Annotated in this window: 45 protein-coding genes and 2 pseudogenes (2 of these 47 cut by a window edge); 27 read left to right on the top strand and 20 right to left on the bottom strand. The window is 67.9% G+C overall.

Features of this window, described 5'->3' with window-relative positions:
- Window positions 1–36 carry the 5' end (the start) of a hypothetical protein gene (locus HNR07_RS33975; RefSeq protein ID WP_184371147.1) on the bottom strand. Its footprint begins 1,065 nt before the window's first position, so the window shows 36 of its 1,101 coding nt (coding positions 1–36); it begins with the start codon at window positions 34–36; its stop codon lies beyond the left edge, outside the window.
- Between the two features lie 1,065 nt (window positions 37–1,101).
- On the opposite strand from HNR07_RS33975, the gene HNR07_RS33970 reads away from it, so the two are divergent.
- Together HNR07_RS33970 and HNR07_RS33965 are read left to right on the top strand one after the other, a co-directional pair.
- Window positions 1,102–1,749: a hypothetical protein gene (locus tag HNR07_RS33970; RefSeq protein ID WP_184371144.1), complete on the top strand. Its 648-nt coding sequence runs from the start codon at window positions 1,102–1,104 to the stop codon at window positions 1,747–1,749.
- A gap of 251 nt (window positions 1,750–2,000) precedes the next feature.
- Entirely contained in the window at window positions 2,001–2,912 is a 912-nt protein-coding gene (locus tag HNR07_RS33965; protein ID WP_221320131.1) for an IS701 family transposase, read from the top strand.
- 24 nt (window positions 2,913–2,936) lie between these two features.
- Here HNR07_RS33965 and HNR07_RS33960 read toward each other — a convergent pair whose 3' ends face one another.
- From HNR07_RS33960 to HNR07_RS33950, 3 genes are all read right to left on the bottom strand, one after another.
- On the bottom strand, window positions 2,937–3,149 hold the full coding sequence (locus HNR07_RS33960; protein ID WP_184371141.1) for a hypothetical protein: 213 nt from the start codon (window positions 3,147–3,149) through the stop codon (window positions 2,937–2,939).
- A 380-nt stretch (window positions 3,150–3,529) separates the two neighbouring features.
- On the bottom strand, window positions 3,530–4,783 hold the full coding sequence (locus tag HNR07_RS33955; RefSeq protein WP_184371138.1) for a 4-hydroxybenzoate 3-monooxygenase: 1,254 nt from the start codon (window positions 4,781–4,783) through the stop codon (window positions 3,530–3,532).
- A gap of 92 nt (window positions 4,784–4,875) precedes the next feature.
- Complete coding sequence (locus HNR07_RS33950; protein ID WP_184371136.1) at window positions 4,876–5,745, bottom strand: IclR family transcriptional regulator; 870 nt, start codon at window positions 5,743–5,745, stop codon at window positions 4,876–4,878.
- 170 nt (window positions 5,746–5,915) lie between these two features.
- Between HNR07_RS33950 and HNR07_RS33945 the strand changes: the two genes are divergently transcribed.
- The gene (locus HNR07_RS33945; protein ID WP_184371133.1) at window positions 5,916–6,212 is read left to right on the top strand and encodes a YciI family protein; all 297 of its coding nucleotides are present in this window, start codon (window positions 5,916–5,918) and stop codon (window positions 6,210–6,212) included.
- 642 nt (window positions 6,213–6,854) lie between these two features.
- Entirely contained in the window at window positions 6,855–7,037 is a 183-nt protein-coding gene (locus HNR07_RS33940) for a hypothetical protein (RefSeq protein WP_184371130.1), read from the top strand.
- A 240-nt stretch (window positions 7,038–7,277) separates the two neighbouring features.
- Here the strand turns inward: HNR07_RS33940 and HNR07_RS33935 are convergent, their stop codons facing one another.
- Window positions 7,278–7,784 (bottom strand): YkvA family protein, encoded by a 507-nt coding sequence (locus HNR07_RS33935; protein WP_184371127.1) that lies wholly within the window; start codon window positions 7,782–7,784, stop codon window positions 7,278–7,280.
- Window positions 7,785–8,546: 762 nt separating this feature from the next.
- On the opposite strand from HNR07_RS33935, the gene HNR07_RS33930 reads away from it, so the two are divergent.
- From HNR07_RS33930 to HNR07_RS33895, 8 genes are all read left to right on the top strand, one after another.
- Window positions 8,547–9,716: a hypothetical protein gene (locus HNR07_RS33930; protein ID WP_184371124.1), complete on the top strand. Its 1,170-nt coding sequence runs from the start codon at window positions 8,547–8,549 to the stop codon at window positions 9,714–9,716.
- A 49-nt stretch (window positions 9,717–9,765) separates the two neighbouring features.
- A complete protein-coding gene (gene cpaB, locus HNR07_RS33925) occupies window positions 9,766–10,545 on the top strand; it encodes a Flp pilus assembly protein CpaB (RefSeq protein ID WP_184371121.1) in 780 nt (259 codons plus the stop codon).
- 6 nt (window positions 10,546–10,551) lie between these two features.
- Window positions 10,552–11,958, top strand: coding sequence for an AAA family ATPase (locus HNR07_RS33920; RefSeq protein ID WP_184371118.1), 1,407 nt, complete (start codon window positions 10,552–10,554; stop codon window positions 11,956–11,958).
- A 130-nt stretch (window positions 11,959–12,088) separates the two neighbouring features.
- On the top strand, window positions 12,089–12,493 hold the full coding sequence (locus tag HNR07_RS33915; protein WP_184373077.1) for a TadE family protein: 405 nt from the start codon (window positions 12,089–12,091) through the stop codon (window positions 12,491–12,493).
- On the top strand, window positions 12,493–12,918 hold the full coding sequence (locus tag HNR07_RS33910) for a TadE/TadG family type IV pilus assembly protein (protein ID WP_184371116.1): 426 nt from the start codon (window positions 12,493–12,495) through the stop codon (window positions 12,916–12,918). Before HNR07_RS33915 ends, HNR07_RS33910 begins: the two co-directional genes overlap by 1 nt.
- 59 nt (window positions 12,919–12,977) lie before the next feature.
- Entirely contained in the window at window positions 12,978–14,303 is a 1,326-nt protein-coding gene (locus HNR07_RS33905) for a CpaF family protein (RefSeq protein ID WP_184371113.1), read from the top strand.
- A gap of 109 nt (window positions 14,304–14,412) precedes the next feature.
- Entirely contained in the window at window positions 14,413–15,345 is a 933-nt protein-coding gene (locus HNR07_RS33900; RefSeq protein WP_184371111.1) for a type II secretion system F family protein, read from the top strand.
- A 63-nt stretch (window positions 15,346–15,408) separates the two neighbouring features.
- On the top strand, window positions 15,409–16,320 hold the full coding sequence (locus HNR07_RS33895) for a type II secretion system F family protein (protein ID WP_184371108.1): 912 nt from the start codon (window positions 15,409–15,411) through the stop codon (window positions 16,318–16,320).
- 44 nt (window positions 16,321–16,364) lie between these two features.
- Here the strand turns inward: HNR07_RS33895 and HNR07_RS33890 are convergent, their stop codons facing one another.
- Window positions 16,365–18,530: a serine/threonine-protein kinase gene (locus HNR07_RS33890; protein WP_184371105.1), complete on the bottom strand. Its 2,166-nt coding sequence runs from the start codon at window positions 18,528–18,530 to the stop codon at window positions 16,365–16,367.
- A gap of 166 nt (window positions 18,531–18,696) precedes the next feature.
- The gene (locus HNR07_RS33885; RefSeq protein WP_184371102.1) at window positions 18,697–19,680 is read right to left on the bottom strand and encodes a nitroreductase/quinone reductase family protein; all 984 of its coding nucleotides are present in this window, start codon (window positions 19,678–19,680) and stop codon (window positions 18,697–18,699) included.
- Between the two features lie 497 nt (window positions 19,681–20,177).
- Here HNR07_RS33885 and HNR07_RS33880 point away from each other — a divergent pair, with 497 nt between their 5' ends.
- Window positions 20,178–21,470 carry a DUF418 domain-containing protein gene (locus tag HNR07_RS33880; RefSeq protein ID WP_246420625.1) on the top strand — a complete coding sequence of 431 codons (1,293 nt, stop codon included), beginning with the start codon at window positions 20,178–20,180 and terminating at the stop codon, window positions 21,468–21,470.
- Window positions 21,471–21,597: 127 nt separating this feature from the next.
- Here the strand turns inward: HNR07_RS33880 and HNR07_RS33875 are convergent, their stop codons facing one another.
- Complete coding sequence (locus HNR07_RS33875) at window positions 21,598–24,021, bottom strand: protein kinase domain-containing protein (RefSeq protein ID WP_184371099.1); 2,424 nt, start codon at window positions 24,019–24,021, stop codon at window positions 21,598–21,600.
- 881 nt (window positions 24,022–24,902) lie between these two features.
- On the opposite strand from HNR07_RS33875, the gene HNR07_RS33870 reads away from it, so the two are divergent.
- Window positions 24,903–26,540: an MATE family efflux transporter gene (locus tag HNR07_RS33870; RefSeq protein ID WP_184371096.1), complete on the top strand. Its 1,638-nt coding sequence runs from the start codon at window positions 24,903–24,905 to the stop codon at window positions 26,538–26,540.
- 59 nt (window positions 26,541–26,599) lie between these two features.
- Here the strand turns inward: HNR07_RS33870 and HNR07_RS33865 are convergent, their stop codons facing one another.
- Together HNR07_RS33865 and HNR07_RS33860 are read right to left on the bottom strand one after the other, a co-directional pair.
- A complete protein-coding gene (locus tag HNR07_RS33865) occupies window positions 26,600–29,176 on the bottom strand; it encodes a serine/threonine-protein kinase (RefSeq protein ID WP_184371093.1) in 2,577 nt (858 codons plus the stop codon).
- A gap of 1,770 nt (window positions 29,177–30,946) precedes the next feature.
- On the bottom strand, window positions 30,947–31,225 hold the full coding sequence (locus HNR07_RS33860; RefSeq protein WP_017582025.1) for an ArsR/SmtB family transcription factor: 279 nt from the start codon (window positions 31,223–31,225) through the stop codon (window positions 30,947–30,949).
- A 244-nt stretch (window positions 31,226–31,469) separates the two neighbouring features.
- On the opposite strand from HNR07_RS33860, the gene HNR07_RS33855 reads away from it, so the two are divergent.
- Both HNR07_RS33855 and HNR07_RS33850 read left to right on the top strand, forming a co-directional pair.
- On the top strand, window positions 31,470–32,516 hold the full coding sequence (locus HNR07_RS33855; RefSeq protein WP_184371088.1) for an LLM class flavin-dependent oxidoreductase: 1,047 nt from the start codon (window positions 31,470–31,472) through the stop codon (window positions 32,514–32,516).
- Window positions 32,517–33,097: 581 nt separating this feature from the next.
- Window positions 33,098–36,001, top strand: a complete 2,904-nt coding sequence (locus HNR07_RS33850; protein ID WP_221319019.1) for an ABC transporter substrate-binding protein — start codon at window positions 33,098–33,100, stop codon at window positions 35,999–36,001.
- A 145-nt stretch (window positions 36,002–36,146) separates the two neighbouring features.
- On the opposite strand, the gene HNR07_RS33840 is transcribed toward HNR07_RS33850, so the two are convergent.
- Complete coding sequence (locus HNR07_RS33840; RefSeq protein WP_184371079.1) at window positions 36,147–36,386, bottom strand: GntR family transcriptional regulator; 240 nt, start codon at window positions 36,384–36,386, stop codon at window positions 36,147–36,149.
- Window positions 36,387–36,908: 522 nt separating this feature from the next.
- Between HNR07_RS33840 and HNR07_RS33835 the strand changes: the two genes are divergently transcribed.
- A complete protein-coding gene (locus tag HNR07_RS33835) occupies window positions 36,909–37,259 on the top strand; it encodes a hypothetical protein (RefSeq protein ID WP_184371076.1) in 351 nt (116 codons plus the stop codon).
- A 59-nt stretch (window positions 37,260–37,318) separates the two neighbouring features.
- Here HNR07_RS33835 and HNR07_RS33830 read toward each other — a convergent pair whose 3' ends face one another.
- Entirely contained in the window at window positions 37,319–37,822 is a 504-nt protein-coding gene (locus tag HNR07_RS33830) for a hypothetical protein (RefSeq protein ID WP_184371073.1), read from the bottom strand.
- A gap of 1,221 nt (window positions 37,823–39,043) precedes the next feature.
- Between HNR07_RS33830 and HNR07_RS36300 the strand changes: the two are divergent.
- The 3 genes and pseudogenes from HNR07_RS36300 to HNR07_RS33825 form a co-directional block, all read left to right on the top strand.
- Window positions 39,044–39,199 (top strand): annotated as a pseudogene (locus HNR07_RS36300) (IS1634 family transposase); the annotation flags it as partial.
- A gap of 111 nt (window positions 39,200–39,310) precedes the next feature.
- Window positions 39,311–39,583, top strand: a pseudogene (locus tag HNR07_RS36260) (transposase family protein); the annotation flags it as partial.
- Window positions 39,584–39,791: 208 nt separating this feature from the next.
- Window positions 39,792–40,628, top strand: a complete 837-nt coding sequence (locus HNR07_RS33825) for an ISAs1 family transposase (protein WP_246420624.1) — start codon at window positions 39,792–39,794, stop codon at window positions 40,626–40,628.
- A gap of 266 nt (window positions 40,629–40,894) precedes the next feature.
- Here HNR07_RS33825 and HNR07_RS33820 read toward each other — a convergent pair whose 3' ends face one another.
- The 3 genes from HNR07_RS33820 to HNR07_RS33810 form a co-directional block, all read right to left on the bottom strand.
- The gene (locus tag HNR07_RS33820; RefSeq protein ID WP_184371031.1) at window positions 40,895–41,260 is read right to left on the bottom strand and encodes a hypothetical protein; all 366 of its coding nucleotides are present in this window, start codon (window positions 41,258–41,260) and stop codon (window positions 40,895–40,897) included.
- 267 nt (window positions 41,261–41,527) lie between these two features.
- Entirely contained in the window at window positions 41,528–41,902 is a 375-nt protein-coding gene (locus HNR07_RS33815) for a hypothetical protein (RefSeq protein ID WP_184371027.1), read from the bottom strand.
- Between the two features lie 509 nt (window positions 41,903–42,411).
- Window positions 42,412–44,166: a colicin E3/pyocin S6 family cytotoxin gene (locus HNR07_RS33810; protein ID WP_184371024.1), complete on the bottom strand. Its 1,755-nt coding sequence runs from the start codon at window positions 44,164–44,166 to the stop codon at window positions 42,412–42,414.
- A 660-nt stretch (window positions 44,167–44,826) separates the two neighbouring features.
- On the opposite strand from HNR07_RS33810, the gene HNR07_RS33805 reads away from it, so the two are divergent.
- Window positions 44,827–46,074 carry an IS701 family transposase gene (locus HNR07_RS33805; protein WP_376769986.1) on the top strand — a complete coding sequence of 416 codons (1,248 nt, stop codon included), beginning with the start codon at window positions 44,827–44,829 and terminating at the stop codon, window positions 46,072–46,074.
- 60 nt (window positions 46,075–46,134) lie between these two features.
- Here HNR07_RS33805 and HNR07_RS33800 read toward each other — a convergent pair whose 3' ends face one another.
- Window positions 46,135–47,205, bottom strand: coding sequence for a TIGR04222 domain-containing membrane protein (locus HNR07_RS33800; protein WP_312894085.1), 1,071 nt, complete (start codon window positions 47,203–47,205; stop codon window positions 46,135–46,137).
- A gap of 711 nt (window positions 47,206–47,916) precedes the next feature.
- Here HNR07_RS33800 and HNR07_RS33795 point away from each other — a divergent pair.
- The 4 genes from HNR07_RS33795 (at window position 47,917) to HNR07_RS33780 (ending at window position 50,605) form a co-directional block, all read left to right on the top strand.
- Entirely contained in the window at window positions 47,917–48,204 is a 288-nt protein-coding gene (locus HNR07_RS33795) for a hypothetical protein (RefSeq protein ID WP_184371019.1), read from the top strand.
- A gap of 157 nt (window positions 48,205–48,361) precedes the next feature.
- Window positions 48,362–49,339, top strand: a complete 978-nt coding sequence (locus tag HNR07_RS33790; protein ID WP_312894053.1) for an OmpA family protein — start codon at window positions 48,362–48,364, stop codon at window positions 49,337–49,339.
- A gap of 12 nt (window positions 49,340–49,351) precedes the next feature.
- Window positions 49,352–49,873 (top strand): hypothetical protein, encoded by a 522-nt coding sequence (locus HNR07_RS34535; RefSeq protein WP_221319017.1) that lies wholly within the window; start codon window positions 49,352–49,354, stop codon window positions 49,871–49,873.
- Window positions 49,874–50,098: 225 nt separating this feature from the next.
- The gene (locus HNR07_RS33780; protein WP_312894052.1) at window positions 50,099–50,605 is read left to right on the top strand and encodes an aggregation-promoting factor C-terminal-like domain-containing protein; all 507 of its coding nucleotides are present in this window, start codon (window positions 50,099–50,101) and stop codon (window positions 50,603–50,605) included.
- Window positions 50,606–50,659: 54 nt separating this feature from the next.
- Here HNR07_RS33780 and HNR07_RS33775 read toward each other — a convergent pair whose 3' ends face one another.
- From HNR07_RS33775 to HNR07_RS33760, 4 genes are all read right to left on the bottom strand, one after another.
- Window positions 50,660–51,700 carry an FKBP-type peptidyl-prolyl cis-trans isomerase gene (locus HNR07_RS33775; protein WP_312894051.1) on the bottom strand — a complete coding sequence of 347 codons (1,041 nt, stop codon included), beginning with the start codon at window positions 51,698–51,700 and terminating at the stop codon, window positions 50,660–50,662.
- Between the two features lie 2 nt (window positions 51,701–51,702).
- On the bottom strand, window positions 51,703–52,182 hold the full coding sequence (locus HNR07_RS33770; protein WP_184371012.1) for a hypothetical protein: 480 nt from the start codon (window positions 52,180–52,182) through the stop codon (window positions 51,703–51,705).
- A 6-nt stretch (window positions 52,183–52,188) separates the two neighbouring features.
- Complete coding sequence (locus HNR07_RS33765) at window positions 52,189–53,445, bottom strand: hypothetical protein (RefSeq protein ID WP_184371010.1); 1,257 nt, start codon at window positions 53,443–53,445, stop codon at window positions 52,189–52,191.
- Between the two features lie 357 nt (window positions 53,446–53,802).
- Entirely contained in the window at window positions 53,803–54,078 is a 276-nt protein-coding gene (locus HNR07_RS33760; RefSeq protein ID WP_184371007.1) for a hypothetical protein, read from the bottom strand.
- 324 nt (window positions 54,079–54,402) lie between these two features.
- Between HNR07_RS33760 and HNR07_RS33755 the strand changes: the two genes are divergently transcribed.
- Both HNR07_RS33755 and HNR07_RS33750 read left to right on the top strand, forming a co-directional pair.
- Window positions 54,403–55,863, top strand: a complete 1,461-nt coding sequence (locus HNR07_RS33755; RefSeq protein WP_184371004.1) for a pentapeptide repeat-containing protein — start codon at window positions 54,403–54,405, stop codon at window positions 55,861–55,863.
- Window positions 55,864–57,255: 1,392 nt separating this feature from the next.
- Window positions 57,256–57,671, top strand: partial view of a glycosyltransferase family 4 protein gene (locus HNR07_RS33750; protein ID WP_184371001.1) — the start only. Its footprint extends 2,176 nt past the window's final position; 416 of the gene's 2,592 nt are visible here — the first part of the coding sequence; its start codon is at window positions 57,256–57,258; its stop codon lies off the right edge, out of view.

Genomic DNA, 57,671 nt, shown 5'->3' with positions numbered 1-57,671 from the left:
GACCGCCACCAGGCGGATACGGGCGAAGGTGGCCACGGGGGTGTCTCCTCATGCGGGGGCAAGGGGCTCGGAACGAAAGGTCCTCTGGCAAGTGTGCCCGAGAACCGGCGTGCACGTGCCACCAACGCTGAGTCAGGAGCCCCGCGGCCCCTCCGACACCCTTCCAGAGCTCCTTCACGGTCCCGCCGGAATCCCACCGCCGCCCCGCCACCAGGGCACCGTTTCCCGCTCCATCCAGCCGGATGTGACCCCTTGCGCCCTCCTTGTGCCTGCCCCGCCCCATCGCCCGGCCTGTTTCCCTCAGCCTCCGCTGAAGGCATCGGAACACATCCGCTCCCCCAACCGAGGCGAGAAGAATGTTCGGTGCCGAGCTCCGCCTCCGTCGGCAGCAGGCCGGGATGAGCCTCGAAGCACCGGCCCGGAACAGCAACGGAACCGGCGGAACCGGGCGCTCCGACCCCGGCGCGGGAGGGCCGGTGAGCAATCCCGCACCCTGTTTCCGCACCGCCCGCCGGGCCACGGCGGTGCGCCCTCCGATCCGGCTCTCAGCCCCGGAGGACACCCCGCGCTGCCTTTCTCACACCACCTATTCCGACAACTCAACTTGTACCAACAAGGGGTGCGCCCTGTGAGAATTCTACAAAGAACCCACCTTTACTCATGTAGGGAACGTGAAACGGTAGTTCGGATAGACAAAGCTGTCCTCGAAGACACTGTTGAGCGCTCGCGAAACACGCTATGAGCTGTGCTTTCATCAATCCGGGTGGCCGCGATCCGGCCCCCGCTTCAACCCCGGCCGCACCCCGGCGACAGGCGAATACCACCCACCGGGCGTGTTTCAGGTATATTGCCCTCTGAATGCCGAATTGTGGCAAGAATCACCTTGGCGCAAGTGAGCACAACGCGCCAGGACAGGGGAAACTCTTTGTTTACAGGCGCCCGCGATGCCGGATGAGTCCCGGCCGCGCGCCTCACGCCACGACGACCAACGCCCTTCAGAGGCCGGGCTCCTCGGTCGCCTCCCGAACGACCGCGCAGTCGGGGACCGTCCTCCCCGCTTCACCAATGCCGTTGTAGCAGGCAGTGACGAGGGACGACCGCATGACGCTGTTCCACAACGACGATGAACAGGAGCAACCTCCGGGTGAACAGTCCCCGGAGCCCCCTTGCCCCCAGGAGGACTCGGCGACGGACTGTCCCACTGAGGACGACGGAACCGCACCAGCCGTCGCCCCGGAGGCGGAGACCGGGCACGGTGACGCTACCGAGCTCGCAGAGCGCGGCGAGACCGCCCGGAGCACCAGCCCCGCACCGGAGACCGGGACCGGCCAGGACACCGACCACGCACAGTCAGCTGGGAGCACATCGGGCGCGGATTCCGCCCGGGGCACCGGACGTGACTTCGAGCGCGCGAGCCAGCCGCCCCGGGATTTCGCGCACCTCTCCCAGAATCTGGCCTACCTGGTTCTCGGTGAGCTCTCCCCGGGCCAGTGCGCCTTCGCGACCCTGGCCCTGGTCCTGGTAGTCCTGTCCGCCCCCGTCCTGGGTATCTGGGTCATGGCGGCCAACAGTGATCTCGGCTGGGGCACCATGGGACTCGCGGTCCTCGGCGTCGTGGCCGTGAGCTCCTGGATCAGGGCTCAAGTCAAGTCCTTCTGCAGGTCGGACCGGGGCGAGGGAGACGGTACGAAGGACGCGCGCAAGAAGGGGCACAAGCGCGGCAAGGACAAGAAGCCGAAGAAGGACTGATCCGACCGGAGCCCGGATCGCCGCATGGCGGAGCGCTCGCACCGATGGCCCCGACTAATACTCCAGTTGTAGATCCGGTTCGCCCTGGTCAGTGGCCATAAGCCGGGATTGGGGATGTCTCGCCGCGCTGATCTGGCCGTTTCCCGGACACACGAACGGCCACCGCCCGATCATCGATGGTTGTGAAGACAAAGAATCCCGAGGCGGTAGCCGCGGCCACCAGCGTAGCGGCCCAGCGCTGGCCGCACCTGCTGAACGAACTCATCCACACCGTCGTCGATCCGCATCTCGCCCGGCCCGAGACCCGCGCCACCGCCCACGACCTGATCCGAGCCCTACTCGCCCCGCTCACCCGCAAGAACTGCTGGACCCTGGCCGAGCACACCGGCCACTCCGCCCCCTACCGCATGCAGCACCTGCTCTCCCGCGCCCGCCTGGACGAACAAGCGCTGACCGTCGCCCTGCGCGGCTACGTCACCATCCGCCTGGGATGCGACGACGTGGTCCTGGTCGTGGACGAGACCGGCGACGTGAAGAAGGGCCAAAGCACCGTCGGGGTGGCCCGCCAGTACTCGGGCACCGCCGGAAGGACCGAGAACTGCCAAGTCGCGGTCTACCTCGCCTACACCACCCCCAACGGGCACGCCCTGATCGACCACCGCCTCTACCTGCCCCGGGCATGGACCGACGATGCCGCCCGGCTCCAGAGGGCCGGGGTGCGGTGGGTGCTGATCCGCCGCAACCGCACCACCGCCGAGCTGGCCTTCTACCGGTGTTATGCCCCCGAGCCGGTGCCGCTGGCCCGTCTGGTGGCGGTGGCCGGGCGCCGCTGGCGGGTGGAGGAGTCCTTCCAGCAGGGGAAAGGTCTGGCCGGGCTGGACGAGCACCAGGTCAGGGCATGGACCTCCTGGCAGCGGTGGAGTCTGCTGGCGATGGTGGCCTACGCGTTCGTGGCCGTGTGCCGCCAGGCCGAGCTTCGACGGTATCCGGTCCCGGACGGGCTGGTGGCGTTGACCTGCAACGAGATCGCCCGCCTGCTGCACGCTCTGTTCGCTTCCCGCCCGGATGCGGGGCACGTGCTGGCTTGGTCGGTGTTCAGACACGCTCACCAGGCACGGGCCAGGGACTGGCACTACCGCAGACAGACCGCCCGGGAATCATGACAAACCGGAACTACAACTGGAGTACTAACCGCCCAGATGGCGGTCGAACCGACCGGCGAGCATGAGTCCGGCGAGCATCCCGAGCACCATCGCCGCACAGAAGACCAACAGTTCCGGCGCGCCGGTGGTGACGATCACCAGCCCGCCGAGCATCAGGGCGATCCCCGTACTGACCGTGGTGGTCAGTACAGCGGCCGAGTCGAATTCTCGAAGACCCATCACAGCACGGGCTCCCATGTGATTAACGCTATCGGCAACGTCCGCACACTGAGCAAAGATCGCATGAAACTTAGTCAGAGTCAATAGCATCCAGCGTTTACCAAAGTCTTTTCATATCCTCTGAGAGAACCAGTGACACACTGACAACAACAAGCATATCCCCAGGTCAAACCCACATAGATCGGGTTTCCGCTTTCCATGTGAACTGGCGTGTCCTTTTCTGACCAGGAATCATGACTTCACCTCCCACGCCAGACCCGAAACAACCGAACCCCGGCCCACAATGCGAAAGCAGGACCACCGTCGCCCTGGCACTCGACCCGGGAGGCCGGGTGACGTGACAGGCCTATGGCTCGACCGGGGGATGTCGACACTAGCTCGAAAGAGCTACATACCGATCAGGGGGCACGGTTCGCGGACACTGTGATCGCCTCGCTGACAACGGAGTCCGGGTTGGTGTGGGCGATCGGCCAACCGGTGTACGCCTCGGCGAGGAACGTGCTCCCGGCGACGGACTCGGTGACCTGGTCGATCTCGCCGAGCTGGCGGCGCCGCCCGAAGGCGTCCGCGTCGGTGTCCGTGTGCAGCATGGAGGTCATCCACCAGGAGAAGTGCTGGGCCCGCCAGACCCGGTCCGAGGCGGTGCGGCCGTAGCTTTCGAGCAGGTCGGCCGAGCCCTGGTGGAAGAAGCGTTCGAGCGCCTGACAGAGCACGGCGATGTCGGCGACGGCCAGGTTGAGGCCCTTTGCCCCGGTCGGCGGAACCGTGTGCGCGGCGTCCCCGGCCAGGAAGAGGCGGCCGTGGCGCATCGGGTCGAGCACGTAGCTGCGCATGGGGATGACCCCGCGCTGGAGGATCGGCCCCTCCTCGAGCTCGAAACCGTTGCCGTTGACGCGGGCGCGCAGCTCCGCCCAGACGCGTTCGTCGCTCCAGGCCGCGGCGTCCTCGGCGGGGTCGCACTGGAAGTACATCCGCTGCACGGTGGGGGTGCGCGAGCTGATCAGCGCGAAACCTCGATCGGAGTGCGCGTAGACGAGCTCCTCCGAGCTGGGCGGGGCCTCGGTGAGGATGCCGAACCAGCCGTGCGGGTAGGCGTGGAAGTAGTCGGTGCGCGCGTGGGCGGGGATCGCGGTGCGGGTGACCCCCTGGGACCCGTCACAGCCGGCGATGACCGCGCAGGTGAGCTCCACCCGGGTGCCGTCGGCCTCGGTGAAGCGGACGGCGGGGGTGTCGGTGGTGACGTCGTGGACGCTGACGTCGCTGACCCCGAAGAGCACGTCGCCCCCGGCGGCCAGGCGCGCGGCGATGAGGTCCTTGAGTACCTCGTGCTGCGGGTAGAGGTGGACGGCGCGGCCGGTGAGGGCGGGGAAGTCGACGCGCCGGGACTCGCCGCGGCTGCGGATGGCGATGCCCTCGTGACGTTGGCCTTCGGCGAGGAGGCGGTCACCCAGCCCGGTGCCGGTCATGAGGTCGACGGTGCCCTGCTCGAGGATGCCCGCCCGGATGGTCGCCTCGATGTCGGCGCGTTCGCGCAGGTCGATGACGATGGAGTCGATCCCGGAGAGGGAGAGCAGGTGGGAGAGCATCAGGCCGGCGGGCCCGGCGCCGACGACGGCCACCTGGGTGCTGGTCCGGCGGGGGTGGGAGTTCATGCGCTCAGCATGCGATCCGGCGGGAGCACGGCACCAGGCCTCTTCCATTCAATGGGAAGGTTTCCGGCGAGACTTCCCCTCGGGCGCGCTCCTCAGCCGTCGCGGCCGGGGGGAGGCTGGGCGCTGCTCCGGAGGTGACCCCGGGTGTGGATCACGCCTTCTCCCGAAACCGGGGCGCCCATGGTCCGGGAGATGCCGCGGGCCGCCGCGAGCAGCACCGGGACGTGCGCGTGCGGACCCGGCTCCGGGCCTGGGGCCGGGCCCGGTTCACCAGGGCCCCGATCACGGCGGAACGGAACGACGACGGACAGGGCGGCCACCACCCGGTTGCCGCGGTCACGGACCGGCGCGGCCAGGCCGACGGCGGCGGGGTCGATCATCTGGGAGGCGATCACGTACCCGTCCCGGCGCACGGCGGCCAGGGCGCGCCGCAGCCGGGCGGGGTCGGTGATGGTCTGCCGGGTGTGCGCGGGCAGTTCTCCGCCCAGCACCCTCTCCTGGAGTTCGGGCGGGCTGTGCGCGAGCAGCACCAGGCCGGTGGAGGTGGCGTGCACGGGCAGCCGTCCGGCGATCTCGGCGACGTTGCGCCCGGCGTCGCGGTCGGAGAGGCGTTCGAGGTAGAGGACGTCGGTGCCCTCCAGCACCCCGAGCTGGGTGTGTTCGCGCACGACAGCCTGGAGGTCCTCCATGAAGGGCAGGGCGGCGCGGCTCAGGTCCCGGGCGGGCGAGGACCGCGAGGCCAGCTCCCACAGCTGGTAGCCGATGCGCACCCGTTTGCCGGGTTCTCGCTCCAGGGCGCCGAGCTCGACGAGTTCGGTGACCATCCGGTGCGCGGTCGCGACCGGGAGGTCGGCGTGGCGGGCGATCTCGGAGACGGTGAGCGAGGCGGAGACGTTACCGAAGGCGCGCAGGATCCGCATGGCGCGGGTGAGGACGGACTCCCCCGACGTCGACCTGGCCACCACCGATCCCCTCCTCGAAGCGAAGTCTGCCATCGCGGACGTGCCCTGAGCGCGATCCCGACCGGAAACCGTGCCTCGCCCGGCCCCGCGGCAGTGCGAACTGGCATCCTGGCACCGCAACCGACCACCCCGCCCCTGCCCCCGGGCGACACGACAGAGGAGACCCGGCCATGGCTATCTACGCCGTCACCTACACCTACGCCGAGAACAGCACCGAGGCCCGCGACCAGCACCGGCCCGCGCACCGCGAGTACCTGGACAAGCTCTCCGACGCGGGCGTCAACCTGTGCTCGGGCCCCTTCGGCCCCGACGACGCCCCCGGCGCCCTGCTGCTCTTCCGGGCGGACTCCGCCGCGGACGCCTTGGCCCACACCGAGCCCGACCCGTTCCGCACCGAGGGCGTGGTCAGCGACGTGTCGGTGCGTGAATGGATCCCCGTCCTGGGCCCGCTGGTCAAGGAGTTCTGACCGACCGGGCAGCGGCCGGGAACCGGACCGCCGAGCCGAGTCGTCCACAACCGATACGAGCCGCGCCCCTCCCCCGCGAGGGGCGCGGCTCGTATCGTGGATTCGTGCCACGCGGGACCGTCACCCGGACCAGGATGGCCGAGCACGTACAGCGCCTCAGCCCCCGCTCATCGTGAACAGCGTCGACTTCACCTTGCGAGCGCCGAAGCCGTAAGGGAACGCTACGGCCACGTCCTGGGGTACCCGCGCCCCGGACGGAGCTGGAGGCGGACGAGGGGGGAAGCGCCCAGACCGTCGTCATCCCCGGGCGGCCTGTTCGAAGGCGCTGCGTGCCTCGTCGTGGTGTTCGCCCCACCCGGAGAACGGTACCGAGACAGCGGCAGGCCGAGGCCTCGGGGCCGGTGTTGTCTTTCCGCAGGGTCCGTCTGTGCCCGAGGCGCGCAGGCGGCCTAAGGCATGCACGGGGCTCTAAGGCGTTCGGGAAGCGGGAGAGCTCCGGTCTAAGGCGCCCGGTCCGACATGTTTCTGGTGTTCTCTGCCGATGTGCGGGCCGGGGCCTTAGCGGGAGTCTGTAGTCAGTCGGGGAGAACGAACCCCGGCGGACCAGCCCGGACAGGGCGAACAGACCGACAGGAGCAGAACATGCACGCCTACTTCACCGCCCAGGCCGCCGACCTCCACCGCGCTGAGGCCGAGCGCACCGCCCGCGAGGCCCGCCTCATCCGTGAGGCCCGGCGGCACGGCGGGAGCCGTGAGGACGGCCGGGGCCGGCGTTCCGGGAGTGTGCGCCGCGCTCTGCGCACCGCCCTCGGCCTGGCTGCCTGACGCGGGGCCCGCCGCCCGGCCGGTCCCGCCTCACGGCCCCTCAGCACAGCACCTCGCCCGCGTTCCGGTCAGAGCAGCCCCGGCTCCCGGAAACAGCGCTCGGCACCCGAGTGGACGTCCTCGGGGTCGGCACCGTTCTGCGCCTGGTCAACCGATGTGGCCCGTTCGTCGGGCGCCTGCTCGGGTTCGCGCGCGGACCGACGCGGTTCGGCGTGGCCGCGGGCTCAGCCGCCGCGCTGGTCAGTTCTTCTGCTTCTGACCGGACGCTTGCTCCTGGTACTGCTGACTCTGATAGGCCTGTTCCCGGCCCTGGTAACCCTGGTAAGGCTGGTCCTGGTGGCTGCCCGGACCGGAACCCCGGCCGTGCCCCTGGCCGTGCCCCTGGCCTTGCTCGTTGGCGCGCTCGAAGGCCTCCTGCGCCTGGCGCTCCCTCTCCCAGAGCACGAAACGCTCGCTCTCGCCCAGCGCCATGGTGGTCAGCCACACGGCCACGGCGACGTCGTCGATCAGACCGAAGACCGAGAAGATCAGCTCCGGGATGAAGTCGATCGGGGAGACGATGTAGCCGACCAGCACCAGCATCATGAAGAGCTTGCCGCCGCCGAGTTCGGGGTAGCGGCCGCGCAGCTTCGCCCCGAGCATGCGCGGGATCGAGCGGGCGCGCTCCCACAGGGAGACCTTGCTGTCGGTGTTCCGGATGACCTGCCAAGCGGCCGCACCGGCAGCGGCCCGGTTTGCCTTGCGCATCGTGTTCTTCTCCTCAGGGGGCGCGTGACTTCTCAAGATATGACGCGAAGTCCCCTTGTATCGTTCCCGCTGGCGGGGTCGGCAATCCCGAACGAGACGCACACGACACTTCCGGCCCACGGGGCGGGGGTGGCCCCGTTCGCCCCACGGGAAACATTTCTCCACCGAGTTGTCCACACTCAGGCCCGGTGGCACTGGTAGTGGCGGCCCCGGAAAGGCATCCTTGGATAGCCGGGCCCCTTTTCTTCTTTTGGCCCTCCCCTTTACCGCCTGCTCGCTTCGCCCCAGGCGTCCACCAGCCCCCTCCGAGCCCGTCCTCCACCCTCCGCCCGCCGCACAGCCGAATCACGGTCCGCGTCCTGCCCGACACAGATCCGCAGGCCAAAGGAACAAAGTGACTTCAGGGACGAAAAACCCAAGGCCGCGTGGCCACATACGGCCACCACTGCCCCGCACGACCACGAGAGGCGCCAGGCGCACCCAAAGGGATCCCTCCCCCTCCGCCAGCGTCGGGGCCCCACCCCCGTCAACCCGGTCACCGTGCGCCCGTCGACAAAAGGACACCGCATCGCACCACCCTGACCCTTAGGTCGCGAATACCGGGCCTCCCCCTGTGCCGCACCCATTCGTTACGATGCGTCCGAGTGGCACCTACAGACGCGGGGCGCCTCTGCAACTTCCGAAATCGCCCTAGTGCGTAGAACCGATGGAGCTTTCCCAGTGTCCAATGCCCTACCTCGGTCGGCGACGACCGTAGCCCTGTTGGCGGATGTCCCCAGCACGGGCCACGTGGGCGAGGCCGGAGCACAACGGTTCGCCCTTCAAGGCGACAGCGTCGGCGTGCGCAGCGCCGCCTTCGTCGCCTTCGCCAGGGAGGAGGTGGGCGCGGGCCGCAAGGTCGTGGCGCTCTACCCGGCCTGGCAGGACTCGGACGCCCAGCGCGCGATCAACTTCGCGCGCGGCGCCCTGCGCACCGACCACATCGCCGGGATCGGCGTCAACCTGTCCCCCCTTGCCCTGTCCCTGATCGCCGACCAGCTGTCCTACCTCGCCCCCTACCTACCGCCGGGGATGGTGGCCGCTCTCAGCGACGAACTCCCCAAGCACCTCCTGGCCGGAGCCTGGCTGCGCACGGTCTCCAACCTGTCCACCCTGCCGACGAGCCTGAAACAGCACATGGGCTCGTACGCGCCCACCGTGTCCTTCCTCGCCTACTGCGCCCCCAATACCCAGGTGGGCCGACTGCGCCCGGCCGAGGTCGCCCGCAGACTGCCCTTCCGCCCGGTGCAGCCGGTGCAGCTGCTGTGCTCCACCCCGGACCCGGGCATCACCAAGCTGTTCGACGAGAACCTGCCCCGGGCCATCCAACCAGTGGCCACCAGGACCCTTCCCGCGCAGCCGCTGGGGCCCGCGTACTGGGGCACCGACAAGTACGTGGAGTTCGTGGCGTTGAGCGCCCACCCGCAGGCGCTCGCCTATGCCGCCGGGGCCGTCCGGGCGGCAGCGTGCTCCTGGTGCGGTGAACCCGTGTCCGCCCAGCAGTGCCCGTTCTGCCGGTGCCACTCCACCGGAAAGCCCATCCGGGCGCACCAGACCGGTTCCGCTCCACCGAGGGGCGGACGCCCGCCCGCCCCGAGCCCGCAGAACCCCCCGAGCCCTCAGCGCCCGCAGCGCGCGCAGAACCCTCCAGACCCCCCGCTGGACCCTCGGGCCCAGCCCCGCCAGGCTCCGCGCCCCGCTGCCCCCGGCCACCCTCAGCCGGGCGGCGCCCCCACACCCCCAGGGCCGCCCGCGCCCGGTTCCCCCACCGCACAGGCGACCCCGCCCCGCCGGTCCGGTCACCGACCTCCCCCCTCGACCGACCGGACGGAGGATCCCGAGTTCCAGAACCGCTCCCCACAGCCGGAACCCCCGAGAACCTACTCCCGCTAGGGCCCGCCGGACCGGCCCACGACGACACTGGAAACGGAAACCACCCCCTATGAACCCCCGTCAGCGACGCGGCGTCCTCCTCATGGTCGTGGCCGCTATCGGCGCCGTCGCCGTGTTCGCCTCCGTCTTCACCTACATCAGCAACCAGCAGCAACAACTGGGCCAGTTCTCCACCGTGCTGCGCCTTGCCGAGGACGTCGAGGCCTACCAGCCGATCGGCCGGGACTCGGTGGAGACGTACGAGGTCCCCTCCGCGTACTTCGACCCGGAGGTCTTCATCACCGACCTCGAACAGATCGACACCCCCGAGGGCCAGGAACTGGTGGCCTCCACCCACCTGGAGCAGGGGGCCATCCTCCAGCGCGGCATGATCCAGCCCCAGCCGACCCTGACCGCCGGGGAGCGGGAGATCGCCATCATGGTCAACGCCGAGACCGGGGTGGCGGGCAAGGTCCGGCGCGGTTCCATCGTGGACATCTACGGCACGTTCCAGCCGCGCGACCACGGTGAGGCCTGTGCGTCCCGGATCCTCACCGAGGTGGAGGTGCTCGACATCGGGGAACTGCGCAGCCAGGAGTCCGAGGGCGGCGGGGTGGCCGGCGTGGTTCCCGTGACCTTCCGGCTCAGCCCGGATTCCGCGCTCCAGCTGGCCTACGCCGAGGAGTTCTCCACCAAGCTCCGGCTGGCCCTGGTCAGTACCGCGGGCGGCGGCGACGCCGGTGAACCGCAGGTGTGCAGCGGCGACTTCGCCGAACTCATCGAAGAGCGCGACGAGGCCCAGGGCACGGACGAACAGACCGACGAGCGGCGTACGCCGCATGGGGGGTAGGCACCGGTGAACTTCCGAGTCCTAGCGGGGATGCCCACATCCGCGTCAGAGATGGTGCTCACAGCGCGTTTCGAGGAGCTGGCCGGAGCCGAACTCGTCGCCACCCGGAACACGAGCGCGGAACTGATCAACGGGGCGGGCGAGCACCCCGAGCTCGACGTGGTTCTGGTCCACCAGGACCTGGGTCCGGCCCCGGTCTTCGACACCATCCGCGACCTGTCGCACCGCCACCCGCAACTGGCGATCCTGCTGGTCTCGTCGTCGATGGACCCCGAGACCTTCACCGGTGCCATGGAGGCGGGCGCCCGGGGCGTGCTCTCCGCCGACTCCGGGGTGGGCGAGCTGGAGACCCGGATCGCCAAGGCCGCGGAATGGTCCCGTACGCTCCGCCGTCACCTGGAGTCGGCCTCCCTGGACCTGCCCGCCTCGGGTGTGCGCGGGCGGATCGTGACGATCAGCGGCGCCAAGGGCGGGGTGGGCACCACCACCTGCGCCGTACACCTGGCGATGGCCGCGGCCCGGCGGGACCGGGTGGTGTGTCTGGTGGACCTGGACCTCCAGGCCGGTGACCTGCCCTCCTTCCTCAACCTCCAGCACCGCAGGTCCATCACGGACCTGGTGGACGCGGCCGACGACATCAGCCCCGGCATGCTCTCCGAAACCCTCTACGTGGACCCGCGCGGCCCGCACGTGCTGCTCGCGCCCGAACACGGCGAGCGCGGCGAGGACGTTACCGCCCGGGCCACCCGCAGGATCCTGAGCGCCCTGCGTTCCCGGTACGAGCTGGTGCTCGTGGACTGCGGTTCCAATATGAGCGAGGCGACCGCGATGGCCGTGGAGCTGGCCGACACCGCCGTCGTCACGGTGACCCCGGATGTGCCCGCGCTGCGCGGTGCCCAACGGCTGATGACGATGTGGGAGCGCCTGCAGATCCGCTCGCACGAGGACGTGCACTCCCTGGTCACCCGGCACAGCCGCAAGAACGAGATCCAGCCGGACTTCCTCCAGCAACTACTGGGTACCAAGGTGTTGCGCACCCCCGTACCGGCCGCCTACCGGTCGCTGGAGCCGGGGGAGAACAACGGGGATCCCACGAAGGTGACCGACGAAGGGCTGCGTAAGGCCTTCGCCCGGCTCGCCTCGGAGCTGGACCTGCTCTCGGTGCCCACCGCCACCGGCGGTAACAGCGGTAAGGGCGGCAACTCCACCCCCTCGGGCGGGATCACGTCGAACCTGGCCGCGCTGGTGACTCCCCCCAACAGCGGACCCGGAAACCCCCCGTTCACCCGGGACGTGTCCGGTTTCCTCAACGCCTCGGGCCCCGAGCGGGTCAACGGTCACGGGTCCCAGGTGCGCGCGCCCGACCACTGGGGCCGGGGTGCCCCCGGGTCGGGAGGGGGTTTCGGTGGTTGAGCACCACCGGAGACCCTGGCGTTTACCGACCGACCAGGGGTTCCGTGCGCACCGCGGGCTTGGGGGACTCAGGAGTGTCCCGAACAGCCCACGGCTTCGGACCCGGCGGAACGATCGTGGCGGGGTGTTCGTGGAGTTCGCCGTGATGGTTCCGTTCATGATGTTGGCGCTGGCCCTGGTGTGGCAGGTGTTGCTGATCGGCATCACCTCCATGTACGCCTCGCACGGGGCGGCGGAGGCGGCCCGACAGGCCTCGGTCACCCCGGACGACATGGAGCGCATCGACGAGGAGGCGCGTAAACGCGTGCGGGAGCCCTGGGATGCCGAGGACGTCCTGACCACGGAGATCCTCGAGCGCGACGGCACCCGCTTCGCCCGGGTGAGTCTGGCCATGCCGGTGTTCCTGCCGGGCACCACCGGCCCGTGGCAGATCACCGGTGAGGCGAAGGTCGTCACCGAGGTTCCGCCACGCGGGCTACCCGGGCCGGAGATGTCGGACGAGCCGGAGGACGAGTCGGAGAGGGTGGATCCGTGATGGCCCCAGGAGCCCGCGGCACACGGGTTCGCGGCCCCGGCGGGCTCCGCCGCCTGGTGTTCGGTCCCCGGCCGGGCCGGGACTCCGACCGGGGCGGCCCCATCCTGGAGTTCGCCGTGGTCCTGCCGATCCTGCTGCTCACGGTGGTGGTGTCGATCGAAGCCTTCCTCGCCTTCGTCGCGATCGAACGCATCGAGTCCGCGGCCCGGGCCGGGGCTCGGGTTGCCGGAAGCGAACAGTTGGAAGGCGCCGAGAGGGCGGCCCGCACCGCCCTACCGAGCTGGCTGGAGAACGCCGACGTCACGAGCGGCGCGAACGACAGTGACGGGTACTACGTGGAGGTTTCGCACCCGATGCCGATCGTGTTCTCGTCGGTGGACCTGAACCTGACGCTGACCCGGCGGGTGGACATGCCGAACGTGTGAGACGGGGAGAGCAGCCCCGGGCACCACCGGCGGCACCACCGAAGGAGGGATTGAGGAACATGGGTCTCAAGGACCGGCTGGAAGAGGACCGCGCGGTCGAGGACCGCGCGGACCGCAGCAGTGTGACGCACTGGCGCCGACGGCTCCTGGAGGAGATCAACCTGGAGGACCTGACCCAGCTGACGCTGGCCCAGCGCCGGGTCCGTCTGGAGAAGGTCGTCGGGCACATCCTGTCCCGTGAGGGGCCGGTGCTGTCGGACCGCGAACGGTCGGTGATGATCCGCAGGGTCGTGGACGAGGCCCTGGGCCTGGGCGTGCTGGAGCCGCTGCTGGCCGACGAGAGCATCACCGAGATCATGGTCAACGGCCCCGACAACGTGTTCGTGGAGCGCGGTGGCCGGATGGAGCGGATCAACGCCGCTTTCAACGGCGAGGAACAGCTCTATCAGACCATCGACCGCATCGTCGCCCTGGTCAACCGGCGCGTGGACGAGTCCTCTCCGATGGTGGACGCCCGGCTGCCCACTGGCGAGCGTGTCAACGTGATCATCCCGCCGCTGTCGCTGTCCGGTCCGGTACTGACCATCCGGCGCTTCCCCAAGCCCTACCCCGTCGAGGAACTGGTGCGGATGGGCAGTCTGGACCAGGCGACCGGGGTGCTGCTGTCGGCGATGGTGCGGGCCCGGTTCAACATCGTGGTCTCCGGCGGTACCGGTACCGGTAAGACGACCTTCCTGAACGCGCTGTCGGCCTTCGTGCCCAGCAGCGAGCGGATCGTGACGATCGAGGACTCCGCCGAGCTCCAGCTGATGCAGGAGCACGTGGTGCGGCTGGAGTCACGGCCGGCCAACATCGAGGGCCGGGGCGAGATCGCCATCCGCGACCTGGTGCGCAACGCGCTGCGGATGCGACCGGACCGCATCATCGTCGGTGAGGTCCGCGGCGCCGAGACCATCGACATGCTGCAGGCGATGAACACCGGTCACGACGGGTCTCTGGTGACGGTGCACGCCAACTCCGCGGACGACGCCATCTACCGGTTGCAGACCCTGGCGACCATGGGTGAGGGCAACATCCCCTACGAGGCGATCCGCGACCAGATCAACAACGCGGTGGACGCCATCGTGCACCTGGGGCGGTGGCCGGACGGTTCCCGGCGGATCAACGAGATCGCCGTGGTCTCCTCACGCCGACGCGAGGAGTTCCGCCTCGACCGCCTGATGGAGTTCGCGGCGCTGCCGATGAGCCCCGACCGTTCCGTGGGGGGCCAGTTCCGGCACTATCCGCTGCCGCGCCACATCGCCGGTCGTATCTACAACGTCGGGGAGAACATCCCCGCGGTGTTCGGGGTCGTCCCCGGCACCCGAGCCCAGGGCAACCCGTGAACACACGTCCCGCGTCCGTGCGGACGCCCTCTCCAAGCACGGCTCCTCGAAGCACGGATCTTCGAAGCGCGGCACCTCGAAGTGCGGCGCCGACCCGAAGGGAGATCGGGTGAACTGGCAGATACCGGCGATCCTCGGCGGCACCGCCCTGGTTCTGCTGCTGGTGCTGTGGGCCGTCTGGGAGTTCGTGGCCAGCGCGGAGAACCGGCGGTTGATCGCCGCCCGCAGTGCCCTGGCCCAGGCGGAGTACAACGCCTCGACCCCCTTGGCCACGTTGGACGCCAGGTTGCGGCGCACCGAGTGGGGATCCCGGCTGGCGCGCAGACTGGCGCGCTCGGGCACGGACCTGCGCCCGGCCACCTTCGTCGCCGCACTGGTGTCCGGGTCGCTGCTGGCGGTCGTGGTGGTGTGGCAGATCCTCGCCCCGTTCTTCGGCCTGCTGGCCGCGGCGGGGGTGGCGTTCCTGTTCTTCACCTACCTGCGCCGGGCCGAAGCCAAGCGGCGCGAGGAGTTCACCGGTCAGCTGCCCGACCTGGCCCGGGTCCTGGGCAACGCGACCTCGGCGGGGCTGGCGCTGCCGACCGCGGTGGCCATCGCCGCGGACGAACTGGACGGCCCGGCCGGGGAGGAGCTCGGCCGCATGGCCGAGTCCATGAAACTGGGCGCGAGCTTCGAGGAGGCCATCTCCGACCTGCGTGAGCGCATGCCCTCCCGTGAGCTGGGGGTGCTGCTCTCCACGCTGGTGGTGGCGTCCAGGTCCGGTGGTTCGCTGGTCACGGCGCTGCGTAACATCTCCAGCACCCTGGAGAGCCGCAAGGAGACCAGGCGTGAGGTGAAGACCATCCTCAGTGAGACGACCTCCACCGTGTGGGCTCTCGGGTTCATGTCCGTGGGTGCCCTGTTCATGATCAACGCGATTTCGCCCGGGGTCATGCGCACGATGACCAGTACCGGGGCCGGGATCGCGGTGCTGTTGGTGGTGGCGGCGCTGTTCGCGATCGGTTTCGCGCTGGTCTCCCGTATCACCAGGTTCAAGATGTAGCAGCCGGGAAGACGTCGCAGTCCCGGCCCCGCAGACCCGCCCCCACCCCTGAAAGACGCCGCGATGAACCTCCTGCCGCTGCTACCCCTGGCCGCCGCGCTCGCTTCGGCCGCGGTCGTGCTGATAGGTGCCTACGGCCTGTATCTGACCCAGTCGCAGACACGGGTGCCGGTGGACGACCCGGCCGAAGCCCCGGTGGCCGCCAAGAGCGACGACACCTTCTTCCTGCACAAGATCACCGAACGGATCGGGCGCCGTTTCGCCCCGTCGATCCTGGCTTCCCTGAGCGACAGGCAGAAGGCGTCCATCGCTTCCCGGATCGAGGCCGCCGGGCGCCCGGACGGGCTGACCACGGAACGGTACGTGCAGCGCAAGGTCGGCGAGGTCGCCGTCTACGGCACGCTCGCGGTGCTGGTCCTGCTGTCGGGCAACGGCCTGGTCCTCACCCTCATGGCGCTGGCGTTCACCGGGCTGACCGACCTGAACCTGTACGTACAGGGCCGGGAGCGCGCCGACCAGGTGCAGACCCAGCTCCCGGACTTCCTGGACGTCCTCGCGGTGACGGTGAGCGCGGGTATGTCGTTCCGCGCGGCGATCGGCCGGGTCGCGGCGTCGATGCCGGGGGTGCTGTCGGACGAGTTCACCATCGCGCTGCGCCAGATGGAGCTGGGCACGTCCCGCCGGGAGGCCTTCGAGTCCCTGCGCCGCCGCAACCGCAACGAATCGTTGAGCAAGTTCGTGACCGCCATCCAGCAGGCCGAGGAGCTGGGAGCTCCGCTGAGCGACACCCTGGTGGACATCAGCAAGGACATGCGCCTGGCCGACGCCCAGTACATGCGGAGGAAGGCCCAGCAGCTCAACCCGAGGGTGACGATGGTGACCGCCGCGACCATGCTGCCGGGGCTGCTGATCCTCATCATCGGCTCGATGGTCCTGGGCACCGACATCAACCTCGGCACGCTGTTCGGTGGCTGAGGATCAGGGTCGGTGCGGGTCGGGACAGGACGGGACGGGGCAGATCAGCGACGGCGCGGGGCCGCGCCGCGGAGGGCGGCTCTGGGAAGAAGCTCCAGGGAGCGGTCCAGGACCCGCGCGGCCACCTCCCGGTCGCCGTCCACCAACAGTCTCCGGACGGCGTCGACTTCGCCCAGCGGTGGGATCTGCGGTAGCTCCCGACGCTTCTGCCAGGTGTAGAACCCGGCCCAGGCGAAGGACGTCACGGACAGGAGCAAGCTGGCCGGGAGAGCGTTGACCACCTCGGACAGGGAGATCGCGAGCCCCGCGCAGAGCAGCGTGAACAAGAACGCGCCCAGGAAGGCGACCACGCTGGTGAAGGTGGTCTCCTTCACCAGTGCGGCACGGCTCGCCTCCATGCTCCTCAGACCCGCCAGTCTCTTCTGCGCGTGATCGGCGCTCCGGGCGACCCCGGTGACCGAGTCGAGGGCGACCGCGGCGGCTCGGCGGTCCTCGAACGGAACGGGGAGCGCGCTCTCGCGCAGAGCCTCCCGCCAGGGGCCCGGAGGCACCCGGGCCACGGCCCGCTCCAGCGACTCGTCCGCGTCGCGGTCACTGACCAGTTCCGTCGCCAGTCGCGCCGCGAGGGTGAGCGGGCGGACGTCGACGCGCATACGGGGATCGGTGAAGCGGCCGTCCAGGCTCGCGGACCAGAGCGCGTAACCCTCGGCCAGGCGCGCCGCAGTGGGCAGGCGGCGGGCGACCTCCCCGTACACGGAGCAGGGGCGGCCCGCCACGCACAGGTGTTCGGGCTCGGCGCAGTGGTGCGGCGCCAGGGCCTGGAGCAGGCCGCCCTGGATCGCCGAGCTCACCACGGGGTCGTGGTGCTCCCAACGGCGCGCGGCCATGCGGGAGACCTCGGTGAGGGTCATCCTGACACCCCGGTAGGAGGGGGCCAGGTCCGGGCGCAGGAGGGCCACCAACCGGGCCGCTTCCAGGTCGTGGTCCGGGTTCCGGTTGTTCTCGATCTCCCGTCGCGCCGGTGAGCCGGGAGGCAGCCAGTTCATGAGGGCCTTGCGGCCGGAGGGCGAGGCGAGCATCGCTACCGCCCCTTCCCGGTGCCGGCTCATGGACGCGGCCAGGTCGCCGGGGTGGTGGAAGACGCTGTCGCCGACCTCGAACCCCTCCCCGGGCTTCGGATACGGGAACCGCCACTCGGTACGGACGGGGAGCGGCTGTGCCGGAGGCGGAGGGGGTTCGACGGCAGCGGCGGGCCCGACCGGTGCGGGTGCTTCGGCGGGTTCGACCACCGCTTCCCCGGCGAGTTCCTCCTGAGGCTCGTCAGACTCCTCCAGCGGGTCCTCGGCCGGTTCCTCCTCCTCGCGCTCCGCTGCTTCCGCGCGCTCCGCTGGCTCCTCCTGTACCGGGGCGGGCGGCGGGACCGTGGTGGTGTCGATGAGCAGGGTGAGGAGTTCGGCGGCGGTGGGCCGTTGAGCCGGGTCCTTGTCCAGGCATCGGGTCACCACTGGCAGGAGGGGTTCGGGGAGCCCGCTGATGTCGGGCTCCTCGGAGACCAGACGGTGCAGGATCGCCGCCGGGTGCGGGCCGTCGAAGGGCGCCCGGCCGGTGGCGGCGAAGGTGATCACCGAGCCCCAGGCGAACAGGTCGATCGCGGAGGTCGCGGGCTCGCCGGAGATCTGTTCGGGCGCCATGTACTTGGGCGTCCCGATCAGGGAGCTCGACAGCGTGGCCGACCCCTCCAACGCCCGTGCCACCCCGAAATCGATCACCCGCGGGCCGTCCGGGGCCAGCATGATGTTGGCAGGGGTGAAGTCGCGGTGCACGATCTCCGCGGCGTGGATCGCGGCCAGCGCGGTGGCCGTGGAGACGGCCAGCCGGTCCAGGTCCGCACCGGAGCGCGGGCCGTCCAGGCGCACGGTGTCGTGGAGGGTTCGGCCCTCGACGTACTCCGTGACCACCCAGGGCGCGTCGGTGAACGGGTCGGCGTCGATGACCCGGGCGGTGCAGAAGGAGGCCACCTTGCGGGCGAGCTCCACCTCCCGCGCGAACCGGTCCCGGATGCCCTGGTCACCGGCGTGCTGGGGGTGCATGACCTTGACCGCGCCGAGCCCGCCCCGTGAATCCTCACCCAGGTAGACGGATCCGAACCCGCCGTGGCCGAGCAGGCGTACGAGGCGGTGGCCGCCGACCGTGGAGCCAACCTCGACCACAGCGTGTCCTCTCCGGTTACGGGCCGCCGTTGCGCGGCACGGAACGTGGGATGCGCGGTGAGGGGAAGGAGTTCTGGTCGGCTGGGATCGGCCCGAGGCCCCCGTCACGACGGGCGTACGGGGCGCGGGTGGCCGCTCCGGCCGCCCGCGCCCCTCGGGTCACTGATCAGGCGCCGGAAGGCGGCGGGAAGGGGATCTCGGACAGGGTCGGGATGAGCGACTCCTCCTCGAAGGCCAGGTGGGCTCGCAGCTCCTCGGCCAGACGGTCCAGGTCGGCCAGGAAACGCGCCGGATCCGCCGTCCGGAGGTCGGTGAGCAGGGCCTCCAGTTCTCCCCTCAGGCGGTCGACCACGCGGTGTTCCTCGATCAGGCGGTCGATCGGTTCCCTCAGGTGCGGGAAGCCCTCGGCGAGCCGTGGGAAGACCGTGTCCTCGCTGGTGTGGTGGAAGTGCAGGGACTCGCAGAAGGCCACGCAGTGCTGGCGGATCTGCAGGCTCAGCCCCAGCGGAGGCGCGGTTTCCGCGCCCTGGCGCTCGGCCAGGTAGAGCTCGGCCTCGCGGCGCACGCGGGTCAGCTGGCCGCGCAGCCAGGTGTGGACCTGGAAGAGCTTGTCCGCGAGGTTGCGGACCTGTGTGGCGCCGTCGGTCCCGGAGCGCTGTAGCTCCACCACCGGCAGGCGGCGTTCCACCTGGTCCTGGTAGTCGCCGAAGCCGGGTTCGCGGCGGACGACCTCCGCGAAGACCCGGTCCCGCTGTTCCCCCTCCAGGGGGACCGCGACGGCCTCGTGGGTGTCGTCGTCGGGCATCTCCACGGCCACCAGCGGGTGGGCGAGCAGGTTGCGGTACCAGTCGGGGTGCCGGGGCGAGCCACCGGCGGAACCCACCACGTAGACGCGGCCGTCGACCCGTACGAAGCCGAGCGGGTTGGTGGACTCCCGACCGGATCGGGCTCCGGTGGTGGTGAGGAGCAGCAGGTCACTGCCCTCGAACATGCCGCCCACCCTGCCGTGGTTGGCGCGGAACTCCGCCACCACCGGCTCGTTCCACGGGCTGGTCTTCGGTACGGGGCGCTGCCCAGGGCCCTGGCCCTGGTTCTGGTCCTTCTCCGGGCCCTGGTTCTGGTTCTGGTTCCTGGTGTTGTTCTCCGTCAAAGGACGGTCCTCTCACTGCGTGCTGTGGAGGCGGACGTCCCCGAGGGCGCGGCTGTGGCAGGCACGGGTCACGTGCGCGGCGGGGGAGGGCGAGGCAGAGCGCGGGGCGGTCTGAGAGCCCGAGAAGGCCGCGAGGAACAGCGAGGCTGACAGAGCCGGGAAAGGGTTCGGGGAGTCCGCCGGGATCCTGGTTGCTTCCGCCAGGGGCGGGTGAGCGGCTCAGCCGCTCAGATGAGGTACGCGAAGTGTGTGCTCACGATTGGCTCCCCGAACAGGTCTGGCGCCTCCATGCCGTCCGACCGGCCCACTGCTCTTTGGTCGCAAGCACGCGGCGCCCCACCATCATAGGCACGCGTCCGGGTGGGGCGAGCCCCACCCGAAGTCTCCACACCGCCCTATCGGCCCGGGACCCGCGGATCCGTAGCTTCGGTGGCATCCCCCAGAACAGCGCCCCTGCCCCTGGCCCGCCGTGTTCCACCGCTACCGGAGAGCTCCCCATGCGCAAGCAAAGCCGACCGTCCGAAACCGGCCCCGCGGCCGCGCTCCGCCCCTCCCCCGCGCTGCGCCCCGGGCGCTCGCTCGCCCCCGACCTCTCGCGCGGCTTCATGCTGCTGTTCATCGCGCTGGTCAACGCCCAGTTCTTCCTCACCCACTCCGACACCGTCCGCGGCCTCGCCGACCAGCTCCTGCTGCTGGTCCAGGGCACGCTGGTGAACGGGCGCGCGATCCCGCTGTTCTCGCTGCTCTTCGGCTACGGCACGGTCTGGATCATGCGCCGGGTCATCGACTCCGGCGGCGGTTGGGTGCACGCCCGGGTGGTGCTGCGCCGCCGCGGCTTCTGGATGCTGGTGATCGGCCTGCTGCACGGGGTCCTGCTGCTGCCGGTGGACATCATCGGCGCGTACGGGCTCGGGCTGCTGCTGTTCGTGGGTTTCCTGCGGGTCCGGGACTCCGTGACGCTGTGGTCGGCGGCCGCCTTCGCCCTCGCCTCGGCGGTGCTGACCACCGCGCTCAGCCTGGCCGACGCGTCCAGCTCCGCTCCCGGCGCAGAGGAATCCGCCGCTGCCGCGCCCTCGCTGGTGGAGACCGGCTTCCTCGCGGCCAGTTCCGAACGGTTCGCCGAGTGGACCCTGTACACCCCGGTGACCCTGCTCCTCGTGGTGATGCCGCCGATGCTGCTGGGTATGTGGGCGGGCCGCCGCGGGATCCTGGAGCGTCCCCGCGAGCACCGGACCCTACTGGTCCGCGTCGCGGTCATCGGCCTGGGCGTCGCCGTGCTCGCCGGGCTTCCGGACGCGCTGGTCACCGCGCAGTTCCTGGCTGAGCCCGGGCAGGTAGCCCTGATGTCGCTGTGGATCGTGCACGACCTCGCCGGGTGGGCGGGCGGCCCCGGTTGGGCCGCGCTGCTCGCGCTGGCGGCCATGCGCCTGACCGAACGCGCTGCCCGGCGCGCCGGCGCCCCCGGCACCGGCGGAGCCGGCATCAGTCCCGAGACCGCTCCCCTGGGGCCGGTCACGACCGCGATCGCCGCCGTGGGTGAGCGTTCGATGAGCTGCTATCTGGCGCAGGCGCTGGTGTTCACCCTGGTCTTCGCCCCGTACGGGCTGGGCCTGGGCGCCACCGTGAGCGCTTCGGCCGCCGCTCTCGTGGCGGTGCTCACCTGGCTCCTGACGATGGTCCTGGCCGACGTCTCCCGCCGCTTCGGCCTGCGCGGCCCGGCCGAGGTGGTGCTGCGCAAGCTCACCTACGCCCGCACCCGACTGCCGTCCTCCCCGGACAGGAGGGGCTGACCGGCAGCTCCGCCCCGCACACCCCTATCGCCCCGGAACACACCTAACGAGCGGCGGATGGTCCACAGGCGGGGAGGGCCCTCTGGAACCCGGGCCCTCCCCACCCGGGGCCCGTTGTATCGGGGGCTCAGCCCTCGTCGGCTTCGGGCTGCCCAGGAACGCCCTCGGTCCCCTCTCCAGCGCCCTGGCCGCCCTCTCCCGCCGTGTCCCCGGCCCCGCCGGTTTCCCCGGCCTCACCGCCGGCCCCCGCATCGACCTCGATCTCGTCCGCCGGGCACTGCGTCATGTCGCTGTCGCCCGGCGCGGACCCCGTCGGCAGGGCGAAGAAGCCCGAACCCAGCCGGTCTTCGTCCCGCCACTCCAGCGTGCCGTCCACGTCGTAGCAGTGCCCGCTCATGTCCTCCGCCATCGCCCCCGCGAGCGCGGACGGCCGGTAGGCCACCCCCGCCCGTTCGGGGGCTCCGTGGACCAGCACGTTGACCTCGGCGGCCGGGTTCTCCGGGCTCAGCACCACGAGCGTGTTCATCGGCTGCCCCGGCTCGCCGCCGCTCCCGCCCCTGATGACCTGCCGGTCGGGCCCGCCGTGCTCGTCGGCGCCCAGCGGCACCACGGTCAGGAAGTCCTCCGCGTACACCCGGTGGGAGCCCACGTTCGGGTGGTAGGTCAGTTCCGCCGTGAACTCGACCCCCGCGCCGGTGTCCCGCACGCCGGTCATGCACACGCTCATCACGGGGAAGGAGTCCAGGCCCGGGGGGTAGAGCCCGTAGTCCGCGGTGTCATGGTCGAGCGGGGAGACGAACGGCCAGGCCTCGGGGGCGGTGTTCGTTACTCCCTCGGGTCCCGGGGTCAGCAGTGAGGTGTACAGGTCGGGGGCGACCGCCCCGGGGTCGAAGGGCCGCCAGGGCGCGTGTGCCTCCTGTGCGCTCAGGCGTTCGGTGTCGTCGCAGGCCATGGCCTCGGGGGCGGGGGGATCGCCGGGGTCGTCCGCCTCGTCCGTCCCGGCCGGTTCCTCGGTGGGTTCGTCCGCGACGACGGTGTCGGCGGGCGACTCGCTCAGGGTGTCGAACAGCAGGTAGCCGCCGCCGAGGGCCGCGGCCATGCCGAGCGCTCCCGCACCCAGCCAGATGCCGAGCCTGCCCCTGCGCCCGGTGCCGTCGTCATCCTCGTCGAGGTCGATACCCTCGTTCCCCACGGACGACATGTCATGGCCACCGGTCTGCGAGGGACCGAACAGGTAGGTGGCGCCACCGTGCCCCGCCGTCCCCGCGCCGCGCGTCCCGGGCGCGGTCCCGCCCTGGCCTCCGGCGAGGTTTCTCGGGGTGTGCCCGTACGCCTCAGCGGCCGCTTCCGGGCCCCACTCCTCCTCCGGGTCGGAGCCCACAGCAGCCGCAGAGGGCCGACCGGAGCCCTCAGGCCCAGCACCACCTCCGCGCTCACCGGAACCAGGCGTCCCAGACGTCCCAGGGGCCCCGAGCGCACCAGCGGCAGTACCGGCCCCAGCAGTGCCGGCGGCCCCGGATGCGGCGCCGCCGTCGGCGGTGTCTCCCCTGTCGGCCTCCGGCGCTCCCCCGTTCAGCGCGCGTGCGACGTCGGCCCAGCGGGTCGGGTCGTGCCAGCTCAGATCCGGTTTGGGCCAGTGTTCGCCGATGAGAGCGCGGAGCTGGTCCGGCCAGGTTTCGGCGGTCGACTGCTCGTCGATACCGAGCAGCAGCAGGCACTCCAGGTAGGCGTCCTCGGCGGAGGGGCGCTGGTCCGGGTCGGGGGAGAAAGCACGCAGCAGCAGCGGGCGCAGCTCCTCCGGGAGCGCTCTCAGGTCGATGCGGGCCTCACGCGCACGGCGGGCCATCTCCCACAGGATCTGCCCCGGGATGCGTCCCGGGGTGTGTCCCGCCGGGGAGGTTCCGAACGGCGGCTCACCGGTGGCGGCGAAGACCACCAGGCACGCCCAGCCGTGCACGTCGGAGGCCCGGGTGGCGGCCGAGCCGTCGTAGCTCTCGGGCGCCAGCCAGCCCAGGCTCTTGGAGCTCTGTACGGGCGCCGCGTCGTCGATCCGCCGGGTGACCCCGAAGTCCAGCACCTTGGGCCCCTCGGCGGAGGCCACCACGTTGCCGGGTCGTACGTCACCGTGCACGGTGTCCGCCGCGTGCACGGTCGCCAGGGCCTCGGCCATTCCGGCGGCCAGCACCAGCAGCGCCTCCCCGCCGAGGCGACCGTGCGCCCGCACGTGCTGTCCCAGACCGAAGCCGGGGACGTACTCGATCGCGGACCACGGTCTGCCCTCGTGGCTGCCGCTGTCCCGCGCACCCACCGCGCACACACCATCGGCCGGACGCACGGGGGCGGACTCGTCGCTCGCGTCGGCTTCGGGAGCCCACTCGGCGGCGGCGATCTTGAGGGCCATCGGCTCGTGGTCAGGGGAGACCGCGGCGAACAGGGTACTCATGCCATCGGCACCAAGGCGCCCGATCAGCCGGTAGCGGCCCACCTGGAGCGGGTCGCCGTCGGTCAGCGGGGTGACGTTCGGCGGCAGAGCAGGGAGGGTGAAGTCCATTGGGGGCAGCTTTCCACACATCAGGGACGGTTGTGGTGGGCTGTGCCGGGATAGCACATTCGATCCCGTGGTTCTGCGAATCTACCTAATTTGTGAGGCACCCGATGCCGTGATCCCCCTTTTCCCGGGGTCGTCGGGACCGATTCCCGGAAGCTCCGGAGCTCACCGCCAGTGCTCCGCGCGCACCCGTACGGGGAGACGGAATCGCCTGTTCACCAAGGCTCCCCGCTTCCCGGGACGCACTCCCCGAACCCCGTTCGGGCACGATGACGGCGGACCCATACAACGAACACACTCGGTGAGGACGTTATGGGAAGGAGAGGAAATCGGTGCACACCACTGTCAACCGCCCGCGCCGAGAGCGCAGTGACCGCTCCCGGCGCCCCGAGTCAGCTCGGTGACCGCCGTTCCGGCCGGGGAGGGACCAGAAGCCCCCGGAGCGGCCCGCGGGGAGAACGGGGAGAACCGAGGGCGGCGCGGGGATCCTGGCTCCGGCGGCGCCACCAACGGGGCCAGCGGGGCCAAACACATTCGCTCGCACCGCGAGTCCAGAACCACGGGAGCATCTGCAGCCAACCTGTTCCCACCGGGTCCTTCAGCAAATCTGGCAGCTCTGACCGCATCCGGCCATCCGCCGTCCCCGGCGGAACCCCCAGCCGCAAGCGCTCCCGCTTCCCCACGTCCCGGCATCGGCCCGTCCGGCCCCGCACCCATCACACGCTTTCGACTCTGACCAGCACGATACGAAAGGGTCTTCAAAAAGAGGAGGAATCTTCGATAACACCATAAATCAAACATCAAAGCAAAATACGAAGAAATAACTTCACATTCGCCCTGGTAGCTTTCTCGGCAAGCCCCTGACTGCCACCCACGAGAAGACCATGGCTGACAACAGAACCCCGAACGCCACTGATGCCATCGCCGTTCCCGCAACAGGTGACGACACGGCCCCACCGACGAATCAGACCGGGGAGGACGGCTCCGAACCCCCAGGCGAAGCGGTCTCCGGCCCCGAGCCCTCCGACGACGCGACCCCCGGCAAGTCAGCCGCGCAGGTCTCGGAGCCACCTGACGAGAGCACTTCAAGCACCTCCGCGAGCGCCCCCGCGAACACAGCCGCGGCCGCCCCCGCTCCGCCTTCGGACCCTCCCGACGAGGAGCCGCGCCCCACCTTCCCGCACCTGATGGGCAGCATCGGCGGAAAGGCCTTCCCGCTGTATCTGTCCATGGTCGCCACCGTCTTCGGGACCATGGTCACAGCGGGCGTCCTGGGTCACACCGGCACCGCCGTGCTCGCCGCCTACGCGATGACCATCGCCCTGTACAACCCCGTTTCCATGGTGATCCAGGGCGCGCTGCGCGGCTCGATGCCCTTCGTGGCGCAGAACGCCGAGGACCCGGAGGTGCTCGCCCCCACTGTCCGCAACTCCCTCTGGCTGGCTCTGTGCACGGGCCTCCTCGGCGGCGCCCTGGTGGCGGCGGTGCCCCTGGTCGCCCGGCTGATCGGAGCCCCCGAGGAGACCGTGGCGGCCTTCGGGCCCTTCCAGTACCTGATGGCGTTCGCGCTCCTGGCCAACGCCTTCCAGGCCTGCGCGACCACCCTGCTCATCGGCCTGGGCCGCTCCAAGCAGGCGATGACGGTGGGGCTGGTCGGCACCGCGCTGTCGGTGGTGCTGGTCCCCGCCCTGGTCGTGGCGCTCGGCCTGGACATCACCGGCGCCGGGCTGGCCATGCTCCTCACCGCCCTCGTGGTCATGATCGTGGCCCACACGCTCCTGCGCCGAGGCACCGTCCTGAACGGCCAGAACCTCGGCCTGGGCTCCCCGGACTGGCCCGGGGTCTGGCACATCGCCCGGGTCGGCCTGCCCATGGGCTCGACGATGCTCATCAAGTTCGGGGTGCTGGGGCTGCTCGCGATGGCGGTGGCCCGGGTCGGCGCCGCCGAGGCCGCCGCCCACCAGGTCATGGTGACCCTGGTGACCTTCGTGTTCCTGCCCGCGACCGCCGTCGGGCAGGCCGCCGTCCCGTTCATGGCCCGCGCCGCCCAGGCGGCCCACACCACCCAGACCACGCAGACCGCCAGGGACCAGGGGGACCGTTCCCCCGGGAGCGGGTTCGGTGAGGTCCGGCGGGCGATGACCGCCGGACTGGCCGTAGCCCTGCCGGTGATCGCGCTGAGCATGCTGCTGATCTGGGTCGCCGCCGGTCCGATCATCGGGGTGTTCACGCCCGACCCGAACGTGTCATCGCTGGTCACGGCGCTGATTCCGCTGGTGTTCGTGGTCGTCCTCGCCGACGGCATGCAGGCGATGCCGGGCATGGGCCTGCTCGCCCTCAAGCGCACCACCCCGACCCTGTACACGTTCGCGGTGTGCTTCGGCCTGTTGGCCCTGGCCGCCTTCCCGGTGGCCGCGGCGGGCGGTCTGGCCTGGCTCTGGTGGGCCTACGCCATGGCCAACCTCGGCCTGGTCGTCGGGCAGGGCGGCGGGTTCCTCCGTCTGACCCGAACCCGGAGCTGACCCGCGTCCGGCACGGAGCCCGGCTGGGGCGGGCGCACCGCCCCGCCCCAGCCGGGCTCCTAACTCCCCGGATTCCGTTCCCAGCCGAAGGACACACCCCGTTCGAAGGTCCACTCCGCGGTGCTCTCCCCGGCCTCCCCCTCCCAGCTCTGCCCGTTGCTCCTCTCCGTGCTCGCCCCGGAGCCCTCCGCCGGGCTCTCCCGCGAGACCCCTCCGGTGCCCTCCCGCGAACCGAGCGGTTCGGCGGCACGCGGTTCCGGCGCGCTCCGCGCGGCGAGCCGCCCGTCCGCAGACATCCCCATCCGGTCCCGGACCGTCCCGGCCCGGTCCGACGGCTGGGCCTGCACGCTTTCCCGCAACCGGATCCGGTCCGACGGGCTCAGATCGAGATCGTCCTCGGCGAAGTACTCCGGAGCGCCTCCGGCGTCTGAACGCACCTCCGGCCCGGCGGGACCAGAGCCCGCGAGGGGAGAAGGCGGGGACGGTTCCTGGGACGCGGGCGCGGTGGCCGAACCCGCCGGATGCTCCTCCGCGGGCTCGGATACCGCGTCCACCGCGTCGCCGGACCGCGTCGCGGCGCCCCTGCCCCCGTCCGGTCCGGCTGGCGGTCGCCCGCCCTTCTCCGTCCGCTCGGGCAGGTCCGCCGACTTCTCCCTCAACCTCCTGAGCGCGCGCTCGTGGTCGTGGGCCATCACCAGACCGATCCCGCCGAACAACAGCCCGACCACACCCGCCACCACGGCCAGGAGCGTCAGGCTGTTCCACACCACCCCGACCACCGCGGCCAGGGCCACCAGGGTCGCGCCCAGCCCGTAGAAGAAGCGCACCAGCAGCTTGGGGTCCCTGCGCTCCAGCCGGGCCAGCTCGTCCCGCGGGTCCCGCGGAGCCGGGTCCGGACCCGAAGCGCTCTCCTCCTGTCTGATCCGCTCGGCCAGTTCGCGGAAGTCGTCCCGGTGCGCGCGGAAGACGACGGCTTCCGGCCAGGGGTCCTCGGAGTGGCCCACGGCGCGGTACACCTGGTCGCGTTCGGAGCACTGCGCAATCCCCTCGACCGCCCAGGCCGCCAGTTCCCACCGGTCGCACCGGCTCCGGGGGTCCGTGGCCAGGACGTGGACCAGGTCGCCCCGCTGGTCCGGCGGGATCGGGGTGGGGGTGAGCCCGAACCCCTTGCCGAGCTGCTCCAGCCACGCCTCGCAGTTGCGCAGCGAGGCGAACATGGCCCTGGTCTGCCGGGCGACCCGGGCGTAGGGCTCACAGCCGCCCGTGGCCGCGCACTCGTGGTCGCTCGCCACGCAGTGGTGCCGGCTGAAGGGCTCCAGCAGGTTGCCCTGTTCCACCAGCCGCAGGAGGCGCCGGTACTCCTCTCCCCGGTAGGGCCAGCTCCGCCCGCCCCGGGTGGCGAAGAGCGCGCCCCAGGACATGTCGAGCTTGTCGAAGATCGGCGGGAGGGCCGGGTCGAGGTCGGCGATGAGGTTGGCTGCCTGGACGTCGGCGCCGCCCCAGTCCTCCGGCAGCTGGCCGATGGTCCGACGGGCCTGTTCGTGCGACTCCGGCAGCCAGCGCAGCAGGTCCTGCCGGAGCGGGGCGTTGCGCAGGAGGGCCAGCGCGGTGTTCCAGTCGCGCTGGATGTCCAGCGCGAGCGCGGCGGCGCTGGAGTAGGACTCCCCGCCGATCTCGAAGAGCTCGTCCCGGTCCGGTGGTGCCTGGGTCAGGCGGGGGATCGCGGTGATGTCGATGGTGCCGCTGCCCTGGCCGATCTGGTTCCCCAGGGCCAGGATGTCGAGGTCGGCCCGGCCGCTGTAGCCCGGCAGCCGGTCCTGGGGGTGTCCCCCGCCCGGTTCCGCCACCCCGAGGAGGGTGGCGAGGAGCCGCTGCGAGGTGGGGCGCAGCTGGGGGTCCTTGTACAGGCACCAGCGCACGATCGACGCGAGGCTGTCGGGCAGGCCGGTGAGGTCGGGTTTCTCGAACAGCACCTTGCGCAGGGTCACGGCCAGGTTCTCTCCGGTGAAGATGTCCTTGCCGGTCCCGGCGAAGGCGATCACCGACCCCCAGGCGAAGACGTCGATGGCGGGGGTGACCCTGCTGCCGAGGAACTGCTCGGGCGCCATGTAGCGGGGGGTGCCCAGGAGGGCGCTGGCCGAGACGGGGCTGTTCTCCAGGGCTCGGGCGATCCCGAAGTCGATCACCCGGATCCCGTCCGGCGCGATCATGATGTTGGAGGGTGTGAAGTCGCGGTGGACGACGTCCGAGGCGTGGATGGCGGTGAGCGCGGTGGCAGTGGCGACCGCGATCCGGTACAGGTCGCCCTCGTGCAGGGGGCCGCCGTCCTCCTTGCCCGAGTGCACGAACTGCCGGAGTGTGGGTCCCTCCACGTACTCGCTGGCGACCCACGGCGGATCGCCGTCCGGGGCCGCGTCCAGGACCCGCGCGATACAGAAGTCCACGACCCGCATGCTGTGCTCGACCTCGGCCCGGAACCGCGCGCGGAACTGGGGGTTGTCGGCGTAGTGGTGGTGCAGCACCTTGACCGCGGCGAGCTGTCCGTCCCTGCCGCGCCCGAGGTAGACCGTGCCGAACCCGCCTCTGCCGAGGACCTCCAGGAGTTCGTATCCGCCGAGTTCGTCGCCGATGTTCACAGGGGGTCTCTCCTAGCTGGGGTGAGCGCAGAGTCTTGTCGTGGGCAGGGCGTCTTCGTGTGATGTGACGCCTTCCAGGCGCGTTTGGTGCTGCGGTGCGTGCGGGACGCTCGGGCGTGCGGGGCCGCCCCGGCCGCCCGACCGCGCGACCCGGCCCCCGCCTGCGCTTCTCGGACAGTGGGCTACTCGGACGATGCCCTGGAGAGCGGCCCCCATGCGTAAGTCGCATAGAACCGCCACGGCGGGCCCGGAGAGGTCGACGCCGACCCGGCGGTCGTGCGAAGAGTGGTTGTCAGCCGCCACCAGCGGCTCGGCGTCCGTACCGGCCGTCATCCCCGCTCCCGGCCCCATCAGCGCACCAACGCCCGAACCCACAGAACCCACTTTTACCTCCCCAAACCCCGGGCGATCCCGAATCAGCTTTTTTTACATTCCTTCGGGCGGAAATAGAAAAGGTATTTCTTTTACTCCTGGCGCATCCGGGAGCGGTGATCGGAGGCAATGGCGCGACTCCGCCTTCGAGCGTCCGGTCGGCCCCCGCCCGCGCGGCGGGGAAGCGCACGTCCCCCGCCCCGGCCGATGGGTGAAGCGCCGACGTGTCGCCTCGAGGCGGTGAAATCAACGGAAACAGCCACGAACGATCCCACCCCCTCCCAAGGAGCCCCACGGAATCCCGGGCACGCACCGAGGCCGCCGACACCCCAGGGGCAACGCAGGCAGGACCGAAGCCCTGCCCGGCCACGGTTGTCCGGCTGCCACTCCATCGGCTGACCCGGCCCCTGACCACCCGCACAGACCGACTCCGCCGCCGAAATCCGCCCCGGAGGGCGCCCCGCCCCCGTCAGGCGATCACTTATGGCACCAAACCACCAACAAAGTCGGATCGGTTCGTACCCATCACCCAATACGGACAGCCCTCTTGATCAGCCCGAGCACGGCCATCGACCGCGCCGTCCCACCAAGTTCGGGAATTGCTGCGGAAAGGCTGCGGAGCGCCGCCCTCCTCGGGCATACTCAGAGCGTCGGCCACCCGACCGGCACAGGCTTTGCACCTCACGCCCGTGCCGACCGCGGTGTCCGCACGATGCATTACGTCGTTCCGTGCATTCGCCCGTTTTCAGGGACCGTCGGATGGTTCGCGTTCACCGTTCGCCGCACCTGAGAGAGCTGGGCAGAATGGTTCGGAGAGGCGATAGAGTGCATCTGCGGGGTCCCGCTTTCCCACGTTCGTCACACGAGGGAAGCGCGGGTTAAACGGGGAGATGTTTTGTGGAAGTTAATAGTCTAGGGGGACTTCCACGAAGGCGAATCCCACCCACGCGAGTGGCACTGGTTTCGGGGGAATTCACGTTCGTCAAGCACGTGGATGTGCCGCTCGCCGACAAGGGGTCTCCGACTCCTCTGCTGCCTTCCGGCCGCAAGGCCCAAGGAAGGGAAAAGGGGAACAGAGGATTCGGGGGCTCCGGTCACAAAGGGGGGTGGACGCCCCTCGCTCCTGGCACAAGGGGGAAATCCAGGACTGAGGGACGTCCTCTGCCGCGGCCCCGGTCCGGGTCGGCTCGTTCGGAGCCGCCCGTGGCCGGGTCCGCGGCCTGTCTTCCGTGATTCGCATGGCTTCGCGGCGGAGGGCTGGGCTCCGCGACCGAGGACGCCCGGGGCGTTGGACCGGCCCACACCGAAAACCCTTACCCGGCCGGGAACTCGACAAGGCCGACCTTCGTTGCGCTTCACGTGAGTGAAGATATGACGCGTCTGCGGCCCGGAGACCGCCTAGTGCCCGTCCCGGCAGCTCAGGACCGTCTCCAGCAGCCCGGGGAACCGCCCCTCCAGCTCCTGGTCGCGCAGCGAGACGAAGCAGCGGGTGCCCTCGGTCCGGTTCTGCACCAGACCGGCGTTGCGCAGAATCTTCAGGTGATGGCTCAGGGTCGACTGCGCGATCGGCAGTTCGATGTCCTTCCACGCACGCTCGCCCTCGAACTCCGCGAGCATGCACACGATCCGCAGCCGCGTGGGTTCGGCCAGCGCGGACAGGACCGTGACCAGATCCACTTCGGACAGGGACGGATGCTCATGCCCCTTGGCCGTCCCCTTGGGAGCCACGACCCCACCTCCATTTCCGCTGCCCCGCAGCCGTTTCGAGCGTCCGCCCCAGGACCGGACCGCCCCGCCGAGACCCTTCCGCCGGCCGGGCCGACGGGCGAACGGGATTTGGCGTGCGTTCAGCGGCGAGTGTACCGTCAATGTTCGATGTTCGTCGATCATCGAATAAGCCAGGCCAGTGGGGGTAACTGAGATGACGGAAGCAGCTGGAACAGCCGAGCGCACCAACCCGAAGCTCGCGCTGTCCGTCCTGGACCACGCCAGCATCGTCGAGGGATCCAACCCCGGCGAGGCCCTCCGTGACGCCCGCGAACTCGCGCAGAACCTGGAGCGCTGGGGCTACACCCGCTTCTGGCTGTCCGAGCACCACAACATGCGGGCGATCGCCAGCGCCGCCACCTCGGTCTCGCTCGGCTTCATCGCCGAGGGGACGTCCACCATCCGGGTGGGTTCGGGCGGCGTCATGCTCCCGAACCACTCCCCCCTGGTGATCGCCGAGCAGTTCGGCACCCTGGAATCCCTCTACCCGGGGCGGATCGACCTCGGTCTGGGCCGCGCGCCCGGCACCGACCCGCGCACGATGCGCGCGATGCGCCGCGACAACTCCGCCTCCTCGACCTTCCCGCAGGACGTCCAGGAGCTCCGATCGCTCTTCGAGCCCGCCAGCCCCGGCCAGCCGGTCCGCGCCGTGCCCGGCGAGGGCCTGCGGGTGCCGCTGTGGATCCTGGGCTCCAGCCTGTTCGGCGCCCAGCTCGCCGCGCACCTGGGCCTGCCGTACGCCTTCGCGTCGCACTTCGCGCCCAGCGCGCTCTACGACGCCCTGGCCGCCTACCGGGAGGACTTCACCCCCTCGGAACAGGCCGCGAAGCCGTACGCGATGGCCGGGATCAACGTGGTGATGGCGGATACCGACGCCGAGGCGAAGAACCTGTTCACCTCGCAGCAGCAGGCCTTCCTGGGCATCATGCGCAACGCCCGCGGCCTGCTCGCACCGCCGGTGGAGAGCTCGGCGATGGACACCATGTGGCGCCCCGGGGAGAAGCAGCAGACCGAAGCGATGCTGCGCTACTCCTTCGTGGGCTCCCCCGAGACCGTGAAGCCCAAGATCGAGCAGTTCGTCGCCGACACCGGCGTGGACGAGCTGATGATCTCCTCGATGATCTACGACAAGAAGGCCCGCTTCCGCTCCTACGAGCTGCTGGCCGACCTCTTCGACCTGGAGGCGCCCGCCGGGAGCTGACCGCAGGTCGAGACGAAGCCCTGACCGGGGGTATTGGTCAAGGGTGCGGGACCGGGCCAGGCAGGGCCCGGAACCGTTTCCCCGGTCACCGGGGTGCGGGGCGGGGTCGCCACAGACCCCGCCCCGCACTTGTGCCCGGACTCCGGGTTCGGGCCCCGGTCGTTCATCCCAGCCATGCGGAAGACGCATGAGGCCTGCCTGACCTGACGGGGCCGCCGTTTCCGCCGCGCCCGCCAGGTCTACACGGGCGAGCGGACTCGGGTTCGCGCTCGGGTCGTCAGCCGCTTTCCCCGACCCCGTCCGCGCCTTCCAGTTGGTCGGCGCGCCGCTCCAGTTCCTCGGACTGCCCGTCCCAAGTCGGCGTCGACCGACGAAGGCTGTGTTCGGTCCCTGTTCTCGGTCGGGCCCGAGCATGACACGGCCCGCGGCTCCGAACCAGCGCTATCGACCGCACCTGGTTCGTTACGCACAGAAACCGTCGGCTACCCTTGGCGCGACCGTCGGCGCCGCTGCCCCCGCGCTGCCCATGTTCCCGGCCTGGAAGGCAGGCTGTGCCCCTCCCCTCCCCCGACACACCCCCGATGACCCCGCTGGAGTCCTCCGACCCGCGCAGGATCCCCCCGTTCGACATCCGGGGAAGGCTGGGCGCGGGCGGTATGGGCGTCGTCTACGCCGCGATGTCCCCCGAGAACCAGTGGGTCGCCGTCAAGGTGATCCGTCCCGAGTTCGCCGATGACGAGGACTTCCGGCAGCGGTTCACCCGCGAGGTCCAGCTGATGAGCCGGATCCGGGCGCGCTGCATCTCGTCGGTGCTCGCCTACGAAACCGCCGCCGAGCAGCCCTGGTTCGCGACGGCGTTCCTGCCCGGGCCCACCCTCGGCCAGCGGGTGCGGCGACAGGGAGCACTGCCCGAGGCCAAGGCACGGGTCCTGGCGGTGGGCATGGCGGAGGCGATCGCGGCCATCCACGCGTCCGGGGTCGTGCACCGGGACCTGAAGCCGTCGAACGTGATCCTGGCCCCGGACGGGCCGAAGGTGCTCGACTTCGGGATCGCCCGCGCCCTGGACGGCACGCAGCTGACCCGGACCGGCGGGCTGATGGGCTCTCCCGGGTGGATGAGCCCGGAGCGGTTCAGCGGCGGGGCGGGGCCCGAGGCCGACGTGTTCTCGTGGGGCGCGCTCGTGGCCTACGCGGTGACCGGACGTCCGCCGTTCGGTACCGGCTCGGCCGAGGAGCTGATGTTCCGGCTGCTGAGCGGTGAACCGGACCTGAGCGGGGTGCCGGAGAGCCTGCGCGAAGTCGTCACCCGTGCCCTGGCCAAGGATCCGGCGGACCGGCCGACCGCAGCGGAGCTGGTCCGGGCTCTGGCGGCCGGGGGCGGTGAGGGCCCTGTTCCGGATTCTCCGCACGAGATGGCCACGATGGTCGGCGCACTGATCGACCAGGACTGGTCCGGGACGTCCCCGTCTGTCGCTCCGGGTGCCTCTGTCTCCCAGGCTGCCCCGGCTACCCCGGCTCCGGGCGCTCCGGGGACCGGAAGTGTTCCAGGCGCTCCGATGACCGGCCCCAATCCAGGCCCTCCGGCGACCGGATCCTCACCCGACCGTTCGCACGCCTCCGTCCCGCATGGCCCCCACACTCCACCAGGCCCCCACAGGCCAACAGGTCCCCGTGCCCCTTCGGGTCCGCACACGCCCGCGCGCCAGCACACCCCGCAGGGTGTACAAGCACCCCCGGCCCCTTCCCCGGGCGCCCCCAGGGCGAAAGGCTCCCGCCTGCTGGTGGGGCTTGCGGCCGCCGCCTCCGCCCTGCTCATGATCGGCGGGGTGACCGGTTGGCTGCTGCTACGCGAGGGCCCCGACCCCACCGGTGATACGAGCAGCGGCGAGCAGGCCGCCGGGGACGGGGGCCCGGGACTCCCAGCGGAGGCGGCCGAGGACCAGTCCGATCCGTTCGTCTTCGCGACCGCCGAGAAGATCTCCAGCCCCGACCCGTTCCTGGCCAGCGACGAATCCACCTTCCGCTTCAGTCGGCAGGTGTTCGAGACCCTGCTGCGCCACGATCCAGCCGACGGTCAGATCGTCGGCGGCCTGGCCGAGAGCTGGGAGCACTCCGACGACGGTACCGAGTGGACCTTCCACCTGCGTGAGGGCGTGCGGTTCCACGACGGTGACGAGCTGGACGCCGCGACCGTCTGCGCCAACTTCGACCGCTGGTACAACATCGACGGCGTCTACCAGCAGACCAAGTACACCCGCCACTGGCAGTCGGTGTTCGGCGGGTTCGCCGAGCAGACGGGGTACAACGAGGCAGAATCCAACTACCGTTCCTGCCGAGTTGTTGACGGCCTGACCGCGGCCATCACCGTCAACGAGTACACCCCGGCTCTGCCGGGCGGCTTCACCTATGCGTCCTTCGGCATCATGAGCGCCTCCGCCGTGGCGGAGTTCGCGGACGAACCACTCATAGGCCCCCTCGGCGATTACTCCTCGAACCCGGGGGCCCTGGCCGGGACCGGGCCGTTCCGGATCAGCGAGTGGGACCGCTGGGAGGCAGTGGTAGCCCTGGAGCGGTTCGACGAGCACAGGGACGGCTCCGCGGGGGTCGACACCGTCATCATGCGCGGTATCCCCAACGATGCCGCCCGCCGTCAGGCTCTGGAGTCCGGGGAGATCCACGGCTACGAGCGCGCGCTCCCCGAGGACGTCGCCCAGCTGGAACGGGCCGGTTTCCAAATGCCTTCCCGTGAACCGCACAGACTCTTCTACCTGGGCTTCCAGCCGGAAGCGCACGAGGCTCTGGAGGTTGCGGAGGTCCGTGAAGCCCTGGCACGTGCCGTCGACCGTCAGAGCATCGTCAACACGGTCATGAGCGGAGACGGCGAGGTCCCCGCCCAGCTCGTGCCCGAAGCCGTCAACGGAGGGTCTCCGAACGCACGTACCATCGAACACTCACCGGAAGCGGCCGAGGGACTGCTCGCGAGCACAGGTCACGGCGACCTGACACTCGACCTGTGCTATCCGAACGACCTCTCTCAAGTCTTCCTGCCCGACCCCGAGGCGACCCAGAACCTGATCACCCAGGACCTGGAGGCCATCGGAGTGACGGTGGAGCCGGTCGCCCAGTCATGGAACGACTTGTCCGACAGCGTCCGGGCCGGAGACTGTGCGCTGTACCTGCACACGGCGTGGGGCAACCAGAACGACACCCTCAACTTCCTGAACTCCTACCTCTTCACCCTCGACCAGTTCTCCGAGGCCGGGGCCGACGATCTCGCCGAGGCCTTCGACGAGGCCCGCAGCCTTCCCGGCCAGGAGCAGCGCCGCGCCGCCTACGAGGAACTGAACGAGCAGCTGATGGAGTTCTTGCCGGTGCTGCCGATCGCCGCTTTCTCTGACGCCACTGTCTACTCGAAGGAGATCGAACCACCGCAGGCGGGCCCACTGCCCGGGCACGAGAACTTCGCCGAGATCTTCTGGAAGTAACCGGGCGGCAGGTAGCCGGGGCGAGGGGCGGCCGCCCGAGTCAGGCGCCCTCCCCTAGAGCGACGAACGTCCCCCGCTGCGGCAGGGTCACCACCCAGCCTTCCTCATGGAGAAGGGCGATAGCGCGCCTTGCCATCTCCCAAGATCACTCCAGGGGGAGAACGAAGACTCCCATCCCCCGAACCGTCTGCACGCGCCCCTCGTCCTTCAGCACCTGCACGGCTTTGCGCAGTGTGTCCCGGGCAGCGCCGAACTCGTCTTCTAGCTTGACCAAGGAAGGCAGAGCTCGCCCTGGTGGGATCTCTCCGCTCTCGATGCGCGCACGTAGATCGTTGGCGACCTGGATGTAGGGCGGAACTGGGGATTCGCGGTCGATAGCGGGCATAGAACGAACCTAGCCAGCCATCCATGTCTTTCCATAGCTACCCACAGGGGTAGTCAGGGGTAGTACACCTAGCTATGATGTGACCTTGACCAACTCATGAAGCGGCCCGGCGGTGCTGCGAACACCCCGGGCCCGGCCAACCTGGTGAAAGCAGGTAGACATGCTTACCCTACTAGGGCTCTTTGCCGTGCTCGCACGGCTTTTCCGGCCAACGCGCGGCGCTCACACCACCCCGTTCGGCTACCTCTGGGAGCTGGGCGCCGAAGCCCGGCGCAACCGGTCCCGTCGGGTGCGGCGGTACGTGGAGGAGCTCGCGCCCTCCGAACACTTTGAAGCCACTTCCCCGGCACCGACGCCCTCGACTCCCGAGCCCCGGCCCCCCGCAGCTCCCACTCCCTCGATTCCGGCACCTCGGCCACCCGTCGAGGACACGCTCAACGGGGACTACCCGCAAGTCGCGATCGTGCGCGGCCCCTACCGGGCTTGGGAGGCCCGGCAGTCCGCTCTGGTGGGGGTGGCCTGATGAACGAGCACACCGAAGCACTCGCCACGCGGCTCACCCAGCTTCTCAACGACCCCGAAACCTGCGCTGACGCGGTCATCCGGCTGATCTCCGCCAAGGCGGTCTTCAGCTACCTCGACGACGCCCTGCGCGCCGGTGACGACCTGCCCAACCGCTGGAGTGCCCGCAACGGCCACCTCTGCGAGTTCCACGAGATCACCGACCACTACGACGCCCTCTCCGAGGCCCTGCGGGAGACCGGTGAACACTTCACCTGCTGGCGCGCGATCGCCAAAGCCCGGGACAGGTGGGCGCTGCTGAAGGCCGCCATGGTCTCCGGTTCTCCGCTACCCGAACCCTGGAAGCGCTGAACCCCGGCTCAGCATCAACCCCGTGGCCCCGCCGGGAACGGTTCCCGGCGGGGCCACGGTCAGTGGCCCTCTGTCCGCCCTTCCTGTTCCCGGGTGGCGATGCGGTCTAGTTCCCTGCGGGCCGGGCCGCTGAGGGGGATACGCCGCCACCACCAGTTCTCTGCGACCCGGCCCTCCACCTCGGGTTCGGCGAGGGCCAGACGCTCGGTGTCGTCCTCCTCCGTCAGAGAGCGGAACCGCGCGTCGACGTCGGCCAGGGCCGCGTCCACTCCCGCAGTCCGTTCCGTGCCCAGAGTGGTGATGCCCCGGTCGACGAAATCACGCAGCACCAGCGCGGTCACGAGGTCGTGGACGCCGCAGGCCGAGGGGTCGGAATCCGCTAGTTCGAGATCCTCCCGGAGTCGGCGGACGTGCGTGTGCCAGGCGCCGAGCAGGCCCAGTAGGCCGAACTCGTGACCGGTGGGGATTCGGACCGGGAACTGTTCGAGCCGGTCAAGTTCCCCGGGGGCGAAGTAGCGGAGAAACCACTCGCCCGCCTCTGGTTCCGCTGGTTCCGCGGCCATGGGAATCCTCCTCGGTTGGGTCGGGACAGGGTTTCGGACGGATTGGCGGGCACCAACCGCGGTCTGGGGTACTCTGGGCTCCTTGATCACCTTGTCGCGGCCGGTGATCCGCGCCTTCTCAGCAATGTGCGCAGTGGGGAGCTGCTCTCCGCTTCACCTCCCACCCCCTGTCTCTTACGCAGGTCACCCGCTCCGCCGGTTCACAGTTCGGTCATACTCCACCGGAAGAACCCTCCGGGCCATCGGGTCTGCGGCCCTTCTCGTTCGCAGGTTATGCGGCCGCTGCATCTTTTCCTATGCGTCAGTCGCATCAGAGACATCAATGCGAATTTCTGACGCCAGCACCTCTCCGCCAGGGGCCGACCGGAACCTGATCGCGAGCCCGTTTTCAGCGCTAGAAAGGACTTCACAGGAGGATCCGGGCACGATTCGGGCAGCACGGACGTGTTAAGGTTCCGAATCAACGACCTGATCGCCCGTCGGCCATGGATGAGACCTTATCTCTTTCACGAAAACAGCCCCCGCCCCGTAGCTGTGGGTGTACAAATGACTTCGGAGGGGATGCACGACCTCGGGCGCTTGGGAGGGGGTCCGACGTACGTGCCTCAAACGCCCTCTTGAAGAAACTCGGTTCACCTCGCTAGGGAACTTAGGGGGAGCTCCCGGCGCTCCGACCGAGACGCTTCGAGGGCAACTTGGTGCGGCCGGCCGCGCTCCGGCGCAAGGTTGGCCGCACCACCTCCACCGCCCCACCACGACAGCCGCTCAGCGGCGCGCTCTCACTCTTCGGGCTGCTCGTCGACCACAGCCCAGCACAGCGATTCCCCAGAGGTCAGCTCCAGCCGGAAATTCGCAAACCCCAACACCACACCGTCGATCTCACCGACGCGGTTTCGGATCGGCGTGACCGAAGAAATCTCACCGGCCCCCTCACCTAGAGGGCCCGGCAGCACCGCGAACTCCCATGACTCGGCAGGCCACGCCCCGCCAGGCAGTCTCGGCCAGGACCCCCGTGCCACCCCGAGAGTCCAGTCCGTCCCGTTCCAAAGCAGGACGGACGCCCCTTCCGCCATGACCAACTCGACTCTTTAACCTCATTTGTGCCACTTGTGAGCAGCCCCGTGAGGAGTAACTCGCTGACCTGGCCTGACCGTGTCCACCAAGAGTGCTCGGGGTGACTAGTCCGGGCAACGGCCACAGGGTGCTCGGGTCACATCGTTCATCCGGAAGGTCTCCACACCCTCAGGCTCGCAAGCCGACCAGACCGTCCATAAGAACGGCCACCACCTCGAGAGCATCAAGCACATCGACTCCGCCCACAACGACGCTGAACTGGCCGCGCTGATGGGGATCGTCCACGTGCGCCTGCACCCAGGGCCCCGGAGTTCTCGCGTTTTGTCGGGGAAGTAACGAACGCCGAATCTGAACCGTCTGCGACGGGTATATCCGGGTTCTGACATGAAAAAACGGGCACGGGCCTGAAGGATCATGGAGTTGTCGAGACACCACTATCCGCAAGGCTCCGTACCCGCTGTGTCATCATCTCGCGTCCAAGACGTTCTCACAACCGATCCCACCGAACCGCTCGCCCCCGACCTGATGGACCACCTGACCACCATCGACGCCCCCCGCCACCCACGCGGCCTCCGATACCCCCTGACCACCCTGCTCGCCCTGTGCGTGTGCGCTCTGACCACCACCGGCCACAACACCACCACAGCCATCACCGAATGGGCTCACAACGCACCCCCACCCATCCTCCTGCGCCTGGGGCTTCCCACCTGCCCCTTCACCGGACAGATCCATATCCGGAGACGAGCGCACCCTGCGCGAGGTACTCGCCCGGGCCGACCTGTCCGCCCTGGACACCCGAACCGGCCCACCACCCACACCCCACAGTGCGGCCCGCACCCCCGCCGGGGCACCCGAACGCGAACACCGCCATACCCACCGCACCCGCCAATGCCAGATGCCACCCCCACGGCTACGCCACACCGCCTACGCCGTGGACGGCAAGACCCAGCGCGGCGCCCGCCTGCGCAAAGGCCGCTCTTCGACCTCGATGTCCTTCCACGCCGCCCGCCACCACGACGCCGCCGTGGCCGCCTGCACCCAGCTGGGCAATAAAAAGGGCGAAACCAGCGCCTTCACCGCCCTGCTCGACCAACTCCACGACACCGAGCTCCAGGGTGCGATCATCACCGCCGATGTCCTGCACACCGTGGCCGACCACGCCACCTACCTCTTGAAACGTGGCGCCCACTACCTGATCTATGTCAAGGGCAACCGGCCCAGGCTGCACACCCAGCTGTCCGCTCTGCCCTGGCTGCAGATACCGGTGGCCCATACCCAGGGCCCCACCCACGCTCACGGACGCGAAGAACACCGGTCGGTGAAGGTCACCGCCGTGACGGGCCTGGCCTTTCCTGGGGCGCGACAAGTGGTGCGCATAGAGCGCCACCGCCGCGAGCACGGCAAGGCCAAGGGCAGCCGCGAGGTCGTCTTCGCCGTCACCGACCTGGACGCCCACCAGGTCTCACCTGCGGAGCTGGCGGCCCACGCTCGAGGTCATTGGACGGTGGAGAACCGGGTGCACTACGTGCGGGACGTGACCTTCAGAGAGGACGCCCGGCGCACCCGGAGCGGGACCGCCCCGGTGGTGTTGGGCTGTTTGACCGACATCGTCCGCCAGAGGTTGAACGCCGCGGGTTGGAAGAACACCCAGTCCGGGCGCAGAGCCCACACAGACAAGGACAGAGTTCTCGACCTGCATGGCATCAGGCGGACCCAGCCCGTATGGATCTAAACCGCGAGAACTCCGGGCCCTGCGCCTGCACCCCGGACAACAGATCCTGGACCTGGACATAGGCTCGGCGCCTTCGGCGGAACCCGAGACCGCATCCCGCAGCAGTTCCAGCATAGGCGGTACACAGGTCGTGAGCACCCGCTCCGAACTGCTGTGGAACACCCTGGAGGATGCCTAATCTTCAGCGAAATCGGAGAAGATAAGTGCAATCAAGAGGCCACATAAGCGCAAGCGTGCCTGTCTCGACAGCACACGCCCTTCGAAGCTCAAGAGCCTGGCTCCGCAGTCCCCCGGCGATGTCCCTGCCTCGCCCGCGCGTACCGCCATGACGAGGGGAAACACAATGGGATCGCAATGAGCAGCGTGAACGGAATCGCCTGCAGGACCCGCGGGCCAGCGGAGAGAAAGTACCAGAAGTTCAGCACCACGATCATGGCGCACAACCCCGCAATCGCGTAAAGCACCGCCCTGCCGCCTCGACTCAATAACAGCCCGCAAGCCAGAGCTGCGATCCCGGGAAAGGCCAGCCACAGCGCCAGCAACGCGTCCCAGACCCCGAACAAATGGATGTTCTCCCACCAGATCACACTAGGCAGCATCAACAAAGTCCATGTCGGCATCAGGAAGAGCATGACCCGTTGGATCCGCAGCTGCAGTGGCATCTTCGGAGCGCTGGCCAGCGAAGGCACCCCGCCGCTATTCGGGATTGGAGGTGAATCCTCTGACCGCCTCAAAGGCTCCACATGCGAGTGTCCTAATCGCAGCGGCCCTTGCTGGGGGCCCACCGGCCAGGGCGGCCCCGAGGCTGGCGTACCGAAGGGCATGGAGTTCGGTGGCGGCGGAAGGGAAGGGTGTTCAGACATCACTGCCTTACCAGAGGGGAGGTAGACACTAGCGGTTCAGGCACCGGACCAAGAAACCGCGAAGAACTCACGAGACGTGCGACGCAGTACCAGCACCAACCCAAAGATCGGGAAGAGCAATCCGATAAGTCCTCCCAAGTCACCATTAAAGAATCGGTTGATCTGCAGAAAGATCATCACGCTGTACAACACGATCAGACTGATTCGGATCCACTTGGCCCCGGACTTGATCTTCGCGGCCAGAACCGCCATAAAGGAACCTAGGGCAAAGTAGGGGGAGGCATACCCGATCCCGAACGCTCCACCCCCGGTCTCCAGGATCAACATCAGACCGTTGCCGATCATCATCACAAACAGAAACCACAGTAGAACCCGCTGTACTCGAACTGCGAGCGGAAGCCTGTTCTTCATCAAGTACTCCATGGGGGATTGTGGGGAGGATGCGGTGAACCTCAGGTTCGCTCACCATCCGCACCCTACTTCTCGTCCTTCTCCAACTGGACAAAGAGGCTTCCCCTGTCCAGGATCATCACGATGAACAGGGAAAAGAGCGAACGGCCAGGCGAGCGGGGCAGCCCAGAAGCGCGACTCCAGCGTGACTAACCAGCACACCCCTGAGTCACAACCCTTCGCATCTGGTGCCATCAAAAGAAATGGCGACAATCAGCTATTTCACGAAGAGGGGGGAGCCTCTCGACCAAGGGCATATTCGAAATCTTTGAGAAAAAGTTTAAAACCAAACCGAATCGAAAGATCCACAAGGGAAGATTCAGAAATATCATAAATATCCCCCCACCCCAGATCTTCCAACCCCAGATAGCGCGCCACCTCAGAGTCAGAAATCCCAGTCAACCTATGGCGCACGCGGTATTTACCCGATTCTCGATCAAACCCGTGCAAAACCCACACCCATTCACACACTAACATCCCCCTAGCTTTCTCCCTCGAACAGGGAGACCTTTGTTTCCGGGGAGTCGATTGCCGCTATCCGGATCAAACTCCCCCATGTGTTTAGCATTCTTCTTTTTGTTGGTCCACATTTCAACTGTTCCCATTTTTGCATCCCATTCCAGAATCCTTCCATCCGGCAATTCCCAGCGATCACGACGACCTCCACCCCCTCTCACATTGGTACCCTTGCCAACATATTCTGCGTCAGGGAAACCAGGAAGCACTTTTCCCTCAGGCGCAGGCTTGTAACGACTCACATTGTGAACGAGGACCGGAGTGTCCCCCGCCAACACATAATACGTATTGATATCCTGAACGGTCAAGTTATATACCGTGGTCGACTCTTCCCACGACTTAACCCCAGAGACCTGCACCAGCGTTTCCTCGGGAGTGAGCAACCACATGCCCGGAGCTAAATCGACCGCGTTAACCCAGGCATCCCGCTCTGGAGACCAAAAGGGATGACCGCCAGTGGCGATGATGGCATCGCCGAGCACCACCGGACCCGGACGTCCGACTGCCCCTTCGAGTACCCCCTGTTCGAGGGATCCAGCCCCGATCTGGGTAGTGGTGTCCACGGTGATCTCGACCATCATCTTGACACCCGACCCGATGATCGTGTCCGAAACTTCGCGCGGCCCCTCCTCTCCGGTTACGGGATCGGTGGCCAATACATGATCACCGACCTCAACCAGCTCGATGGGCTTCGTCGTACCATCCGCAAGAACAATCAGGGTCCCAGGAGCAAAACTGTTGGTGACACAACTGGGCCCTCCTCTGCTTTCGCCCGTGGGCGCATTTGAGTTTCCTCCGATGATCCTGAAAGGCTTAAGAGGCGCCCCGACCATTCGCGGTATCCAATACCCGGAATCCTTCCAAAACGGACCATGGCGCTCACTAATGTTTTCCCTGTTGCGCTCGGGCGTGGACCAAAAGTCACCCGCCATATCCTTGACACTGCCCCAGGGATCACTCAGCAGGTTTCCTACGCCCTCTCCAGTTTCACTCAAGGCCTCCCTCTGTTCGTCATAACTACAAAAGAACCCAAAGTGGCACGCGGTATTTTTAGAATCCTCATAAACCTCTACAGCACCCTGCGCCACCCCGCCACCGAAATAGCAAATATTGTAAGCGATTTCCCCACAATACCAATTGTAGTCACCGCGATCCTCGAACGTAAATGCCGATCCATTTCCCCAAAAATCACCCCAGGACAACGTTTGTTGGACGCTGAAGTCATCACTGCCGTTCCACACAGCCGGTGTAGCACCACCCGCGTGCTCCTCGGGATTATAAGGGGCGGGTTCAAATTCGAACGGTTCTGGCAAACCTGGATCCGGAATTCCCTCAGCACTATCGGTTCTGCCCTTTTCCGAAGTGCCGGGACCGACACCTCCGCTAGAGCCATGCTCCGAGAAGTCTGACTCTCCGGTTTCAGGGGAGTACGACCCTTCTCTCTCCGGGGCCGCGCTCTGCGAAGAGTCTGGCCCTCCCGTCCCCGGAACACCCGGGCCTTCGGCCCAGGGGACATCCGGTCCCGCACCGTCGGAAGAGACACCTTCCCCGTTCAGCGCGTCATCGACCGCCCCCGCGATCCCGTCACTGACCCGGCGAGGGATCCCTGACACGAGCAGGGTGGCGATTACGGCACCCACCAGCGCGATGACAGCGGCGTACTCAATAAAGGAAGCCCCTCGGTCAGAATCATGGATACGGCGCAGCATGCGGGAGTTCCACTCGGTTGGGATGGCAGGGTTCAGCGGAATTCTAGAGACCGCGTTAGACACTCACACCATCGCCGCCTGGCCGAATGTGGCCAAAACCAACGCCAAGGCCGTTGAACTGCACGAATAAGATAGAGACTCAGATCACTTTTCCGCACAGGGAGAGAAATACACACCTTCCCGAGAGCTTCTGGCCGAGGCCATCAGGTTTTCAGTGCGCTTTTTCCCCTGAAAGCACAGGCCAGGAAAGGGGCTTCCTGGTCAAGCCAGCGCTCATCCTTGGAACAGGGGTTGCGCCGTGTGCGCGGCAAGGGCTGGAGGCATGGATTGTTGACAACACGCTTATCCCTGTGCTCGGCGCAAGACCACATGTCCGTTCTCTTCGGCTGAGTGCAATGGCACTGCCTGAACACTCAGACAGCGTTCTGAGCAGTCAAGGGCAGCACCAACCCGCGATAGAGACTAGTACTCCAGTTGGACTTCCGGTTTGAGTAACCATGGTTGGGTTCGTGGTGGTTCGGCACCGTTCCGCCCCGCTGATCTGGCCGTTTCCCCCGCACACGAACGGCCACCGCCCGATCATCGATGGTTGTGAAGACAACGAAAAAGCAGGCGGCGGCCGCAGCCACCAGCCTAGCGGCCCAGCACTGGCCGCACCTGCTGAACGAACTCACCGCTTCTGTCATCGACCCCCACCTGGCCCGGCCAGAGACCCGCAGCACCGCGCACGACCTGATCGCTGCCCTGCTCACACCACTGACCCGCAAGAACTGCTGGACCCTGGCCGAGCACGCCGGCCACCCCGCTCCCCACCGGATGCAGCACCTGCTCCTGCGGGCCCGACTGGACGAACGAGCACTGGCCACCGCCCTGCGCAGCTACATCGTTCGTCATCTGGGCACCAACGACGTGGTCCTGGTCGTGGACGAGACCGGCGACGTGAAGAAGGGAACGAGCACCGTCGGCGTGGCCCGCCAGTACCCGGGCACCGCTGGAAGGATCGAGAACTGCCAGGTCGCGGTCTACCTCGCCTACACCACCCCGACCGGGCACGCGTTGATCGACCACCGCCTGTACCTGGCCCGAGCCTGGACCCAGGACCCCGCCCGGCTCGCCGCGGCCGGGGTACCCGACCAGAGGAAGTTCGCCACCAAAACCGAACTGGCCCAGCAGATGATCCACACCGCCCTGGAACACGCCCGGAGCGCCTGGGTGGCTGGCGATGAGGCCTATGGCCGCAACCCGCACCTGCGCGCCTACCTGGAAGAACACCGCACGGGGTACGTGATGGCCATCGCCGCCACCGACCGCCTGCCCACCCCGCGCGGGCCAGTCGCGATGAAGGAACTGGCCGTGCTGCTCCCCGATGAGGCATGGCACAAGCTCTCCGCCGGGCCGGGTGCCAAGGGCGAGCGCTACTACGACTGGGCGCTCATCGACGACCGGGCGGATGAGGCCGGAGTGTGGTGGGTGCTGATGCGCTGCGGCCGCTCCACCGGTGAGCTGGCGTTCTACCGGTGCTATGCCCCTGCTCCGGTACCGCTGGCCCGCCTGGTGGCGGTGGCCGGGCGCCGGTGGCGGGTGGAGGAATCCTTCGCCCAGGGCAAGGGTTTGGCCGGTCTGGACGAGCACCAGGTGAGGACGTGGACCTCCTGGCACCGGTGGAGCTTGCTGGCGATGGTCGCCTACGCGTTCCTGGTCGCTGTCCGGGTCCGGGAGGCCCGACACCATCGGGGCCGTGACGGGTTGGTGGCCCTGGCCTGCAACGAGATCGCCCGCCTGCTGAACGCTCTGCTCGCCTCTGGCTCCGGCTCGGAACACGTGCTGGCCTGGTCGGTGTTCAGACGCGCTCACCAGGAACAGGCCCGGATGTGTCACTACCGGAGACAGGCAGCGCAGGAATCATGACAAAACGGAAGTCCAACTGGAGTACTAGAGGATAGGAATCAATAGCTCACAAAGAGAAGGTCAGGCACCGCTATCTCCGCCGCCACTGGAATCGCCGCTTGAGGAACCGCTCCCACCCAAACCTCCGCTGTCCCCGCCCACTGCGCAGAGGTCGGCGATCTGGCACAGGCTGTTCCAGTCGAGCTCGAAGCCCTCCCGCGGTTGCGGGGTCTCCTCCCCCACTCGGTGGGGGCTTTCCTCGACCACCTGAGCTGAACCCGTGTGAGTCACCACCCGCACGGCGGCATCGCTGTCGCCGACGCGCTCGCGCTGTCTCGGCTCGGCGGCCTTGCCCATCCGGCCGAGTCCGACCACGGCCGTGTAGTTCAGGGCCACCTCACGAACCATCGCCCGCCCCTCGGCGCCGCTGATCGCGTACGTGCTCTCCGCCTCCCGGGCCAGTTCCCGCCCGGCGATGGTGCTGGTGGAGGTCTTCCGGCCGCCCCGCGCCAGGTACAGCCCCAGGGCGAGACCGCTCACCGCCGCGAGTACGCCACCGAGCACGGTGAGCGCGATCATCCACTCGTTCACCTCCTGGGCGTTCATGAGTACCACGCCCGCCACGGTCAGGCCCCAGCCCGCGTAAGAGAGTTTCTGTGCGTACCAGCCGCCGTCGTGGAAGTCGGCCAGCACCTTGACGAGCTCACCGAAGTGCGCGATCAGCCGGCGTCCCGCGAGCTTCTCCCGGACCCGGTCGATCCCCCTGCTGAACGTGGCGGTCTGGATCATCCCGCGCGCGGTCAGGCCGGTCCGGTCCTTGAACGCCTTGACCAGATCCCGGCGAACCTGGTCCTTTTCGGTGACGTAGGCGTTGGAGGGGCCGACCAGGGTGAAGAACCCGCCGCGCGCCTGGCGTCGGATACGACCCGACAGGAACAGATCCATGAGCGCGACCTCACCGACCCTCGTCGTACCGCCCACCAGGTAGGCGAGCTCAGGCGGGGTGAGGTCCTCCGGCTCCGGCTGACGCTGAGGGGAAGGAACGGCGGAGAGCGCCACGCTGAGCGCCTTGCCCGCCTTGGCCACCTTGAACAGCGGGAGCGCGCCGACGGCCAGCCCGAGCAGAGCCCCCAGGAGGGGAATGAGCAACACGGCGTCCAAGTTCGGACCTTTCTGTCAGATCGCCCGCGGGGGCAGTCCGGGAGGAGTGGGTGGGGGGAAGTGGCTGAGACGGGGGACCACGGTTAGGGCAAGGGCCCCGCTGCCCCTGCCAGCGAGCGACGCATGTTCGGGAACAGGAAGAGAGGACGGGAAGACCGGGGAATGAAGTTGTGCCTACTAGCGCACGAAAACCCCTGGTCGGCGCGCTCTTTCCGCACACGAATCCAAGGATCCGGCTCGGGAGGTACGGTAGGACTCGATGTTCGAAGTGGTGGACAGACTCGTACGCGAGCCAAACAATTCAACACCATGAGCACGACAGTCCCCCAGTCACCTGGGCGTTTACACCCACCCATGGCGTTCATCGAGGCCACATGCAATCATGGTGACCTGTCGAACACCGATCGTTCCCCCGGACGGCTGAATCGTGTACGCGCGCCACTACGCAAACCGGCTTTCACCTGGGCATACGCTCGAGCACAGCGAATGCACTGGCTTAAGCAGGGGATCAGGCTACCCAAGACTCATGGCCACAACCGGCCAGATCAAGGGCCCCATGCATCATTGTCTCCAATAGTGGAGTTTCATAGTCCACAGACCACCTCATCCCCTGACCACGGGTGCCCAAGCATCAGACCTGGCAGCGCGTGCAACGTATTGAAGCGAACACATATATCCCTCCCCCAACAAGGAGTTGACCTTATGAAATTCACACAGAAAATCTGGGCGAAGATGAGCCGCCTGATCATCTCGAAGAAATCTCGAGAGAGGGACAAGGGAGCCGGGTTCGTCGAGTACGGCGCCCTAATCGTCTTCGTCGGGCTCATTGGCGCTGCTCTTGTGGGTACCGGAATCGCTGGGAACATCGCCCAGGCCATCGACACAGCGGTTACCAATGCTATGGACCCAAAGGGCAGCGGTGGCGGTGGCGGGGACGGGGACGGGGACGGGGACGGGGACGGGGACGGACCCTGGTGGCAATCTAACTAGAGGCCCTCAGGAATAAATCCGAAAAACATATAAGGATAGCACCGGACGCCGAATAAATAAGCATAACAACCAAGGCAGTCAGAGGAACAGGAAGATCTTGACCCCAAATAAACCCCTTCCAAGAAGAGTAGCACCCTGGACAACCTCAGCCCTAGTTGTGCTACTTCTTTCCTCTGGCTGCGTTGTCGGCCCCGAAGAAACCCCTGAGGACCCAGGTGAGGCAATTCCCGACTCCGAACCACCGGAGGCCGCCACACAGCACCCGGAAGGGGACCATGAGAAGGTTCTCGCCAGCTCGGCATCGACTTCCACTGATATCGGTTCGGATCTGAAAATTGACATCCATGCACTGGAGAGAGTCGATAAAGATTTTCTCCGGCTCAGCATCGGAGTCACCAATAACTCGGATTCAACATTCAACCTCCGCTACGGCCTCGCGAGAATTGGTGCCCCTCTTACCGCGAGCGAAGTCACCCTTGTCGATGGCGTGAAGCAGCAGCGATACCTGAGCTACAAACTCAGGGATGGATCCTGCTTTTGCAACGCACTCGATGGCCCTCTCGCAAGCGGTTCAAGTGAAACTCTATGGGTGATCTACCCCGCACCCCCGGAGAATCTGGACACAATGACAGTCGTCACCCCACTGACAGCACCCATGATGGATATCCCCATCAGCGATTCATCCGAATCCATTGAAAACGTCGACCTCACTGAACCCGAGATTATTGATTTTATAGGCATCTCCGACGACACCGAAAACCAGACTGGCCGCACTGAGGCAGGGGAACAAGTCAGCATCATCCTTTCCTCGGATGTTCTCTTCGAGACCAATAGTTCCGATCTCAATAGCCATGCCCAAGAGATCCTGGAGCAAGTGGCTCAAGAAATCGATGATGCGAGCGCTTCAACGATCTTCATTGATGGGTACGCGGACAACACTGGAAATGATTCCATCAACATCCCACTCTCCAAGGAGCGCACCGATAGCGTAGAATCTGTATTGGCCAATCTCATCACTCGAGATGACATATCTTTCGAGTCTGAGGGCCATGGATCAGCCGATCCGATCGCCAGCAATGACACCGAAGAAGGCCGCGAGCGCAACCGTCGAGTCACTGTTACGTTCGAGAAGTAGGGGCTGCATTACATGATCAAATTTCGAGCATTCGCCATCACCCTACTCGGAGCAACCCTGCCTTTTGCCACAGCCTCGAGCGCTTCAGCTCTACCCCTTCCGAAAACGGATGAACTGAGCTCCCTTGGCTCCGCTGAGTCGAACCATTCTAATAGTGAAAATCTCTCGGTCGAAGCTCACGCAGCCGAACGAGGCGATTCCTCGCTCGTCTCTGTAACCTGGAGCCTAGAGAACAACAGGGAGAGCAGAATCATCTTCAACTGGCCCTCAGGAACCACTTATATGTACGGCAATGCACTCCACTATTCGGGGGTCACCGCACATTCTCCCAGTGAGGGCACACGCTTTCATCCGCTTATGGACGCCAACGGGGATTGTTTTTGCTCTGGCGTCACTTCGGTTGATTTCAAAAAGGCGATCGATCCAGGACAGAAGGTCGCCTACTGGTCGATGTTCTCCATCCCAGACAACGTCGACACCATCGATCTGGAGATCCCGGGTTTCGAGCCGATCGAGGACATCCCCATCTCCTGACCTTTGAGCACGTCCCGCTCCCCCACACTCCTGGCACCTCTGGAGGCGGAGTTGTCCACCCCCCACGCTCCCGAGCTCGGAGACGCTCGGCGAACCTCGTCCGACCGGCCCCCCAGCCGTACGGATGAGCGCGACCGACCGCCACGGGTCACGACATGGCGGGACAGCGCGCTGCGCGGGTTCCGTCCAGCGCGTGCAGGCGAGCAGGACCGTGGAGCGGCGTTCGTGGAGACCGCCGGGGTGATCATCCTCGCCGGGCTGATCATTGCGGCCGTGTACACCTCAGGGGTGAGCTCCACCTTCAACGAGGGCGTCCGGCAGATGGTCTGTCTGGTCAACGGCCCCGGCTGCGGTGAGCAAACGTGGGTGGACGAGGAGCGCCCGGACGAGCCCGAGGAGTTCGAGTGGGGTACGGGCAACTCCAACCTCAGCGATAACAAGAACCTCGGGATGCAGGCGGCCGCCGCGGATCCGTACAACTGGACCGACCAGGAATGGACCTGTCTGGACAGTCTGTGGAGTCAGATGTCCTCCTGGGATCCCAATCTGGTGGACCCGACAACGGGCGCACGCGGGATCGTCGGCTTCAACCCAGCCCTGCACGGCTCGATGCCCGACGGCTTCCAAGGCAGCGCCACAGCACAGATCAACTGGGGCCTGAACTACATCCAGGAGTCCTACGGCACCCCCTGCTCGGCATGGCGCTACTGGCAGAGCACCAAGACCTACTAGTCGTCCCCGGTCACCGAACCGTCCACAGAACGCCCGTCAGCCATCGATCGGGGATCAGAGCGGCGGGATAACGTCAAGGACGTCGATCACGTACACCAGCGTCTCATCAGGGCCCAGGTCCACCGCTACGTTCCCCGTCGAGCCGTAGCCCCACTCCGGCGGGACGGTCAGCATGACGCGGCTGCCCGACCGTACGCCCTCCAGCCCTTCGAGCCAGCCGAGGATCAGCGAGGACGGGTCCAGCTGGAAGTCCTTGGGAACCGCCCCGTACGCCCATGTGGAGTCGAACTCCGTCTCGTCGTCCCAGGTCTGTCCGTGAAACTGGGTGATCAGGGTGGAGCCAGCCGTGGCGGGTTCACCGTCCCCCTCGATCAGGGTGGTCGCGACCAGTTCCTCGGGCGGATCGGTGTCCGGCACGGTGACCTGAGGCTGTTCCCCCTGCGGCACACGGACATCCGGCAGTTCACCACGACCGTCGTAGATGGCGTCGCCTTCCTCCTGGTCCACTGTCAGTCCGGCCGGGTAACGGTCCACGATGTCGTAGACGAACAGGGTCGAGGCTCCGTCCTCCACGCTTTCGGAGTCCGGGACGATCGAGGACTCGTACGGCGGGAAGACCATGGCCAGGCGTGTACCGACCCCCTGGCCCTCGAAAGCTTCGGCCGCCTCGGGAGCGATCTCGGCCAGGACAGTCATGGAGAGGAGCAGGGGAGCACCGTCGTAACTGGAGTAGGCCTCGCGCACGGACCCGTCCGCGCCCCACTCGTAGAACACCTGGTGCGACGCCACCAGGTCGTGCGGGGTGACCGCGCCCTCGGTTCCGCCGGTGACGATGAGGGTTTCCACGCTGTCCGCGTCGGGGCTACCGGAGAACTCCACTGTCGGGGTCTGCCCGAACTCCCCGGAGATCTCGGGGAAGGTGGCCGTGGTTTCAGCGGGGTCCGTGTTGGCAGAGGAGGCAGTGCCCTCTGAGGAGTCTGGGTCGTCAGGGGAGCACGCGGTCAGCGCGATCAGGAGGAGGACGGCGACGCTGATGCGGGGAGAGGGAACCCGAGCGGGCTTCGAGACCAAATCACGGGCAGAGGGAGCAATCACGTCTACCATCCGACCTCTTGTGTCAAGGCCCATACCGAGACCCGCTCCCCTTCGGGGTAGCTGAACACCACACTGCGATCGACGTTCTCACCCTGCTTCACCGACGTACATCTCACAGGATCGACGAGTTCGGTTTCCCCGATGAAGTGCCGCTCGCGCTCCTCTTCCACCACGTCGCCAGCGGACAACACACGGTAATAGCCGATCTTCCCACTCTCGCAGAACGCCTTGGCTTCCTCTTCATCAGACAGAGTGAAGGTGGCGACGTACTTCCGAAGCGAACCGGAGTCACCAACGGAGAACACCTCGACCGACTCGGCGGACTCGGGGATCTCAGCACCGGAGAGCTCCTCGAAGTCACTTGGCTCAGCCGCCGCCGTGGGCTCAGCAGTAGGCTCCGGCTCCTCTTCGTTCCCGAAACAGCCCGCCAGGAGCACGGTGAGAACGGCAGTCAGGGCAAGAGTGGTTCCTCGTTGTGTCATCGGCGCTCACCTGGTCCCCGGGCCGCTTGCAAATTCTTCATCCAACTCCTCGTCCGAGGCAGAGCTCCCGCCGCGAGAGACCGGGTCAGAGGTCCCGTGCATGGTGAACTCCTGGGCCAAGCCCGCTCGTGCCAGCTCTGCCAACTCCTCGTCGTCCACCTGACCGATAAAGGGGATGTCGACTTTCAGGTTGGAGTCGTCAGCGCCATGCCAGTCGTACTGGTCTCTCATGTGGACCTGGACTTCCATGTCGTAGGTCCAGCTTCCGTCGGGCTCGCGGGTAACGACGATATCCCCGGTCTGACTGTACTGCCAGCTTCCCGAAGCGAAGTACCAGTCGTTTCCGTCTTCATCTTGGTTTCCATGGTGCTGCGCCCAGGGGGTTCTGATCGGAAACGTGAAGGGACCGTTTCCACCCTCCGCCTTCGCCTGGCGGATCGCTTCCATAATGAGGTCCGTCTGTTCCTGCTCTACATCAGAGTTGAACCTGTCGACTGATTTCAGCATGTCGTTGACATCCTGCTCCAGAGGTTCACCACTGTTCTCGAGGTAGTGAGCCATGTTCTGGGAAGCGTTACCCAGTCCGATCATATTCGCCACCCATGCTCTGCGCTTCCAGGTTTTCAGCGTCTTCTCATGCTCCTTCGTGGCTTCCTTCGACCCGTATTCATTGTGAGGCTTGGGCCCTGTCCACTCCGGCGGGTGTACATCCTCGTCGAGTGAGTCTCCCTCGACCGGGGACCCCAGACCGAGCTCATCGAAGCCTTCGTTCGGGTCGCTTCCAGCCGTTCCGTCGTCGGAAAACTCCGTCTCGTAGCCGTCGTCGTCCCCACGGCTTCCACTGTCGTCACGGACCCGCTCCATGGTCGCTGTGAAGGAATCGTGTGTGGGTGTCGCCCCGTTGCCGGACTCGGGCTGGTAGAGGAGCGGGTGCGCTTCGAAACCCTCGGTGCCGCCCAACACGAGGGGGACCCCCTCCGTGCCCCAATCGAGGTCTGTTTCGCCCGGGTTGGCCTCACCAGGCTCGGATGGATCGGTGGTGTCAGAGTCTGCGCCAGAACCAGAGCCCTGGCCGCCCTCCGGTTGGGTTGCCAGGTCGCCACCAGGCTGGTCCCCCGCACCTTCAGGAGCGCAGTCGCCCTCCGGCGTCAGAGCGCATTCGATCGCACTGGAGATTCCCTGCTGGATCTGACGGGGGATACCGAAGGCGATCACGGCCGCTGCGATCACAGCGACCACGAGTATGACAGCGGCGTATTCCACCAGGGATGCTCCGCGATCGGAGCCATGAAGACGGCGCAACATCGAGAGATCCGCTCGCAAGGGGGCTTAAGGGGGCGGATCGCAGGCTAGTAGTCAGACCCCTACCCTGAGCATCGTCGGTCGGTGGCCGAAACTGGCCATTCGCCCACACGCGGCGTTGACGTGTTGATATAGGTCGTGAGTGACACGCTACAAGCGCGTGAGGGACGTTGTTGTGCTATTGGAATGATGGGCACACTCGCCCTACCTGCGGGGCTCTTGATCTATATGGAAAATCCACCAGGCACCGACCGTGTCGCCCATCGAAAGAACAGAAGTTGACTGGCATTCCTACCTTCCGACCTCTTGTGTCACGGCCTACACCGAGACCCGCTCACCTTCGGGGAAGCTGAACACCACGCTGCGATCGACTCTTTCACCCTGCTTCACCGATGTGCACCTGCGGGGTTCGACCAGTTCCGTCTCCCCGATGAAGTGCCGCTCCTGCTGACCTTCTGGCAGTTCACCCCCGGACACGGGAAAGTTGTTTCCGATCCTCCCGCTCCTACAGAAATCCGCGGCGGCCTCTTCATCCGGCAGGCTGAAGGTGGCGACATACTTCCGAAGTGAACCGGAGCCACCGACGGAGAACACCTCGACAGACTCGGCGGACTCGGGATCTCAGCGCCGGAGAGCTCCTCGAAGTCACTCGGCTCAGCCGCCGCCGTGGGCTCAGGAGAAGGCGCGACCGCTTCCCTGCCCCCGGAACAGCCCACCAGAAGCACGGTGAAAAGCACGGTCAGGGTGAGTGCAGTGCCTTGCGAAGGAATGGGGCCCCACGTTCTCTCGGATCCGTCGGTTCTCCCCGGAGCGTTGATCAGGCACAGATTACCGACGTGCGCCGTTGCCGGACGGAAAGTGGCCGGTCCCGGTCCCGGGAAACCATCGGCCCCAGGCCTCTCGGTTAGTCTGCCCCTCATGGACCCCCCTTCCCCCGAGCCCGGCGCCAACGCCGTCACCGGCCCAGAGGCCTCCTCCAGCGCACCCGCCGGCGACCGCCCGGGCAGGTGCGTGTTCGTGCGTGCCCGGGTATCGAACGCCTTGCGCCGGCTGAAGGTCCAGGTCGAGCCGCACCTGGCCCGTTTCCGGGCCTGGCTGTCTCCGGCCCGTGGCATCTGGCTGGTGGTCCTGGCGCTGAGCGCGCCGGCCCTGTTGATCGCGGGGATTCGCCTCCTGCTGCCGGTTTTCGCCTGGGTGTCCGCACTCCCCCGGTTCGGGCTGGTGGCCTGGTCCGTGGTCGGTCTGGTCGGGACGACCGTTGCGCTCTTCCAGCTGAGGGCTCTGCGCGCCCCACGGGACGCCGATCGAGCAGCCCCGAAGAAGCCCCTGCCGCTGCCGGTCCTCATCGCACTGGTGATCGGGGCGGTGAGCGTTGCTGTCGTGCTGATCATCGCGCTGGCCTGGTGGGCCATGGGCGCCAGGGTCCCGGCCACCCCGGACGAGTTCACGGTGGGGCACCTGAACGCGATCTCCATCCGGGCCTTCGCCATCGTCGCCGGGCTCGGCGCCACCGCGCTGCTGGTCATCAACTACCGCCGCCAGCTCACTACCGAGGCCGAATCCCGGCGCGGAGAGCTCAAGCTGTTCGACGAGCGATTCACCAACGCCTACACCGAGCTCGGCAACGAGAACCAGGCCGTCCGGCTGGGGGCTGTCCACGCCCTAGCCAACCTCGCAGACGACGCTCCCAAGGACCGCGAGGACCTGGTGCAGACCGTCATCGACGTGCTGTGCGCCTACATCCGCATGCCCTACGCACCGGCCCCCGAGAAACCAGGAGAGGGCGAGTCACCGGCGTCCTGGACCCGCTACCACGAACTCAAACAGGAGTTCGAGCCCACCCGCGAGGTCCGGCACACCATCCTGCGGATCATCGGCAGCCACCTACGTGAAGAAACCCGATGGCGGGGCAAGAACTACGACTTCAGTCAGGCGGTCTTCGACGGTGGCAACTTCGCCGGGGCCCGGTTCACCGGCGGGCGAGTGAACTTCAGAGGGGCGACCTTCGCCGGCGGGCACGTCAACTTGATCGAAACCCGGTTCACCGACGCACACGTGAGCTTTATCGACACGCGCTTCACCGGTGGAGTCGTCTACTTCAGCGAAGCCCGGTTCCACGGTGGGCAGGTGGAGTTCAGAAGAACCGAGTTCGACGGTGCGAACGTGCATTTCTTCGGAGCGGACTTCGCCAGTGGAGTCGTGAGCTTCCCCGGGACGCGGTTCACCGGTGGACTGGTGGACTTCGGCGACACCACCGATAACCCCGCCAGAGGAGTGGTTCCGGTAGGGCTGACGGAGGCGGTCTCACGCGGCACCCCGGGAGTCGTCCACCTCCCACCGGAGTGGGAAGACGGCCGGGGAGACCCGCTGAGGTTCTGAAGGCCCGTCCCTGTCGGGCCTCCGGGACCTCGTGCCCCCTCCGGGTGCCCGTGGCAGCTACCTCTCCAGAGACGTGCTCCGACCGCCGAAAACCCCTCACCCTCTGCGACCTGGGCTTCCCTCAGGGTGGCCAGATTCGGCCATGGGAACTCCGTCTCAACCCACGATTTTTTCCAGAAACTCCGGCAGAGTGTCCATCACGACCAACGTCGCGTTGCTCCCCGCGAGACGTTTTCGGTGGGACAACCACCGCTAGTTGTTCAACAGAAACAAGATTCCACTTGTTGGGAGTACAGAACCCGCCAGCGGGCCGAAGTACGAGTCCTCCACCTCGTCAGGAACACGTTTTGGAACCTCTACGCACCAACGCACCGCGGGCGGCCCGGGCCGCCGCGCAGGCTCTGACACACGACGAACCGTACGACCACAAGCCGTATGACCACAAGCCAGGAGACGGCAGCGAACCGGGGGGCGGGCCCCGTTTCGGTAGGTCGGGTGGGAGGTGCTCGGGCCTGGAGGGTCTCCGAGCACCCGCCTTCCACCTGACTGCGTCGTCTCCCTCCACCGCTCCCCCGTCCTCGCTCCCGGCTCCACTTGCCGAGGGACGGGGGAGCGGGCCCCTCCACTCCGGGGGCCCTGTCCCCATGGACAACGAGACCGAACACCCCGTTTCCGGGGCCGCCGTCGTGCGGGTGCGTGGCACAGCGCCGGAGGCGGGTGCGGGCACCTGTTCTGGGCTGGTGGCCCGACTGGGAAGCGAGGGGTGGAGACCATGGGCCGGAAGCAGGTGGGCCCCTGGGCCCGGGAACGGACGGGACCCGTGGTTCGAAAAGCGCTGATCGCACCCACCATGACCTGAGGGCGGCCCCGAGCCCGGAACCCTGGGCTCAGGTCGGTGCACGCGGTCTGACCGTCCTACCGCGTGTGGCCGGGCCGCCCTCCTCCCAAGTCCTCCTCCGAACTCTCCCGGTCAGCTCAGACCGGACTCCCCGAGAGTTCGGGGGAGGACGCTCTCCGTCCGCGGACCGACGACGTTCCCTGCCCGCCGGCTGACTCCGCCCCGCAGGCCCCACACGGGCCCCGCGGGCCCAGGCGCCCTCCCCTCGGCCAGGGCAGCGCCTCCGTCGTCCTGCTTCCCGCCCTTTTCCCGCCCCGGCTTCGCGTTTTCTTGAACTCGCCGCAAAACACCAACAGGGCGCGGCAAACCTTTGGACACTCCCGGACAGATTCGGATCTTTGGCCGCATATCGCCCATAACCTGATCGCTCAATCCCCACACCGCCTCCGCTCGGGGATCGGCTCGGTGTGGGGCGACAGGGGCCGGCACCGCCCTGTGCCCCGTGCCCCGTGCACTCGGGCACGGGGCGGCGTCGAGGACATGGGGGCACATCAGTGAAGATCGCCTATCTGATCAACGACATGTACGGCATCGGCGGAACCGTGCGCACCGTCGCCAACCAGGCGGCGGCGCTGTCCGCCCGGCACGAGGTGGAGATCGTCTCGGTGTTCCGGCACCGCGCCGAACCCGTCCTTCCCGTTCCCGCACAGGTCAGCCTGCGGCCGCTGGTCGACATCCGTCAGCAGGGCGAACAGGCGACCGGGGTCGACGGGCGACCACTGTACGAAGGGTCGGAACGGGCCGGGCTTCCGCCGCTGCTCTTCCCCGTCGAGGACGGCCGCAGCAGCACCCACAGCCGCCTCACCGACGACCGCCTGGAGGAGTACCTCGCCACCACCGACGCCGACGTGGTGGTGGGCACCCGCCCGGGGCTCAACGTGGTGATCGCCCGTGCCGCGCCCCGCCGGGT

It is taken from the genome of Nocardiopsis metallicus (assembly GCF_014201115.1).
Lineage (GTDB): Bacteria > Actinomycetota > Actinomycetes > Streptosporangiales > Streptosporangiaceae > Nocardiopsis > Nocardiopsis metallicus.
This window is presented reverse-complemented; position numbering and strand designations above follow the sequence as displayed.

Bases quoted from the DNA above. Each gene is read 5' to 3' on its own strand.
- HNR07_RS33970 (WP_184371144.1), top strand. From the start codon at position 1,102: ATGACGCTGTTCCACAACGACGATGAACAGGAGCAACCTCCGGGTGAA.
- HNR07_RS33960 (WP_184371141.1), bottom strand. From the start codon at position 3,149: ATGGGAGCCCGTGCTGTGATGGGTCTTCGAGAATTCGACTCGGCCGCT.
- HNR07_RS33955 (WP_184371138.1), bottom strand. From the start codon at position 4,783: ATGAACTCCCACCCCCGCCGGACCAGCACCCAGGTGGCCGTCGTCGGC.
- HNR07_RS33945 (WP_184371133.1), top strand. From the start codon at position 5,916: ATGGCTATCTACGCCGTCACCTACACCTACGCCGAGAACAGCACCGAG.
- HNR07_RS33940 (WP_184371130.1), top strand. From the start codon at position 6,855: ATGCACGCCTACTTCACCGCCCAGGCCGCCGACCTCCACCGCGCTGAG.
- HNR07_RS33935 (WP_184371127.1), bottom strand. From the start codon at position 7,784: ATGCGCAAGGCAAACCGGGCCGCTGCCGGTGCGGCCGCTTGGCAGGTC.
- cpaB (WP_184371121.1), top strand. From the start codon at position 9,766: ATGAACCCCCGTCAGCGACGCGGCGTCCTCCTCATGGTCGTGGCCGCT.
- HNR07_RS33910 (WP_184371116.1), top strand. From the start codon at position 12,493: ATGGCCCCAGGAGCCCGCGGCACACGGGTTCGCGGCCCCGGCGGGCTC.
- HNR07_RS33905 (WP_184371113.1), top strand. From the start codon at position 12,978: ATGGGTCTCAAGGACCGGCTGGAAGAGGACCGCGCGGTCGAGGACCGC.
- HNR07_RS33895 (WP_184371108.1), top strand. From the start codon at position 15,409: ATGAACCTCCTGCCGCTGCTACCCCTGGCCGCCGCGCTCGCTTCGGCC.
- HNR07_RS33880 (WP_246420625.1), top strand. From the start codon at position 20,178: ATGCGCAAGCAAAGCCGACCGTCCGAAACCGGCCCCGCGGCCGCGCTC.
- HNR07_RS33875 (WP_184371099.1), bottom strand. From the start codon at position 24,021: ATGGACTTCACCCTCCCTGCTCTGCCGCCGAACGTCACCCCGCTGACC.
- HNR07_RS33870 (WP_184371096.1), top strand. From the start codon at position 24,903: ATGGCTGACAACAGAACCCCGAACGCCACTGATGCCATCGCCGTTCCC.
- HNR07_RS33855 (WP_184371088.1), top strand. From the start codon at position 31,470: ATGACGGAAGCAGCTGGAACAGCCGAGCGCACCAACCCGAAGCTCGCG.
- HNR07_RS33850 (WP_221319019.1), top strand. From the start codon at position 33,098: ATGACCCCGCTGGAGTCCTCCGACCCGCGCAGGATCCCCCCGTTCGAC.
- HNR07_RS33840 (WP_184371079.1), bottom strand. From the start codon at position 36,386: ATGCCCGCTATCGACCGCGAATCCCCAGTTCCGCCCTACATCCAGGTC.
- HNR07_RS33835 (WP_184371076.1), top strand. From the start codon at position 36,909: ATGAACGAGCACACCGAAGCACTCGCCACGCGGCTCACCCAGCTTCTC.
- HNR07_RS33830 (WP_184371073.1), bottom strand. From the start codon at position 37,822: ATGGCCGCGGAACCAGCGGAACCAGAGGCGGGCGAGTGGTTTCTCCGC.
- HNR07_RS33825 (WP_246420624.1), top strand. From the start codon at position 39,792: ATGCCACCCCCACGGCTACGCCACACCGCCTACGCCGTGGACGGCAAG.
- HNR07_RS33820 (WP_184371031.1), bottom strand. From the start codon at position 41,260: ATGCTCTTCCTGATGCCGACATGGACTTTGTTGATGCTGCCTAGTGTG.
- HNR07_RS33815 (WP_184371027.1), bottom strand. From the start codon at position 41,902: ATGAAGAACAGGCTTCCGCTCGCAGTTCGAGTACAGCGGGTTCTACTG.
- HNR07_RS33810 (WP_184371024.1), bottom strand. From the start codon at position 44,166: ATGCTGCGCCGTATCCATGATTCTGACCGAGGGGCTTCCTTTATTGAG.
- HNR07_RS33795 (WP_184371019.1), top strand. From the start codon at position 47,917: ATGAAATTCACACAGAAAATCTGGGCGAAGATGAGCCGCCTGATCATC.
- HNR07_RS34535 (WP_221319017.1), top strand. From the start codon at position 49,352: ATGATCAAATTTCGAGCATTCGCCATCACCCTACTCGGAGCAACCCTG.
- HNR07_RS33770 (WP_184371012.1), bottom strand. From the start codon at position 52,182: ATGACACAACGAGGAACCACTCTTGCCCTGACTGCCGTTCTCACCGTG.
- HNR07_RS33755 (WP_184371004.1), top strand. From the start codon at position 54,403: ATGGACCCCCCTTCCCCCGAGCCCGGCGCCAACGCCGTCACCGGCCCA.